This window comes from Blastococcus sp. MG754426, assembly GCF_021699055.1.
GTDB lineage: Bacteria > Actinomycetota > Actinomycetes > Mycobacteriales > Geodermatophilaceae > Blastococcus.
The window spans coordinates 1-49976 of sequence record NZ_SSXC01000028.1 but is presented as its reverse complement, the minus strand read 5'-3'; the positions used below and the strand labels follow the sequence as shown (position 1 = coordinate 49976).

The following is a 49976-nucleotide window of genomic DNA, read 5'->3' as shown; positions in this document are numbered from 1 at the left end:
CGCCGAACTGCTCGAGCGGGGCGAGGCCGTGCTCCTCGACGTCCGCGAGCCACAGGAGTGGGCAGCGGGCCACGCCCCGCAGGCCGAGCACCTGCCGCTCGGTCTCCTCACCCCGGAGGCGGTGCCGCGGGACCGGCCGGTCGTCGCCGTCTGCCGTTCGGGTAACCGCTCGGGCAAGGCCGCCGACGCCCTGGCCGCTGCCGGCGTGCGGGTGCACAACCTGACCGGCGGCATGCAGGCGTGGGCGCAGGCAGGCCTCCCGGTCGTCACCGACGACGGGAAACCGGGCGCCGTCGCGTGATCGTCGCCGCCACGCTCGGGCTCGGCCTGCTCATCGGTCTCAGCCTGGGCGCCCTGGGGGGTGGCGGATCCGTCCTCACCGTCCCGGCCCTGGTCTACGTCATCGGCCAGGACGCGCGCGCGGCCACGACCAGCAGCCTGTTCATCGTCGGCATCACCTCGGCCATCGCCGCGCTCGGGCACGCCCGCAGCGGCCGGGTGCGCTGGGGCGTGGGCGTCGCCTTCGGGATCACCGGCATCGCGGCCGGCTTCGCCGGGACCGTGGTCAACCGGCTGGTGGACCCCGATGTCCTCCTGCTCGGCTTCGCCACGGTGATCGTCGTCGCCGCCGTGGGCATGCTCGCCAGCAGCGGAGACGAGACGCTCCCGCGAGAAGAGGGTGACGCACCACAGCCCGCACGACGCCGGACAGCCGGGTGGATCGGACGGATCGCCGGCGCCGGCCTGCTCGTCGGCTTCATGACCGGCCTCTTCGGCGTCGGCGGCGGCTTCGTGATCGTCCCGGCGCTCACCCTCGCCCTGGGCATGTCCATGCCGCGCGCGGTCGGCACGTCGCTGGTCGTCATCTCGATCAACTCCGGTGGCGCCCTGCTGGCCCGGGCCGGGACAGCGCAGTTCGACTGGGCGGTGATCGTCCCGTTCACGCTGGCCGCCGTCGCGGGCTCGCTCGGCGGTGCGCGGGTCGCCAGCCGGGTGTCCGGGACGACGCTCACCCGCGTCTTCGCCGTCCTGCTCCTCGCCGTCGCGGCCTACACCGCCACCTCGAGCCTGATCTCGCTCTTCGGCTGACCGGCGGGAACACGGCGCGACCCTGGCCGGTTCATACCCCCGCGGGTATCCGACGCCGAAAGGACCACATCATGAGCTCGACCGCCCTCACCGCCTCGACCTTCCAGGACACCGTCGACCGCGACGGCATCGTGCTGGTCGACTTCTGGGCCGCCTGGTGCGGTCCCTGCCGGGCCTTCGCACCGGTCTTCGAAGCCGCGGCGCAGCGGCACCCGGACATCGTCTTCGGCAAGGTCGACACCGAGGCCGAGCAGGAGCTGGCCGCCGCTGCCGGGATCCGGTCGATCCCGACCCTCATGGCCTTCCGCGACGGCGTCCTCGTGTTCGCGGAACCCGGCGCCCTGCCCGCCGAGGCGCTGGAGGGGCTCGTCGCCGCGGTGCGCGGGCTGGACATGGACCGGGTGCGCGCCGACCTCGCCGACCAGCGCCGCACCGCCTGATCGGCCGTGCCGAACGCTGAGCCGCACGTGAGCCGCGCCGGCCGGGTCGAACTGGGCCTGCGGCAGAACGCCGCCCAGTTCGCCCTGCTCGTCGCGGTCAACGCCCTGGTGGGTGGCATGGTCGGCCAGCAGCAGACGGTTCTGCCGCTGCTCGCCGAGAGCCAGTTCGGGCTGACCGGCTACACCTTCGTCTTCACCTACGTGGCCGCGTTCGGGATCACGAAGGCGGCGGCCAACTGGTTCGCCGGCACGCTGTCGGACCGCTACGGGCGCAAGCCTGTGCTGCTGGTCGGCTGGCTGTTCGCGGTCCCCGTGCCGCTGATGCTGATCGCCGCCCCGAACTGGGGCTGGGTCGTGGCGGCGAACGTGCTGCTCGGCATCAACCAGGGACTCACCTGGTCCACCACCGTGGTCATGAAGATCGACCTGGTCGGTCCCAGGCAGCGCGGGTTGGCGATGGGTCTCAACGAGGCGGCCGGCTACGGCGCGGTCGCGGTCACCTCCCTGCTCGCCGGCTACCTGGCCGGGGAGTACGGCCTGCGCCCGGCGCCCTTCCTGCTCGGGCTCTTCTACATCGCCCTGGCCCTGCTGCTGTCCGGCGCGTTCGTGCGGGAGACCCGCGGCCACGCCCACCTCGAGGCGGGGACGCACGTCCCCCGCGCCGACGGCCGCCACGACCACCTGCACGCCGGCCTCACCGACCGCCAGATCTGGGCCCAGACCAGCCTCAAGGAGCCCGCGCTGTCCTCGGCCAGCCAGGCCGGGCTGGTCAACAACCTCAACTTCGGCCTCTCCTGGGGCCTGTTCCCGCTGCTGTTCGCCACCGCCGACCTGCCCGTGGGGCAGATCGGCCTGCTGTTCGCGCTGTACCCCGGCGTGTGGGGAGCCGGGCAGCTGATCACCGGCGCCCTGTCCGACCGGATCGGGCGCAAGCACCTCGTCACCGCCGGCATGGCCATCCAGTCCGTCGCCCTCGCGGTCATCGCCGCATCCGACGGTTTCGCCGGGTGGGCCACCGGCACCGCGCTGCTCGGAGCCGGCACCGCGATGGTCTACCCCACCCTGCTCGCGGTCATCGGCGACGTGGCACACCCCGCTTGGCGCGGACGGGCCGTGGGCGTCTACCGGGTCTGGCGCGACCTCGGCTATGCCGTCGGCGCCGTCCTCGGCGGGATCGTGGCCGACCTCCTGGGTCTGCACGCCGCTGTCTGGGCCGCCGCGGCCGTCAGTGCCGGCTCCGCCCTCGCCGTCACCGTGCGCATGTACGAGACCCACCGGCGGCCGGCGCGGACGACGTCCGACGGGGACCCGGGCGCCGACGGACGCTGAACCGGGCCCGCCCGGGCACGGTGCCGGACCGACCAGGAGGCCCGGGCCGGCGCCCTACCTGAGGAGACTCCGCGCGATCACCATGCGCTGCACCTGGTTGGTGCCCTCGTAGATCTGGGTGATCTTCGCGTCGCGCATCATCCGCTCGACCGGGAAGTCCTGGGTGTAGCCGGCCCCGCCGAACAGCTGGACGGCGTCGGTGGTCACCTGCATCGCGGTGTCGGAGGCGAACGCCTTGGCCGCGGCCGAGACCCGGGTGACGTCGGGCCGGCCCTGCTCCCCCGCGGCGGCGGCGACGTAGACCAGGTGGCGGGCCGCCTGGATCTTCATCTCCATGTCGGCGAGCATGAACTGCACGCCCTGGAACTCACCGACGGCCTTGCCGAACTGCTTGCGCTCCTTCACGTAGGCCACCGAGGCGTCCAGCGCCCCCTGCGCGACCCCGACCGCCTGCGCGCCGATGGTCGGCCGGGTGAAGTCCAGCGTGCGGAGCGCGGTCTTGAAGCCGGTGCCCGGCGCGCCGATGATCCGGTCGGCGGGGATGGTGCAGTCGGTGAAGTAGAGCTCGCAGGTGGGCGAGCCCTTGATGCCCATCTTCCGCTCCTTGGGCCCCACCGCGAAGCCCGCGTCGTCGCGGTGCACCGCGAACGCGGAGATGCCGTTGGGCCCCTTCTCCGGGTCGGTCACGGCCATGACGGTGTACCACTCGGAGACGCCGGAGTTGGTGATCCAGGCCTTGGTCCCGTTGAGCACCCAGGTGTCGCCCTCGAGCCGGGCGCGGGTCTTCATGGCGGCGGCGTCGGAGCCCGCCTCGCGCTCGGAGAGGCCGTAGCTGATCATCGCCTCGCCGGCGGCGATGGGCCCCAGCACCTGCTGCTTGAGGGCCTCGTCGGCGGAGAGGATCACCGGCATCGAGCCCAGCTTGTTCACCGCGGGGATCAGCGAGGCGCTGACGTCGACCCGGGCGACCTCCTCGATGACGATGCAGGTCGCGATCGCGTCCGCGCCCTCGCCCCCGTACTCCTCGGGGATGTGGGTCGCGTGGAAGCCCGCGGCGGTGAGCGCCTTCTGCGCCTCGATCGGGTAGCGGGACTCGGCGTCCACCTCGGCGGCGTACGGGGCGATCTCCCGCTCGGCGATGTCGCGCACCGCCTCGCGGATGGCCTCGTGCTCCTCGGTCAACGCGTACAGCCCGCTGTTCGTACCCACGTCTCCGATCGTAGGACGTCCGACTACCCGCCGGTCGCGAGGCGCTCCTGCAGGGTGAGGTCCCGCGCGACGACGCTTTCGGCGAGCTCGGCCTGGAACCGCTCGACCCGGCCCCGCAGCTCCGCGTCCCCCGCGGCGAGGATGCGCACGGCCAGGAGACCGGCGTTCCGGCCACCGCCGATCCCCACCGTCGCCACCGGCACGCCGGCGGGCATCTGCACGATGGAGAGCAGGCTGTCCAGGCCGTCGAGCCGGTCCAGGGGGCGGGGCACGCCGATCACCGGCAGCGGCGTGGCCGCGGCGACCATGCCCGGCAGGTGGGCCGCCCCACCGGCGCCGGCGACGATCACCCGCAGCCCGCGGCCGGCGGCGGCCTCGGCGTAGTCGAGCATCCGGCGTGGGGTGCGGTGCGCCGACAGCACGTGCGCCTCCCAGGCGACGCCGAACTCCGCCAGGGCCTCGGCGGCCGGCTGCATCACCGGCCAGTCCGAGTCGCTGCCCATGACGATGCCGACGACCGGGTCGCTCATGCCCTGCTCCTCAGTGCTCGGGGTCGTGCGGGAAGGCGAAGGCCGGGTCGACGACGCCGTCGGCCAGGTAGCGGGCCGCGGCGACCGCCCGCGCCCGCGCCTCGGCGAGGTCGGCGCCGAGCGCGGTGACGTGGCCGAGCTTGCGGCCCGGGCGCTGGGTCTTGCCGTACCAGTGCAGCTTCACGTCGGGCCAGTGCGCCATGAGGTGGTGGATCCGCTCGTCGAGCGCCGGCCCGGACCAGTCCTCCCGCGCAGCGGCGCCGCCGAGCACGTTGGCCATCACGACCGCCGGGGCGACCATCTCCGTGGAACCCAGCGGGTAGTCCAGGACGGCGCGCAGGTGCTGCTCGAACTGGCCGGTGCGCGCGCCCTCGATGGTCCAGTGCCCGGAGTTGTGCGGGCGCATGGCCAGCTCGTTGACCAGCACCCCGTCGGCGGTCTGGAACAGCTCCACGGCGAGCATGCCCACGACGCCGAGGCGGTCGGCGATGCGCACCGCCAGCTCCTGCGCCGCGGTCGCCAGCTCGTCGGAGAGACCCGGGGCGGGGGCGTACACCTCGGCGCAGACCCCGTCGCGCTGCACGGTCTCGACCACCGGCCACACCGCGACCTGGCCGAACGGCGACCGGGCCACCTGCGCCGACAGCTCGCGCACCATGCGCACGCGCTCCTCCGCCAGGAGGGTGCCGTGCCGCTCGAGCAGCTCGGCGACCGCATCCGGCCCGTGCACCACGAAGACACCCTTGCCGTCGTAGCCGCCGCGCGGGGTCTTGAGCACGACCGGCCAGCCGACCTCGTCGGCGAAGGCGGTGACGTCGTGGACGGTGTGCGCCTCCACCCAGGCCGGCTGCGGCTCCCCCGCCTCCCTGAGCGCGCGGCGCAGCACCAGCTTGTCCTGCGCGTGGACCAGCGCCTCCGGGCCGGGTGCCACCCGGGTGCCCTCCGCGACGAGGGTGCGCAGGTGCTCGGTGGGCACGTGCTCGTGGTCGAAGGTGACGACCGTGGCGCCCTCGGCCAGGGCTCGCAGGTCACCCAGGTCGCGGTGGTCGCCGATCCGGACGTCGGCGCTGACGAGGGCTGCGGACTCCTCCGGCCCCGCGGACAGCACCCGCAGCGACTGCCCCAGGGCGATCGCGGCCTGCTGCATCATGCGGGCCAGCTGCCCACCCCCCACCACGGCGACCACGGGCAGACCGGTTCGCGGGTCCAGGGCGGCAGGCACGGATCGGAGGCTATCCCGGCCGCCGCGACCGGAGACGCGGCACCGGGCGGGTAGCTCCGTACAGTGGCTCGACGTGGGACCAATCCACCGGTTGCGCGGTCTGCTGCGCCGGGGGGAACGCCGCCTGGCGCGCGAGCTGGGCGCCTTCGGGGTCGTCGGGGCCGCCTGCTTCCTGGTCGACCTCGGCCTGTTCCAGCTGCTCTACGCCCACCTCGACGCGGGCGCGGTGACCGCGAAGCTGGTCGCGGGGGTGGTGTCGACGTCGCTGGCGTTCCTCGGCCACCGGTTCTGGTCGTTCAGCCGCCGCGCCCGTACCGGGCTGCCGCGCGAGTACTCGCTGTTCGCGCTGGTCAACGTCGCCACCCTGCTGCTGAGCCTGGGCATCGTGGCCCTCGTGCGCTACCCGCTGGGCCAGGAGTCGGCCGTCGTGCTCCAGGCGGCCAACGTCGTGGCGATCGCCGTCGGCACCGTCGTCCGCTTCGTCGTCTACCGGCGGTGGGTGTTCCCCGCCGGGGTGGCGGACCGGCCGGGGCGCCCGTCGGCGGAGGTGGCCACGGGGCGCCTGTGACTGCGGCGACGCAGGCGACCGCCGATCCGGTCGCTCGACCGCTCCGGCCGCCCGGCCGGGTTACCGTCGCTGCGTGTCAGACCAGGCCCAGGAGCGCCGGGACCGCATCCGGTCCCTCGCCGTCGCGTACGCGCGGGACCCTGCCGTACGGTCCGTCGCCGTCGTCGGCAACAAGCCCCTGGACCCCGACCCGGAGCGCGCCGCGGCCATCGACGGCTGCGACCTCGTCGTGCGGGTGAACGGGTTCCGCCTCGACGACTCCCCCGCGGAGCAGACCTACGGCATGCGCGCGGACGTCGTCTTCTTCAACCGCGCGCTGCGGGCGACGCCGTGGTTCTTCGCCGGCTACCAGGACCGGATGCACCTCATGGTCGAGCCCGGGCGGCTGCACTGGGAGCCGGACCTGGTGCCGTCGTGGTGGCCCGCCGACCTCGGTCACCTGCACGTCAACAACGACGACCTCACGCTGCCGCTCTCCGAGGACCTCGGGCTGGACTCGCGCACGGAGGGCCTGTGGTCCACCACCGGCACCATGGCCGCCTGGTGGGCCCGCACGACCTTCCCGGAGGCCCGGCTGGAGCTGGCCGGCTACAGCTTCGTCGACGACCCCGAGCAGACCCGGTGGGCGCACGCCTCCGGTGACGACTGCATCGTGGGGCCCGAGCACCGCATCGCCCTCGAGGCCGAGCTGTTCCGCCGCTGGGCGGCGGCCGGCCGCACGACCCTCTGGTCCTGACGCCCCCGCGCCCGGCCGACCGGCGGGGCGCCACCGAGATGGAGGAGATCCCGTGAGGCTCCGCACGAAGCTGACCCACCGCATCAACCGGTCCGTCGCCTGGCGGGTCGAGGAGATGATCGAGGGGCTGCGCGGCGAGGTCGCCGACATGCGGCGCCACCTCGACGACCTCGGGCACCGCACCCACGAGCTGGCCGACCGCGGGGCCGACGTGGAGAAGCGGCTCGGCGAGGTGCAGCACCGCCTCGACGCGGTGGAGCGCGAGTCCTCCTGGTCGGCCAACGAGCTGGCCCGCCTCGCGCCGCAGGCCGCCGCCTTCGAGACCCGGCTGGAGCAGGTGGCCCGGCCGACCGTGCTCACCGGAGAGCTGGCCGACCTCCCGGAGGCGCGCCTCCTGCTCGACGTGGTCCGGGAGGAGCACGCCCGGGTGCGGGCCCGGCTGTCGCTGGTCTCCGCCTACGAGGAGCGGCTCCGCCGGCTCGAGCAGCGGACGGCCCCCCAGGGCCGGTCGTGAGCGCCCTCGACCGCCTGCTCACCGGCGGCGGCGCCCCGTGGGTGATCGCCGAGCTGTCGGCCAACCACGACGGCAGCCTGCAGCGTGCCCTGGACACGATCGACGCCATAGCGGCGACCGGCGCCCAGAGCGTGAAGTTCCAGACCTACCGCGCCGAGTCGATGACGCTGGACTCCGACGGCGAGCCGTTCCGCATCAGCGGTGAGCACGGGCTGTGGGGCGGCCGGCGGCTGTTCGACCTGTACCGCGAGGCCGGCACGCCCTACGAGTGGCACGCGCAGCTGTTCGCCCACGCCCGCGAGCGCGGCCTCGTCCCCTTCTCCAGCCCCTTCGACGCCGGCGCCGTCGAGCTGCTGGAGAGCCTGGACTGCGCCGTCTACAAGATCGCCTCGGCCGAGCTGGTGGACCTGCCGCTGATCCGGCTGGTCGCCTCGACCGGCAAGCCGGTCGTCCTCTCGACCGGCATGGCGACGCTGGCCGAGATCGAGGCTGCCCTGTCGGCCGCCCGCGACGCCGGCTCCGGTGACCTCGTGCTGCTGAGCTGCACCGCCGCCTACCCGGCCGACCCGGCGGCCAGCCACCTGGCGAACATCGCGGTGCTGCGGGAGGCGTTCGGGGTGCCCGTGGGGCTCTCCGACCACACGCCGGGCATCGGCGTCCCGGTGGCCGCTGTCGCCCTCGGCGCGGTCGCGGTCGAGAAGCACGTGATGCTGGACCGCGACGGCGGCGGGGTGGACTCCGCGTTCTCCCTGGTGCCCACCGAGCTCGGCGACCTGGTGCGCGAGTGCACCGCGGCGCGGGCGGCGGTCGCCCCGGCACCCCGGTTCGGCGTGCGCCCGGGAGAGGAGGAGACCGCCCGGATGCGCCGCTCCCTGTGGGTCGTGGCGGACGTCGCCGCCGGTGACGTCGTCGGTCCCGGCACGGTCCGCGCCCTGCGGCCCGGCGGCGGGCTGCCCCCGGCGCGGTGGGACGACGTCGTCGGGCGGCCGTTCGCCCGGGCGGTGCCCGCCGGGACCCCGCTGGGCTGGGACGTCCTCGGGGCCGCGGGCAGCTGAGCGGAGCCGGCGCTCAGGCGCCGAAGAACCGCCGGACCAGCTCGCAGACCCGGTCGACGTCGTCGTCGGCCAACCCGACGAAGAGCGGCAGCGAGATCTCCTCCCGGTACCACTGCTCCGCGACCGGGCACTCCCCGCGGCGGTAACCGAGGTCGGCGAAGGCGGGGTGCCAGTGGGCGGGGACGTAGTTGACCTGCACGCCGATGCCCGCGGCCCGCAGGTGCTCGAACAGCGCCTTCCGGGCCTCGGCCGGGACCCGCGCCGGGTACAGGTGCCAGGCGACGGTCGCGTCGTCCGGCCGGTGCGGCGTGCGCACCTCCGGGACGTCGGCGAGCGCGGCGTCGTACCGCGCGCTGATCTCGGCTCGGCGGGCGACGAAGCCGGCCAGCCGCGCCAGCTGGCTGGAACCCAGGGCGCAGAGGACGTCGGGCAACCGGTAGTTCAGGCCGAGGGCGTGCACCTCCTGGTGCCACGGGCCCTCGTCGGGCCAGCGCTGCTCCCGCGGGTCGCGCACGAGCCCGTGGTTGCGGAAGGCCGCGGCGCGGGCGACCAGCCCCGGGGAGGTGCTCACCACCGCGCCGCCCTCGGCCGTCGTGAGGTTCTTGGTCGCGAAGAAGCTCAGCGTGGTGAGGTCGGCCAGCGAGCCCACGGGGCGGCCGCGCCAGACGGTGCCGATCGAGTGGGCCGCGTCCTCCATCAGCAGCGCGCCGGCGTCGTCGGCGACCGCGCGGAGCGCGTCCATGTCCGCCGGCAGGCCCGCGTAGTCGACGGCCGTGACGACGGCGGTCCGGTCGGTGACGGCGGCCGCCGCCGCGGCCGGGTCGAGGCAGCCGGTGCGCTCGTCCACGTCGGCGAAGACGACCCGGGCGCCCAGGAGCGCGGCGGTGGCCGCGGTCGCGACGAAGGTCAGCGTCGGGACGACGACCTCCTGGCCGGCCCCGACGCCGGCGGCCGCGTAGGCGGTGTGCAGCGCCGCGGTCCCCGAGGTGACCGCCACCGCCGGGTGGCCGCCGGTCCAGCCGGCGAGGTCGGCCTCGAAACGGGCGACCGCCGGTCCCGTCGTCAGGTACTCGCCGCTGACCGCCGCGGCGACCGCGGCGACGTCGGACTCGTCCACCGACTGGCGGGCGTAGGGCAGCATCCGGTCAGTCCAGCCCGGCGATGAGCTCGCGGAGCCCGGGCACGTCGAGGAGCAGGTCGTTGGTGTCGGAGCGGTAGGCGAAGCCGTCGGCCATCTGCTCCCCCGCCGGCGGCTGGTAGCCCCAGCCGGCCAGGTAGGGGGTGATGACGTACCGGTCGCCGATGAGCAGGGTCCGCCGCGAGTCGTCGGCGGCGATCATCTCCTCGTGCAGCTTCTCGCCCGGGCGGATGCCGACCTCGACGGTCTCGGCCCCGGGCGCGATCGCCTCGACCAGGTCGAGCAGGCGGGTGCTGGGGATGCGCGGGACGTACAGCTCGCCGCCGTCCATGAGGTCCAGCGAGGAGACGACGAAGTCCACCGCCTGCGGCAGGGTGATCCAGAACCGCGTCATGCGGCGGTCGGTGATCGGCAGCGGCTTGCCCTCCTCCGCCAGCCGACGGAACAGCGGGATGACGCTCCCGCGGCTGCCCATGACGTTGCCGTAGCGGACCACGCTGAAGCGGGTCTCCTGGTGGGCGGCGTAGTGGTTGGCCGAGATGAACAGCCGGTCGGCGCAGAGCTTGGTCGCGCCGTAGAGGTTGATCGGGCTGGACGCCTTGTCGGTGGAGAGCGCCACCACCTTGCGGACGCCCGCGTCGATGGCGGCCTCGACCACGTTCTCCGAGCCGTTGACGTTGGTGCGGATGTACTCGACGGGGTTGTACTCGGCGGTGTCCACCTGCTTGAGCGCGGCGGCGTGGACGACGAAGTCGACGCCGTGCATGGCCCGGCGCAGCCGCTCGCGGTCGCGGATGTCGCCGATGAACCAGCGCAGCCGCTCGTCGTCGCCGAACTGGGCGCGCATGTCCGACTGCTTGAGCTCGTCCCGGCTGAAGACGACGATCCGGGTCGCGCCGAGCTCCAGCGCGCGCTGGACGAACGCCTTGCCGAAGGAGCCGGTGCCCCCCGTGACGAGGACGGATGCGCCGTCCAGCGAGGTGGGGCCGGTCAGGTGGGTCACGTACTGCTCCCTCGTGTTCGGTCGAGCCCTCGCGATGGTGTCACAGCCGGGGCCCCTCTCCCGGGTCGGGCAGGATGACCGGCATGCGCGTGGCTGCCGTCGTCCAGGCCCGGATGGGCTCCACCCGGCTGCCCGGCAAGGTGCTGCGCCCGCTCGGCGGGCGACCGGTCCTCTCCTGGGTCCTGCGGGCCGCGCGGGAGAGCGGCTGCCTCGACCGCGTGGTGGTCGCGACGAGCACGCTGCCGGAGGACGACGCGGTCGCCGGCGCCGCGCGCGCCGAGGGCGCCGAGGTGGTCCGTGGCGACGCCGACGACGTGCTGGCCCGCTACCTGCTGGCCCTCGAGCAGCACCCGGCGGACGCGGTGCTGCGGCTGACCTCGGACTGCCCGCTGCTGGACCCCGACCTGCTGCGCGCCGTGGTCGCGCTGTGGCGGGCGGCGCCGGCGTCCTGCGACTACGTGGCGACGACGCTCGAGCGCACCCTGCCCCGGGGGCTCGACGCGGAGCTGGTCACGGCGGGGGCGCTGCTGCGGGCCGGGCGGGAGGCGGAGGGCTACCACCGGGCGCACGTCACCTCCTACGTGTGGAGCCACCCGGAGCTGTTCCGGCTCAGCGGGCTGGTGGTGCGCCCGGCGGCCGCCGATCTCCGGTTGACCCTGGACACCCCCGAGGACGCCGCCCTCCTCGACGCGGTGGTCGCCGCGATCGGGGACCGGGCCCCGTCGTGGCGGGAACTCGTCGAGCTGATGCGGTCCCGCCCGGAGCTCGCCTCGCTCAACGCGACCGTGGTGCAGAAGGCGCTCGAGGAGGGCTGAGCCCCGCCGCTCACCCGGCCAGGCGCGAGCCGTTGCGGCCGGCGACGACCTCGAGCCGCGTCGGGATGCGGGTCCGCAGCTCCTCGAGGTGGCTGATGACGCCCACCGTGCGCCCGCCGCGACGGAGCTCGTCGAGCACCGTCATCACCGCGTCCAGCGCCTGCGCGTCCAGCGTGCCGAACCCCTCGTCCACGAAGAGGGTGTCGATGCGGACCCCTCCGGTCTCCGCGGTGACCACGTCGGCGAGCCCCAGGGCCAGCGCCAGGGAGGCCATGAAGCTCTCCCCGCCCGACAGGGTCTTGGTGGGCCGCCGGGCCCCGGTGTACTCGTCGAACACGTCCAGCCCCAGGCCACCGCGGGCACCGTGCCGGCCCTGGGCGTCGCTGTGCAGGAAGGTGTAGCGCCCGCCCGACATGTCCAGCAGCCGCCGGCTGGCCACCTCGGCGACCTGCTCGAGGCGGGCGGCCAGCACGAACGACTGCAGCCGCATCCGGCGTGCGTTGGCCCCCCGGCCGTGCGCCAGGTCGGCCAGCGCGGTCACCTGGTCGCTCCAGGCCCGCAGCTCGGCCAGCGTGAGCTCGGCCGCGCTGACCCGCCCCACCAGCTCCTCCAGCGAGCCCGTGCAGCGGCGCGCCTGCTCCAGCTCGGCCACCGCCTCCTCCCGCCGGCGGGTGCCCCCGGCGCAGCGGGCCTCGAGCGCCGCCAGGTCGGGCCGCGCGGGCAGGTCGGCGAGCTCCGGGTCGGTCAGCTGGGCGCGCAGGACGGCCACCCGCTGGTCGTGCCCGTCGAGCCGGCCGTCCAGCTCGGCCAGGCGGCCGGGGCCGGGCAGCGCGGACTCCGCGGCGCGGGCGTCGTCGAACCCGGCGGTCACGGCCCGCTCCTCCGCCGCCCGGCGGGCCGCCTCCGCCTCGACGCGGGTGCGCAGCTCATCCACCTCGGCGGCGACCACCGCCTCGCAGGCGTCGGCGGCCGCCGACAGCCGGGCGACGCGGGCGGCGAGGTCGGCGTCCTCCCCGCGGGCGGCGGCCAGCCGCGCGGTGAGCTCGGCGAGCCCGGCGCCCAGTGCGTCCCGCTCGGCGGTCCGCGCGCGCAGCTCCTCCCGGTCGGCACCGAGGCGGGCGGCCACCTCCTCCCGCCGGCCGACCAGCTCGCGCAGGCGAGCCTCGGCCGGGGCGAGCCCCGCGGCCAGGCCGGTCGCGGTGCGCACCGCTGCGGTGAGCTCGGCGACGCGGCCCGCCTGCTCCTCCGGCGGCAGCTCGCCGGCGCGCGCCCGCAGGCCGGCGAGCTCCCGCTCCGCCGCCTCCAGGCGTCCGGTCGCCGCGGTGAGCGCTGCCTCCGCGGCGTCGGCGACCACGCGGGCGGCGTCCTCGTCGGCGGCCGTGACCCGCTCGCCACCCGGTGCTGCGGGCCGCGGGTGCTCGACGGCGCCGCAGACCGGGCAGTCTGCGCCGTCGGTGAGCCCGGCGGCGAGCTCGGCGGCCATGCCGTCCAGCCGCCGGGCGCGCAGGTCCAGCCAGCGCTCCCGGGCGTCCGCGCGGGCGTCGCGCGCGGACGCGGTGTCCTCGCGCAGCCCGTGGAGCGTCCCGTCCAGCTCCGCCGCCGCCCGGCCGGCCACGAGCGCCGCCTCGGCGGACTCCAGCGACGCGCGCAGACCCGGCAGCTCCGCGGTGGCCGCCCGCGCCCGGGCCACCTCCTGCTCCTGCCCGGCGACCTGCTCCGGGAGGGCGGCGAGGTCCTGCTCCCCCGCCCGGCACCGCCCGGTCAGCTCGCCGACCTGCCGGGCGAGCGCTGCGACGGACCGCTCCAGGGCACGGGCGCGGTCCACCTCGGGGAGCAGCGCACGCGCCTCGGCGGCCCCGTCCCGCAGCTCGCGCGCCACCAGGCCGTCGGCCGGGCGGCCGCCGGCGACCGGCTGCCACGCCGCGACGGCGCCGGCCAGCACCGCGGCGGCCCGCTCGGCCGCGCGGCCGGCCGCACCCGCGGCGTCCAGCACGTCGCGCAGCGGCTCGGCCCGTCGAGCGGCGTCGCGCTCGGCCCGCAGGCGCGTGAGCCCCGGCTCGCGCCGCTCGAGGTCGGCGAGCTCCGCTGCCGCCTGGTCCCGCCGGACGTGCCGCGCGGCGAGCGCGCGGGCCCCGGCCAGCTCGGTGTCCGCGGCGGCCACCTCGGCGGCGGCCGCGTCCGCGCGCGCGGTGGCCGACGCGAGCCGCGCCTCCGCGGTCGCGCGGACGTCGGCGACCCAGCGGAGCACGCCCCCGCCGGCACCCGCGCCCACCAGCTCGGGGGCGAGCTCCTCGGGCACGTCGACGTCGGCGGCCTGGGCGACGCGGTCCAGCAGGGCACCGAGCTGGTGGCGGGCCTCCTCGGTGCGCGCGCGGACCGCCGTCCGTTCCTCGGCGAGCCACTCCTCGGCACGGGCGAAGCGGTCGACGTCGAAGAGCGTGCGGAGCAGCTCGGTGCGGTGCTCCGGCTCCGCCCGCAGGAAGCGCGCGAAGTCGCCCTGCGGGAGCAGCACCACCTGGCAGAACTGGTGCACGTCCAGCCCGAGCCGGGCGCGCAGGTGCTCCGAGCCCTCGTCGATGCGCGTGCTGACCGGCTCCCACCCGCCGTCGGTGAGCCGGGAGACCACCAGCTTGGCCTGCTCGGTCGCCCAGCCCTCGCCGCGCTTCTTCGGCCGCTGCTGCTCGGGCCGCCGCACGACCCGGAGCCGCTCCTCCCCGAGGGTCAGCTCGCAGCTGACCTCGGTGCGGGTGGCCGCGTCGGCGTGGTCGCTGCGCAGCCGCTTCTCCTCGCCGCGGGCACCGGGGACCCGCCCGTAGAGGGCGAAGACGACGCCGTCCAGCAGCGTGGTCTTGCCCGCGCCGGTGGGCCCCCACAGCAGGAACAGCCCGTCGCGGCCCACCTCGTCGAGGTCGACCTCCACCGTGCCCGCGAAGGGGCCGAACGCCGTCAGGGACAGCCGGTGCAGCCTCATCGGGTCGCCTCCTCGCGGTCGGCGGCGCCCAGCGCCCGCGCCAGCAGCTCCCGCTCGGCGGCGCTCGCCGGGACACCGCGCACCGCGCTGACGAACTCGCCCGCGATCTCCAGCGCGCTGCGCCCCCGCATCCGCTCCTGGTAGCTGCCGCCCCCGGTCGAGGCCCCGGCCCCCGTCCAGTCCAGGTGCACGCAGTGCGGGAAGCGGGTCTGCAGCCGGCGCATGGGGTCGGCCGGCCGTGCCGGGTCGGTGAGCCGGGCGGAGACGAAGTGCTGCTCCGCTGCCTCGTGGGCCGGGTCGGCGAGCAGCTCCTCCAGCGTGCCGGCGAGCACGCTCAGCGGCCGCGGGGTGGGCAGCGCGACCGGGCGCACGCCGGCCAGCCCGGCGGCGTCGAGGTCGACGAGCCAGGCCTGCTTCTGCTGCCCGGCCTCGCCGAAGGAGTAGGCCAGCGGCGAGCCGCTGTAGCGCATGCGCGGGGTGAGGGTCTGCGGGCGGTGCAGGTGCCCGAGCGCCACGTAGTCGACGCCGTCGAACACCGCGCCGGGCACCAGGTCCACACCGCCGACGCAGATGTCCCGCTCGCTGTCGCTGGCCACCCCGCCCCCGACGAAGGCGTGCGCGAGCACCACCGAGCGCGCGCCCGGCCGGAGGAACAGATCGGCGCGCACGCGGTCCATCGCCTCGCGAAGCACCGCCTCGTGCCCGCGGGCACCGGGGACCCCGAGTTCGTGCCGCGCCACCTCGGGCTCCAGGTAGGGGATGCCGTAGACGGCGACCTCCCCGTGCTCGTCGGCCAGCAGGACCGGCTCGTCGAGCCGGGCGGTGGCCGCGCGCACGTGCAGGCCCGCCGCGCTCAGCAACCCGGAGAACGTGCCCAGCCGCCGGGCGGAGTCGTGGTTGCCGGGGGTGAGCACCACCCGGGCGCCGGTGGCCAGCAGCCGGCCGACGACCCGGTCCAGCACCGCGGTGGCGTCGGCGGAGGGAACGGCGCGGTCGTAGACGTCACCGGCCACGACGACGACGTCGACCCGCTCGCTCGCGACGACCGAGGCCAGCCCGCCCAGCACCTCCTCCTGCTCGGCGAGCAGATCGGTGCCGTGCAGGGTGCGGCCGATGTGCCAGTCAGAGGTGTGCAGGAGCCGCATGGGCGCAGAAGCTAGAGAGGGGGTCCGACAGTTCCGCCCAGGCGCGCCGTGACGGATCCGTCACGGTCGGCCCCGGGAGGTCTGCCCGCGTCAGCGCACGCGCCCGGCGACCTCGGGACGGGTGCGCGTCCGCGCCGGCGTCTCCTGGGCCGGCAGCGGCGGCAGCGCGCGCCGCGGCGGCAGCTCCGCCCCGGCCGACCGCCGGTCGCCGTGCATCGCGGTCGCACGTGGCCGGCCAGCCGTGCCGTCACCGGCTCGACGTGCTCGGGCGCGTCGCCGCCCCCCACCCCGCCGCCGGCCGGGATCCGTTCGCGAGCGGCCGGGCGGCGCCCCTCGGCCGGGGCGGCGACCCGGGTCCAGAGGGCCAGCATCCGGCGCCGGGCGGGCTCCTCCACCGCCTGGTGCAGGACCGCGGCCAGCGCCATCGAGACGAGCACGATGACCGGGATGGCGAGGGCCACCGCCGGCGTCACCTGGCCGCGCCGCGACACGTCCTGCCAGGCCACGGTGATCGCCACGTCCATGACCACGAAGTGCACCAGGTAGAGGCAGTAGGAGATCCGGCCGCCGTACACCAGCGGACCGGACGAGAGCCACCGTGACGGCCCGCGCTCGCTGAGCGCCAGCCCCACGATGAGCACCGGGTAGAGGATCGTCACGATACCGGCGTAGTCGCCGCCGCCCGCGACACCCGCCCGCCAGTGGGCCCAGATGCTGCCGGTCACCACACCGACGACGCAGACCACCGACAGGACCAGGCCCCACTGCTCGGACCGCACGGAGGGACGGGTGGCGTGGAAGGCCAGGCAGGCGAGGATGCCGGCGACGAAGCAGCAGCCGATCCGCAGCACCCAGCTGGTGGCGACGTCCGGAGTGCCGTGGAGGTAGGCGTTGAGGAACAGCGGCACCATCGCGGCGCAGCCGAGCCCCAGCAGGACCACCGCCGGGAGCCGTCGCAAGGGTCGCAGGAGGAGGGCCAGCACCGGGAAGAGGAGGTAGGCGAACCACTCGGCGCTGATCGACCAGCCCGGCGGGTTGAAGCTCTGCCCGGTGAGGACGCCCTCGCCCCACATCTGGGTCATGGTCAGCTGGCGGGCGAGCTCCCCGACCGTCGCCTCGGGGTGGCGCGCGACCACGTCGACGGCCCAGCCGGCCTGCCCGATCGCGAACAGCCAGGCGAAGGCGACCACGGTGACGACGGCGTAGGACGGCCAGACCCGGGCCAGCCGGTTGAAGAGGAAGCGGAGGGACTCACCGGTCCGCCAGCGCGCGCCCATCTCGTCCAGGTAGCTGTGCGCGATGACGAAACCGCTGAGGACGAAGAACAGCTCGACGCCGGTCCACCCGGCGCGCAGCAGGGAGTGCAGCGCCGGGAGCTGGTCCAGGTACGCCGACGAGAGCCAGGCGACGTGGTAGAGCACGACCCACGTGGCGGCGACCGCCCGCAGCCCGGTGAGGGCCCTGATGTCCCGCCTCGGCGCGCCGGTCCCCGAGCGACCCTCGGCCACGTGCGCGCGCGTCGACACAGACATCCCCCAGTTCGTTCGGGCGGGACCGGTCTCCGGGCCCGCACCGACGCTAGACCGGTGAGGTCGACGGACTGAACTCGAACGATCACAGTCTGCAATCGGAGTTGTGGGCAGGTGGTGCCAAGCCACGGCACACCCGTCACAGGAGTCCCGTCAGAAGTCGCCGTGGTCCCCGTGCCACCCGGCGCCCTGCTGCGCCCGGCGCTCGGCGTCCTCCTCGATCATCACGTTGAGCAGGTGCTGCACGCCGTCGCTGTCGGGGATCCGGTGGAGCACCGTCGGGCCGCTGTCGCCGGCGGTCTCGATGGTGAGCGTGCCCGAGTTGACGATCCGCTCCCAGAGGCTCTGGCTGTAGGAGACGTCGGTGATCCGGGACAGCCCCAGGTCCCGCCCGCGGCGGGCGAGGATGCCCTCGCGGAAGAGCAGCCGGTGGGTGGTGACCACGTAGTGCGTCGTCCGCCAGCGCAGCAGCGGCACGACGACGAGGACGAGCAGGAGCACGACGGCGAGGCCCACGATCGCCAGCCGGTAGACCCCCTGCTGCCGGCCCGGGGGCACCAGGGCGGCTCCGAAGGAGGCGCCCCCGACGACGAGCAGGAAGAGGAGCACCGGGCGGACGAGGGTCAGCCAGTGGGGGTGCAGGTGGCGCACGACCTCTTCGTCGTCGGCGAGCAGCTTGTCGGGGTACGGCACCCCACCAGGATGCCGCCGATCCGGTCGCGGGCGGGGTGCGCGACGCCCCCGGCGCGTCCGCCTCGGACCGTCAGGCGCGCCGGACGTGCCGGACGTCGCCGCTGGCGAGCTCCACCTGCCCCTCGGCGGTGTCGAGCACCAGCCGGCCGTCCCAGTCGATCGCCCGCGCGGTGCCCACGAGCGCCGACCCGTCGGGCATCGACACCTCGACGGTGCTGCCGACGGTCGAGGACCAGGTGAGGTAGTCCCGGGCGAGCCCGGAGACGACCGGGTCGCCCAGCGCCTCGCGCCACGCCGCGTAGCGCCGCTCGACCGCCCGCAGGAAGGCCAGCAGCACCGGACCGCGGTCCACGGTCCCGTCGGTCACGGCCGACAGGGACGTACCGGTCGCCGGGAGCTCTGCCTCCGTCGTCGAGACGTTGAGGCCGACGCCGACGACGACGCCCGGCGCCTCACCGGCCCCGCCGACCGACTCGGCGAGGATGCCGGCGAGCTTGCGCCCGTCCCGCGCCAGCAGGTCGTTGGGCCACTTCACCGTCGCCAGCACGCCGGTGACGTCCCGCACCGATTCGGCCAGCGCCACGCCGGTGAGCAGCGGCAGCCAGCCACGGCGGGCGGCGGGCACGTCGGGGCGCAGGAGGAAGGAGACGGTGAGGCCGGCGCGGGGCGGCGACGTCCACACCCGGTCCAGGCGACCGCGTCCGGTGACCTGGTGCTCGGCCACCAGCACGGTGCCCTCGGGGGCGCCGTCCGCGGCGGCGGTGGCCAGCGCGGCGTTCGTGGAGCCGATCTCCTGCACCACCTCGATCGAGCGCCACAGGGCGGTGTCGCGCGTGAGGGCGGCCTGCAGGGCGGCGGCGTCGAGGCCGGGTCGCTCGAGATCGGACCAGCGCGAGGAGGGTGTGTCGGGCACGGGGAGACGGTAGCCAGGGACGGCGGCGGACAGGGCGCTCGCGCTCGGCGGTGGGGACTCCGGAGGGAAGGCGGCGAGCCGCTCCCCTACGCTACGGAACCCGTGGCCGGTCTCCGCGCCACGCCCCGAGCACAGCAGCGCCGCCACGGCGGCCGCCGAGCGCCAGCGAGGAGAACGAGGACGCGTGAGTGCCGCCGAACTGCAGAACGCCGGGGAGCACGTCCCCGACGACGTCGACATCCACACGACCGCGGGCAAGCTCGCCGACTTCGAGCGCCGGGTGCAGGAGGCCGTCCACGCGGGTTCCGAGCGCGCGGTGGAGAAGCAGCACGCCGCGGGCAAGATGACCGCCCGCGAGCGGATCGAGGCGCTGCTGGACCCGGGCTCGTTCACCGAGTTCGACGAGTTCGCCCGCCACCGCTCGACCAACTTCGGCATGGCGGAGAAGCGCCCGTTCGGCGACGGCGTCGTCACCGGGTACGGCACCGTCGACGGCCGGCCGGTGGCGATCTTCTCCCAGGACGTGACCGTCTTCGGCGGCAGCCTCGGCGAGGTCTACGGCGAGAAGATCGTCAAGGTGCAGGACTTCGCCATCAAGAACGGCTGCCCGGTCATCGGCATCAACGAGGGCGGCGGCGCGCGCATCCAGGAGGGCGTGGTCTCCCTCGGCCTGTACGGCGAGATCTTCCAGCGCAACGTGCACGCCTCCGGCGTCATCCCGCAGATCTCGCTGGTGATGGGCCCGGCCGCCGGTGGGCACGTCTACTCCCCCGCGCTCACCGACTTCATCGTCATGGTCGACAAGACCAGCCAGATGTTCATCACCGGCCCCGACGTCGTGAAGACCGTGACGGGTGAGGACGTCTCGCTCGAGGAGCTGGGCGGCGCGCGGACGCACAACACCAAGTCCGGCGTCGCGCACTACCTGGCCGAGGACGAGAACGACGCGCTCGACTACGTCAAGGCGCTGCTGTCCTACCTGCCGAGCAACAACCTCGACCCGCTGCCGGCGGTCGAGATGGCCCCGGTCGAGACCGTCCTCCCCGACGCGCTGACCGACGAGGACCGCGAGCTCGACGCGTTCATCCCGGACTCGGCGAACACCCCCTACGACATGCACACCGTCATCGAGCACGTGCTCGACGACGGCGAGTTCCTCGAGGTGCAGCCGCTCTTCGCACCCAACATCCTCATCGGCTTCGGCCGGGTCGAGGGCCGGCCGGTCGGCGTCGTGGCCAACCAGCCCACCCAGTTCGCCGGCACGCTGGACATCGACGCCAGCGAGAAGGCCGCCCGCTTCGTGCGCACCTGCGACGCGTTCAACATCCCGGTGCTCACCTTCGTCGACGTCCCCGGCTTCCTGCCCGGCACGTCGCAGGAGTGGGAGGGCATCATCCGCCGCGGCGCGAAGCTGATCTACGCCTACGCCGAGGCCACCGTCCCGAAGGTCACGGTGATCACCCGCAAGGCCTACGGCGGCGCCTACGACGTCATGGGCTCCAAGCACCTGGGCGCCGACGTCAACCTGGCCTGGCCGACGGCGCAGATCGCCGTCGTCGGGGCGCAGGGCGCCGTCGGCATCCTCTACCGCAAGGAGCTGGCCGCGGCCGAGGACCCCGACGCCAAGCGCGCCGAGCTGATCGCCGAGTACGAGGACACCCTCGCCAACCCCTACATCGCCGCCGACCGCGGGTACGTCGACGCGGTGATCCCGCCCTCGCACACCCGGGTCCAGGTCACCAAGGCGCTGCGGGTGCTGGCCAACAAGCGGCAGACCCTGCCGCCCAAGAAGCACGGGAACATCCCGCTGTGACCGAGGGGACCCCGCTGCTGCGGGTGGTCAAGGGCGAGCCGACGGCGGAGGAGCTGGCGGCGCTCACCGTCGTCGTCGCCGCGCTGTCGCAGCGCCGCCCGCGCCGCCGGCCCACCCCGGTCGGCGCCTGGGCCTCCTACGGCGACGCCCACCGGGGCGCGCTGCGCGCCGGTCCCGGTGGCTGGCGGGCCGCGGGGAGGTTCGCGTGACCGCGGAACGCCGGCTGGTGCTGGCCTCGGCGTCGCCGGCCCGGCTGTCCCTGCTGCGCCAGGCCGGGCTGTCGCCGGAGGTCGTGGTCAGCGACGTCGACGAGTCGGCCTACTCGGCCCCGCGCGTGGCCGAGCACGTCGCGCTCCTGGCCGCCGCGAAGGCCGCGGCGGTCGCCAAGCGGGAGACCGACGCGCTCGTCATCGGCGCGGACTCCCTCCTGGAGTTCGGCGGCAAGCCCCAGGGCAAGCCCGCGGACGCCGCCGAGGCGCGCGACCGGTGGCGGCGGATGGCCGGGCGCTCGGGCATCCTGCACACCGGTCAGGCGCTGTTCGACGTCCGGGACGGCGCCGTGGTCAGCCGCGACGTCGCCGTGGCGTCCACGGTCGTCTACTTCGCCGACCCGACGCCGCCGGAGGTGGAGGCCTACCTGGCCACCGGGGAGCCGCTGGCGGTGGCGGGCGCGTTCACGCTCGACGGCCTCGGCGCACCGTTCGTCCGCCGCGTCGAGGGCGACCCGGCCGCGGTGGTGGGGCTCTCGCTGACGGTCCTCCGCACGCAGCTGGGCAGGCGCGGGCTGACCATCACCGACCTCTGGCGCCGCTGAGCCCGGCTGGTGAGGGCGAGGGCATCGAAGGGCTAGCGGCCAGTCGCGGACTCGCCCTGAAAGCGGCTTCAGGGGCAGGCCCCAGCGGCTCATGGCCTCACGTCATGGACCCGGATGTGCGACCACCTCGTACATCGGTGCAGACGGGCCGTGCCAGCAGTAGAGCGCGTGTTCGCGCTCGCGCGCTCTCACCGCCCAGTGCAGCCGCTCAAGCCGATGCGACGTCGACTCGACCCGTCGGGGCCACTTGGTCGCGGTGCGCCAGGCCTTGTCGAACTGCTCCATCCGCGCGTCCCGAAGACGGCTCCCTCTCGCCTGGTCCTCGACAGCGAGTTGATCAAGTTCCTCACGCGCGTCCGCCATCGCGTTGACGAAGCGTTCGGTGCAAACGTGCAGAACACCCTTGCCTTTCCTAGCGACGACCTCCAAGGCACCGGCGGCGGGCTCACCTGTGAGCGCGGTCAGCAGGGCCGCTGTATGCCGGGGCGTCTCCCCATGGTCCTGGCGGGTAAGGCCGGCGAGTGCACGCTTGCGGCCGCCTGCTGCAACGCATGGCCCGGTCTCCACGTCCATGCGGCGCACCTCCCTCTCCGACGTCGTGAAGACGACGACGGAGACGCTGGAATCGAGGTCCCCCAGGGCCCGGGCAACCCACGACGACAGAGTCACGTCGTCAAACACTAGCCGTGAGTAGTCGTGGCACGACGGTGTGACAACCCCGTCTCACTGCCAAGGTCGCCCCAGGGCGTCTCTTGGTGGGCCGCTCAGGGACACAACCCGTCGGCGCAGGCGTTCCCGCTGGACGTCTGGGCCGCTGCGCACCTTGAGCGCGTTTCCGCGGGGAACGCATCGGCCGCTGTCCACGAGTGGGCAGCACAGGACGGGTTTCGCAGCCTTTCCTGGTCGGACGCCCTGGCCGCATCTCGGGCGGTCGCATCCGCCGAGTCGGCCGGATCTGTCACGCATGTGCCGTGCTCAGCCTGCGCTGACCTCGGGTCGGGCCCACACCCCCGAGGGACCGTGAGCGGCGCCCGCCAGGCGGGCCGCCCCCTGGCGGGCCACGCGGACTACCGGGCGGGCGCCGCGTCGGATCGCGCGCGCCAGCACGCGCTTCGCCCGCGCCGAGGTGCGCGCCGCCTCGGCCGCCCGCGCCTCCGCGGCGAGCCGCTCGACCTCCGCGGCGAGGCGCTCGGTCTCGTCCGCGGCGCGCCGCTGCGCCTCCGCGGCGGCGAGCCGGTCCGCCTCACCCTGCGCCGCGAGGGCCACCACCAGCCCTGCCACGCCGTCGACCGCCGCGTCGAGCAGCTCCTCCGGCGCGGTGACCAACGGCTCCGCGAGGACGGCGGGCTGCGGCACCAGCTCCTCGAGCGACCCGATCACGGGGATGCCCAGCTCCTCGACCTGGCGGATGTGCCGCTTGGACTCCAGCACCGCCCACTCGTGGTGCTCCGCCGGCAGCACCAGCCGGGCTTCCTGCCCGCGACGCCCGCTGAGCACCCCCTTGGCCAGGCCCCACTTGAGCAGCGGGTCGCCCAGTCGCCACTGGAGCCCCTGCTCCCGGGTGGTCACGTTGATCCGGCGCATGAGCTCCGCCGACGCGGCCCCGAGCGACTCGTTGAGCTCCGGCACACGGGTGTCGTAGCCCTCGGGGTCCACCTCGATGGCCTCGGCGAACCGCCGCCACAGCAGGGCGTCGTCCGCACCGCGCCCGGGGGTGGTCACCAGGCGCATCCGGTCGGCGGGGACGGCCTCGGCCCAGGTGCGCATGATCCGGCCCAGGTCGTGGTCGGTGTGGAACTGGCGGCCGGCCTCCCGCTCGAACGGCTCGTCGCTGGTGACCGCGTCGAGGTACTCCTCCCAGGTCCAGGTGGCCCAGTTCTGCATCTGCTCCTGCCACTGCGACGGCACCGCCCGGGCGATGTCACGGGCGGTGGCCACGACCCGCACCTCGTGGTGCCGCAGCGAACCGGCGATGTACCCCACCTGCGCCGGGGTGGCGTGCACCAGCCACTCCATCGAGAGGACGGCCGCCCGCCCCTCCCAGGCGTCGACCTCGGCCACGAAGCGGTCCCAGGCGCCCGCCGCCTCGTCGGACCGCTGACCGCCCGGGTGCACGTCCAGCACGTCGCGGACGGCGTGCACCTGGTCGGCCCACACCCGACCGGCCCACAGCACCCCGTCGGCGGCCAGCCGGTCCCGGTTCCTGGCCATGAGGCGCTGCAGGTAGGTCGTCCCGGACTTGGGGGTCCCGATGTGCAAGTGGACGATCATGGGTGCGAGCTCCAGACGTTCCGTGTGCCGCGCTCTGCGTGCGGTGAGTTGCCAGTCGGTCACCAACCGTAAAGACGTCGGACCCGTTCCGGCGGGAGGCGTAATCCGATCGGCATGTCGACATGTCGCCATGCCCGGGCGCGGGCCACCCCGCGGTCGGCGACGCCCCGCCCGCCTGGCTACAGTCCGAGCCGTCCGAACGAGAGGGAGAGCCCCGTGCAGAAGGTCCTGATCGCCAACCGCGGCGAGATCGCGGTCCGCGTCGCCCGCGCCTGCAAGGACGCCGGCCTGACCAGCGTGGCCGTGTACGCCGAGCCCGACCGCGACGCGCTGCACGTCCGCGTGGCCGACGAGGCCTTCGCCCTGGGCGGCACCACGCCCGGCGACTCCTACCTCGTGATCGACAAGATCCTGGATGCGGCGAAGCAGTCCGGCGCGGACGCCATCCACCCCGGCTACGGCTTCCTCTCGGAGAACGCCGACTTCGCCCAGGCCGTCCTCGACGCCGGGCTGACCTGGATCGGCCCCTCCCCCCAGGCGATCATCGACCTCGGGGACAAGGTCGCCGCCCGGCACATCGCCACCAAGGCCGGCGCGCCCCTGGTGCCCGGCACCAAGGACCCGGTCGGCGGCGCCGACGAGGTCGTGGCCTTCGCCGAGGAGCACGGCCTGCCGGTGGCCATCAAGGCGGCGTTCGGCGGTGGCGGCCGCGGCCTCAAGGTCGCCCGCACCATGGAGGAGATCCCCGAGCTGTTCGACTCCGCGGTCCGCGAGGCCGTCGCCGCCTTCGGGCGCGGCGAGTGCTTCGTCGAGCGGTTCCTGGACAAGCCCCGCCACGTCGAGGCCCAGGTGCTCGCCGACACCCACGGCAACGTCGTCGTCGTCGGCACCCGCGACTGCTCGCTGCAGCGGCGCAACCAGAAGCTGGTCGAGGAGGCCCCGGCGCCGTTCCTCACCGACGAGCAGCGGGCCCGCATCCACGAGTCGGCGAAGGCGATCTGCCGGGAGGCCGGCTACCACGGCGCCGGCACGGTGGAGTACCTCGTCGGCACCGACGGCTCGATCTCCTTCCTCGAGGTGAACACCCGGCTGCAGGTCGAGCACCCCGTCTCGGAGGAGACCAGCGGGCTGGACCTGGTCCGCCAGCAGTTCCGCATCGCCGAGGGCCTCCCGCTGGAGATCACCGAGGACCCGGACCCCCGCGGCCACAGCATCGAGTTCCGCATCAACGCCGAGGACGCCGGCCGCAACTTCATGCCGGCCCCCGGCCCGGTGGAGCGCCTGGAGATCCCGCAGGGCCCGGGCGTGCGCTGGGACTCCGGCGTGGAGACCGGCGGCGAGGTCGCGGGCGCGTTCGACTCGATGCTCGCCAAGCTGATCGTCACCGGTGCCACCCGCCAGGAGGCCCTGCAGCGCGCCCGCCGAGCCCTGGACGAGCTCGTCGTCGAGGGCATGCCCACGGTCATCCCGTTCCACCGCGCCGTCGTCCGCGACGAGGCCTTCACCAGCGAGCCCTTCACGGTGCACACCCGCTGGATCGAGACCGAGTGGGACAACCAGGTCCCGCCCTACAGCGCCGCACCCGCCGGCCACGACGAGGAGACGCCCCGGCAGACCGTCGTCGTCGAGGTCGGTGGCCGCCGGCTCGAGGTGTCGCTGCCCGCCGGGCTCGCCGCCGGAGGGGCCGCCGCGGCGCCCGGTGCCGCGGCCAAGCCCCGCAAGCGGGGATCGGGCCACGGCGGCTCGGCCGCGTCCGGCGACTCCCTCACCTCGCCCATGCAGGGCACGATCGTCAAGGTCGCGGTCGAGGACGGCGCCACCGTCGAGGCCGGCGACCTCGTCGTCGTGCTGGAGGCGATGAAGATGGAGCAGCCCATCACCGCGCACAAGGCCGGCACGGTCTCCGGCCTGGCCGCCGAGGTCGGCGCCTCGGTCACCAGCGGCGCGGTCCTCTGCACCATCGCCGACGCCGAGGGCTGACCGCCCCGGGTGCGGAAGGGCCCGCCGGCGCACCTGCGCCGGCGGGCCCTCGTGCTCAGATCCTTCGCACCTGACCGGTCCGGTAGTCCAGCCGCAGCGTCCCGCTCTGGAACCGCTGGGACTCGCCGTCGGTGAAGAAGCGCCGCCCCTCCACCGGGTACCCCAGGCCGCGCTCCCAGCCGAGCGACGCCCACGCGTCGCGCACCCAGCCCCCGACGGCGTGGCTCCCGCTGCTCGCCGAGGTGTACACGGACCCGCCCTGGAAGTGCACGAAGCAGCCGGAGTCGGGCAGCCCGCAGACCTGGTCGGTCACCGGGTAGCCCAGGGCGCCGTTCTCCCAGCCCGAGGCGGCCCAGACGCCGCGCGTGGCCGGGTCGACCAGCCGCGCCCCCGTCGCCGGCGACCAGTACACCGAGCCGCGCTGGAAGTGCTGGAAGCAGCCACCGCCCCGGATGCCGCAGACGGTGTCGCCGGCCGGGTAGCCGAGCGGCCCCCGTTCCCACCCGGAGGCCGCCCAGCGGTCGCGGACCGGACCGACCAGGTCGTGCGCCCCGGTCGACGCCGAGGTGTAGACCGACCCGCCCTGGAAGTGCACGAAGCAGCCGGAGTCGGGCAGCCCGCAGACCTGGTCGCCCACCGGGTAGCCGAGCCGGCCGTTCTCCCAGCCCGTCGCCGCCCAGCGCTGCCGGACCGCCGTGCCGATCAACCGCGTCCCCGTGCCGGCGGACGAGTACACCGACCCGCCCTGGAAGTGCTGGAAGCAGCCGCCGTCGCGGAGCCCGCAGACCGTGTCGGAGACCGGGTAACCGAGCAGGCCGTTCTCCCAGCCCGACGCGGCCCACCGGTCCCGCGTGCGCCCCTGGGTGAGGTACGCCCGCGCCTGGGCGCCGGTCGCGTACAGGGAGCCGCGCTGGAAGTGCTGGAAGCAGCCGCCGCCCCGCAGCCCGCAGACCGTGTCGGTCACCGGGTAGCCCAGCCCGTTCTCCCAGCCCAGCGAGGCCCACCGGTCCCGCGGCGAGTGCATGACGCCGCGCGCCCCGGTGGCCGGCGACCAGTAGATCGATCCCCGCTCGTAGTGGGTGAAGCAGCCGCCGTCACGGAGCCCGCACAGCTTGCCGGTCGTCGCGGCGCCCAGCACCGCGGCCCCGCCGAGCCGCTGGTAGGCCAGCTCGACGGGGTCACCGGCGACCACCTCGACGACGGCGGAGGAGCTCGTCGCCTCCAGGACCGTCACGGCGAAGGGCGCGCGGCCGAAGGTGACCGGGGTGCCCTGCGGGATGACGACGCCCGCGTCCGAGTACCAGTCGGCCTGCCCGGACGGGGTGCCGTCCAGGAGCCAGGAGGTGTCACCGAGCGCGTCGGTGGACTCGCGCAGCTGGACCCCGCTCTGCAGGCCGGGCCAGTTGGTCGACGTCCCGAGCCAGCTGTCGCGCCCCGTGGGCGTCCGGTACTCCAGCCAGTACACGACCCCGTCGGCGTCGACGAGCCGGACCGCCCGCGTGCCCGTGCGGCTGCCCACCGGCGAGAGGGTGAACCGGGTGGTCGCGGCGCCCGCCGAGAAGCTCGGGGTGCCCGTCGGGAGCACGCCCAGCAGGGCGGCCTGCGGCGCGTTGAGGGACCCGACCGGCCCCCAGTCGATCCCCATCACGTCGTACATGTCGTCGTAGCCGGTGATCTGGCAGGGGCCACCGACCACGACGCCGTCGCACTGGCGGCGGGAGGAGTGGCCGAGGCCGAAGTTGTGGCCGAACTCGTGGGCGATGACCGCGAGCCCGGGTGCCTGCACGTAGGCCAGGCCCCCCGAGCCCAGTCCGTTGCCGATGGTGCCGAGGCCGTGGGAGCAGCCGGGCGAGCCGGCGGGGACGTACACCAGGAGGTGCTTGCCGGGGCCGGAGGTCCACCCCGCCCGGGCCGCCGCCTCGTTCCAGAGCGCGAAGGGGTCGGTGCACGAGGTCGTGGACTGGGTCGTCCAGTCGAAGCCGGCGACCGTGCCGAGGCGGACGGCGCCGCCGGTCTGCTCCGCCCAGAAGTCGGCGACCGGCCCGTTGACGGCGTTCTCGACCTGCGCCAGCGTGGTCCCGTCCCGGGTGGCGCCGGCCGGCTGCAGCATCACCACGGTCACGGGGTGGTTCACCGTGGTCGTGCTGGTGGTGGACGCCGCGACCGGTTCCTCCGGCGCGGCCAGCACCTCGGTGGCCAGCACCTCGCGCGCCGGCTCCATGCCCTGCTCGGACGCCTCGTCGACGACCTCGTCCCCCACGGTCACCTCGACCGTGGAGCCGACCTCGACCGGCGGGAGCTCCGCGGTCGACACCCGGACGGCGTCACCGTCGTCCGTGCGGACCCAGCTGAGCAGCCCGGCCCCGTGCCCGCCGTCCTGGTGCTCGCCGTCCTCGTGGACGTGCCCGCTCTCGGGGGCCACGGCCGGATCGGCGTACGCCTGGACGAGTTCGCCGACGACCGTCTCGCCGGGGGTGACCGTGTCGTCCTGCGCCTGGGTCGCCGGGGCGGCGAACACGGTGAGGAAAGCGGCACCGGCGGCGACCAGGACGGACGCGCGCAGGTGTCGGGATCGGTGGCTGTCGCGCACGCGGAGCTCCTGGGCCGGGGGGACTACTCCCAGCACATCGGCGGGGGCACGGCGGAACTGGATCCGGATGTGGGGCGCATCACCCGCGCAGGCGATGCCGGCGCAGCGCCTGGACCAGCAGCAGGGCCGCACCGGTGAGCGCCGCCGCGGCGCCCGGCAGCAGCAGGCCGCCGAAGGAGCTCGAGCTGTCCGCGACCGGCTCGAGCGGGACGCCGCGCTGCGGCACCGCGATCGTGACCGCCGGCGCCCACGGCACCGGCGGCTGCGCCGCCACCTCCGGCTCGGCCGCCGCGGCCGGCCCGGCGTCGCCGACCGGGGCCCCGGCCACGGCACCGAGCCGGGAGCCGCTGCCCTGGCCGGGCTGCTCCGGCGCCGCGGCGGCCGCCGTGGCGGGCCGCGGCGCCGGGACCACGTCGACGACCGCCCCGCCCGCGTCGACGTCCCGCACGGCGACGGTGAAGTCGCCCCCGGACAGCGGGACCGCGATCCCGGACGGCAGCGCGAACTGGAGGTCGGCCTCCCAGCGGTCGGCCGGGCCGGGCGTGCCGTCCAGCAGCAGCGAGGTGTCGGGGAACTGGCCCGTCCGGCGCAGCAGCACCCCGGCGTCGAGACGGTAGACGTTGTCCCGGGTGCCGAGCCACGCGTCGCGGCCGGTCGGGGCGCGGAACTCGAGCCAGTAGGCGACGCCCTCGGCGTCCACCAGCCGGAGCGCCCGCAGCCCGGTACCGCCGGCCAGCGGCGCCAGGCGAACGCTGGTGGCGCCCTCCCCCACCGAGACGGTCCGCTGGGCGTCCCCGGGCAGGACCCCGAGCGCGGCGGCCTGGACGGCGTTGAGCGAGCCGAGCTGGGCCCAGGAGGCGCCCATCACGTCGTAGTAGTCGCGGTAGCCGGCGGTGCGGCAGGTGCCACCCTCCACCGCGCCGTCGCACTGCTCCCCCGAGGAGTGGCCGAGGCCGAAGTTGTGCCCGAGCTCGTGGGCGAGCACCGAGGCGCCGCCGTCGCGGACGTAGAGCCGCCCGCCCGACGCCGGCGAGGTGCCCACCTGGGCCAGCGCGTAGGAGCAGGCCGGCAGCCCGGCGGCCTGGCCGCTCAGCCGGAGCACCAGGTGCCTGCCGGGGCCGGCGGCGAACCCGACCGACGCCGCGACCTCGTCCCAGAGCGCCTGCGGGTCCCCGCAGCCGGCGGTCGTGCGCACCCAGCCGTGCCGGCCGGTGACGCCGAGGGCGATGGCCCCGCCGGTCTGCTCGGACCAGAACCGGGCGACCGGGCCGTCGACCGTCGAGACGACGTCGCCCAGCTGCGTGCCGTCCGGGTCCGTCCCCGCCGGCGCGACCAGGACGACGGTGACCTCGTTGGTCAGGCCGCCCCGCGGCACGGGCTGGGGCTCGGTCCCGGTCACCGGCGGCGGGGCGATGACGTCGCTCTCCAGCACCGTGCGGGCCGGGTCGTGACCGTCGGCGCTGGCCTCGTCCTCCACCGGATGCCCGACGGTCAGCTCGACCGTGGCACCGGCCGGGACGTCGGCCACCTGCTCGGCCGGGACGCGCACCGCGCCCTGGGCCGTGGCGACCCAGCTCAGCCGGGTGGCGTCGTCGGCCCCCTCGGCGTGGTGCCCCTCGGCGCCCTCCGCCCAGACGTGCACGAGCTCGCCCCGGACCGTGGCGGTCCCGCTGTCCGCGGCGGCCACCGCGGGCACCGCGACGACGCCGAGCGCGGCGGCCAGGACCGCGCCGGCCAGCCCGAGCGGGCGGGCGGGACGACGGCGGCCGCGGGGACGACGGGGGTCGTGGTCAGGAGACATCGACCCCTGACTCGGCGGGCCGGGGCCGCATCGGCACCGGATCGGCGATGTTGAGCCGAACTCCCGTCACACCAGCCGCACGGACCCCCGGCGCCCCGGGGGTGGGCTGCGCCGGGGCGTCGGGCCGGGCTCCGCGCCTCGGTCCGCTCCTCGCTCGTCCCTCGCTGCGATGCTCCCCCGGCTGTCGTCAGGCCAGGTCGTCGGCCCCCATCAGCCGGCGCCCCGCCTCGGTGATCGACCCCGACAGCGACGGGTAGATGGCGAACGTCTGCGCCAGGTCGTCCACCGTCAGCCCCTTGGTGACGGCGAGCGCGATCGGCAGCACGAGCTCCGAGGCCCCCGGGGAGACGACGACGCCGCCGACGATGACGCCGGTGGACCGCCGCGCGAAGAGCTTCACGAACCCGTCGTGCAGGTCGCTCATCTTGGCGCGGGCGTTGGTCGCCAGCGGCAGCCGCACCGCTTCGACGTCGGCGTTCTCGGCGAGCGACTTCTCCTGCACGCCGACGGTGGCGATCTCGGGGTGGGTGAAGACGTTCGCGGCCACCGTCTTGAGCTTGATCGGCGCGACCGCCTCGCCGAGGGCGTGCCACATGGCGATCCGGCCCTGCATGGCGGCCACCGAGGCCAGCTGGAAGACGCCGGTGACGTCGCCGGCGGCGTAGATGCCCGGCACCGAGGTGCGGGAGACGCGGTCGACGACGACGTGCCCGGACTCGGTCACCTGCACGCCGGCCCGCTCCAGCCCCAGCCCGGTGGTGTTGGGCACGGTGCCGACGGTCATGAGGGCGTGCGACCCCTCGACGCAGCGCCCGTCGGTGAGCTCGACGGCGATGCCCTTCTCGGTGCGCGTCACCGCTGCGGCCCGGCCGCGCTCCAGGCGGCCACCGCGGGACTGGAAGACCTGCTCGAGGACCTCGGCGGCGTCGGAGTCCTCACCCGGCAGGACCCGGTCGCGGGAGGAGACGAGGGTGACCGGCACCCCGGCCTCCAGGTAGCCGGAGGCGAACTCCGCGCCCGTGACGCCCGAGCCGACGACCACCAGGTGCTCCGGGGGCTCCTGCAGGTCGTAGACGTCGCGCCAGTCGAGGATGCGCTCGCCGTCGGGCTCGGCGCCGGGCAGCACCCGCGGGTCGGCGCCGGTGGCGATGAGGACGACGTCGCCCGCGATCTCCTCGGTGACCGTGCCGTCGTCGTCGAGGACCTCGACCGCGTGCGCGGCCAGGCCGGGCTCCTCGTCCGCGAGCCGGCCGCGCCCGGCGACGATCCGCACGCCCTCGGCGGTCAGGCGGGCGTGGATGTCGGCCGACTGCGCCATCGACAGGTTCTTGACCCGCTGGTTGGCCGCCGGGAGGTCGAGGCTCACGGTCGCGAGCTCGGCGCCGTGCACGCCGAGGACGGCGGAGTCGCGCACCGACGTCATCGCGCCCGCCGCGGCGATCAGGGCCTTGGAGGGGACGCAGTCGGTGAGCACGCTGGCGCCACCGATGCCGTCGCGCTCGATGACGGTGACCTGCGCACCGAGCTGCGCGGCGACCAGGGCGGCCTCGTATCCGGCCGGGCCACCACCGATGATGACGATGCGGGTCATGGCTCCATCTTCCGTTGCCGAGCGGTCCGTCCCCGCCATTGTCCCCGCCGCGGTGCGGATCGGCGCCACCGCCCGGTCCCGGCCGCCCGGTTAGGCTCGCCGGGATGGGCCTCTACGCCGCGTACGGGTCGAACATGGACCCGGCACAGATGCTGCGCCGGTGTCCGTCGTCCCCGCACACCGGTACCGGCTGGATCCGCGGCTGGCGGCTGACGTTCGGCGGCGAGGAACTGGGCTGGGAGGGCGCCCTGGCGACCCTGGTCCCCGCGGACGACGACTCGCCCGGCGTGTTCGTCGCGCTCTACGACCTCACCGAGGCCGACGAGCGGGCCCTGGACGCGTGGGAGGGCGCCGACTCCGGGCTCTACCGCCGGGTGCACCTGCGGGTGCACACCCTGGGCGGTGACGTCGTGGCCTACGTCTACGTGCTGGACGCCTTCGAGGGCGGGCTGCCCTCCGCCCGGCACCTGGGGGCCATGGCCGACGCCGCGGAAGCTGCCGGTGCACCCGACGACTACGTGCGCGAGCTGCGCTCCCGGGACTGCCGCAGCGCCTTCTGAGTTCTTCTGCCCCGGTGATCATGGCGCCGTGACCGGTCCTGCGCCGCTTCGAGCGGTCGTCGCGCCGTCACCGCGGGGGAAGGTGCGGGTCAGGCGCGGAAGGTGTCCAGGATCTGCCGGGCGGCCAGCGCCGGGGTGAGCTCGCCGGCGAGCACCGCCTTCTCCAGGTCGGGGACGGCCGCGCGCACGCCCGGGTGCGCCCGGAGCTGGTGCTCCAGGCCGTCGCGCACCAGCTGCCAGGTCCAGCGCACCTGCTGGGCGCGCCGCCGCTCGTCGAACTCCCCCGAGACCTTCGCCCGCTCCTGGTGCTCGACGAGCTTGGCCCACACCTCGTCCAGGCCCTCGCCGGTCAGCCCGGCGCAGGTGAGCACCGGCACGTCCCACCCGTTCCCGCGGCCGCGCAGCAGCCGGATCGCCTGGGACAGCTCCCGGGCGGCCTTGCGGGCGTCGGCGGCGGCCGGCCCGTCGGCCTTGTTGACCGCGATCACGTCGGCGATCTCGAGGATGCCGCGCTTGATCCCCTGCAGCTGGTCCCCGGTGCGCGCGATGGTGAGGAAGAGGAACGAGTCGACCATCTCCGCGACGGTGATCTCCGACTGGCCGACGCCGACGGTCTCCACCAGCACGACGTCGTAGCCCGCCGCCTCGACGACGACCATCGACTCGCGGGTCGCCTGCGCCACCCCGCCGAGCGTGCCCGAGGTCGGCGAGGGCCGGATGAACGCCTGCGGGTCGACCGCCAGCCGCGCCATCCGGGTCTTGTCCCCGAGGATCGAGCCCCCCGAGCGGGCCGACGACGGGTCCACGGCGAGCACCGCGACCTTCGAGCCGGCCGCCGTGAGGTCGACCCCGAGCTGGTCGATGAACGTCGACTTGCCCACGCCGGGCACGCCGCTGATCCCCACGCGGCGCGCTCCCCCGGCGTACGGCAGCAGCTCGACCAGCAGCTCCTGCGCCTTCTCGCGGTGGTCGGCCCGGCGTGACTCCACCAGCGTGATGGCGCGCGCCACCACCCGGCGGTCCCCGGCCAGCACCCCCTCGACCAGCGCCGGGACGTCGATCGGCCGACCCATCAGTGGCCGAGGCGCTGCGACAGGGTCCGCAGCAGCTCCTGCGCCGCCTCGGCGATGACCGTGCCGGGCGGGAAGACGGCAGCGGCCCCCATCTCCTTCAGCGTCGGCACGTCGTCGGGCGGGATGACGCCGCCGACCACGATCAGCACGTCGTCGGCCCCGAGCTCGGCCAGCGCGTCGCGGAGCGCGGGCACGAGCGTGAGGTGGCCGGCCGCGAGCGAGGAGACGCCGACGACGTGCACGTCGGCCTCGACCGCCTGCCGGGCGACCTCGTCGGGGGTCTGGAAGAGCGGGCCCACGTCGACGTCGAAGCCGAGGTCGGCGAACGCGGTGGCGATGACCTTCTGGCCGCGGTCGTGCCCGTCCTGACCCATCTTGGCCACGAGGATGCGCGGCCGGCGGCCCTCGGCCTCGGCGAACTCCTCGGCCAGCCGGCGCGTCTCCTCCATCGGACCGGGCATTCCATGCCCTCCAGAATTGACTTCGTCGCGGTAGACGCCGGAGATGGTGCGCACCTGCCCGGCGTGCCGGCCGTAGACCGCCTCGAGCGCGTCGGAGATCTCCCCGACGGTGGCCTTGGCCCGCGCGGCGTCGACGGCGAGCTTGAGCAGGTTGGCGTCGAGGTCGTTGCCGCGGCGCCCCTCGGCGGCGGCCCGGGCGGCGTCGGTGAGCCGGCCCAGCGCCTCGGTCACGGCCCGGTCGTCGCGGTCGGCGCGCAGCTGCTCGAGCTTGGCCTTCTGCTGGGCCAGGACGTCGGCGTTGTCGACCTTGAGCACCTCGATGGCCTCGTCGGCGTCGACCCGGTACTTGTTGACGCCGATGACCGGCTGGCGCCCGGAGTCGATGCGGGCCTGGGTGCGGGCCGCCGCCTCCTCGATGCGCAGCTTCGGGATGCCGTCGTCGATGGCCTGCGCCATGCCGCCGTGCTCGGCGACCTCCTGGATGTGCGCCCACGCGCGGCGGGCCAGGTCGTAGGTGAGCCTCTCGACGTAGGCCGAGCCGCCCCAGGGGTCGACGACGCGGGTGGTGCCCGACTCCTGCTGCAGCAGCAGCTGGGTGTTGCGCGCGATGCGGGCGGAGAAGTCCGTCGGCAGCGCGAGCGCCTCGTCGAGGGCGTTGGTGTGCAGCGACTGGGTGTGCCCCTGGGTGGCGGCCATCGCCTCCAGGCAGGTGCGGACGACGTTGTTGTAGACGTCCTGCGCGGTGAGCGACCAGCCCGACGTCTGGGAGTGGGTGCGCAGCGACAGCGACTTGGGGTTCTGCGCCCCGGCCTCGCGCACCAGCTTGGCCCACAGCAGCCGCCCCGCCCGCAGCTTCGCGACCTCCATGAAGAAGTTCATGCCGATGGCCCAGAAGAACGACAGCCGGGGCGCGAACGCGTCGACGTCCATGCCGGCGGCCTGCCCCGCCTTCAGGTACTCGACGCCGTCGGCGAGGGTGTAGGCCAGCTCCAGGTCGGCCGTCGCCCCGGCCTCCTGGATGTGGTAGCCCGAGATCGAGATCGAGTTGAACTTCGGCATCCGCTGCGAGGTGAACGCGAAGATGTCGCTGATGATCTGCATCGAGGGCTTGGGCGGGTAGATGTAGGTGTTCCGCACCATGAACTCTTTGAGGATGTCGTTCTGGATGGTGCCGGTCAGCTGCCCCGGCTCCACCCCCTGCTCCTCGGCCGCCACGATGTAGAGCGCGAGCACCGGCAGCACGGCGCCGTTCATCGTCATCGAGACGCTCATCCGGTCCAGCGGGATGCCGTCGAACAGCTGCCGCATGTCCAGGATCGAGTCGATCGCGACCCCGGCCATGCCGACGTCGCCCGGTACCCGCGGGTGGTCGGAGTCGTAGCCGCGGTGGGTGGGCAGGTCGAAGGCGATCGACAGCCCCTTCTGCCCCGCGGCGAGGTTGCGCCGGTAGAAGGCGTTGGACTCCGCGGCGGTGGAGAAGCCCGCGTACTGGCGGATCGTCCACGGCTGGGTGGTGTACATCGTCGGGTAGGGGCCGCGCAGGAACGGCGGCAGCCCGGGCATGGTCTCCAGGAAGTCCAGCCCGTCGAGGTCGGCCGGCGTGTACAGCGGCGGGACGGAGATGCCCTCCGGGGTCTCCCAGGCGGCCTCCTCGACGCTGCGACCGGTCGCCTCCTCGAACGCCTTGGCCCACTCACCGGCCGAGGCGCCCGCGGAGGGCGCGCCCAGCTCGACGTCGCCGAAGTCGGGGATCGCGCTCATGCCGTTCCTCCCAGCTGCTCGTGCACCGTGCGGAGCGCCGCGAGGGCGTCGCACCCGGCGAAGACGTACCCGTCGACCCCGTCGACGGCGAGGTCGGGCTTGCCGGCCAGCCACACCTGCGTGGCGCCGGCCGCCCTCAGTTCCGCCGCCAGCCCGGCGGCGTGCTCGGCGTAGTCCTTGTCGGTGCCGCAGATGCAGGCCACGGTCGTGCCCGCGTCGGCCAGCCCGCCGGCGCCGTCCCCGGACGGGGTGGCCAGGCCACCGGCCTGGAACAGGTTGGCCGCGAACGTCGCCCGGGCGGTGTGCCGGGCGATCGGGCCGAGCGTCGCGAGGTACACCGACGGGCGGGTCCCCGTCGACTGCTCGGCGGCGTCGGCCGCGTCGCGCAGCGCCTCGAACTCCTGCGCCGCCCGGACCCGCGGCAGCCCGCCGGTGGCCGGCAGCACGTCGGCGGCCGGTTGCCGTGCGGGCAGCTTCTCGGTCAGGTTGGGGAACTCGCTGACGCCGGTGATCGCGTCGGCGCGGGTGGCCAGCCGCTGCGCCCGCGCGTCCCACGCCTGCGCGATCCGGTCGCGCACCAGGCCCGAGGCCAGCGCCGCCGACAGCCCGCCGGCCCGCTCGATCTCGGTGAACCACTCCCACGCCGCCCGCGCCAGCTCGTCGGTCAGCGACTCCACGTACCAGGAGCCGCCGGCCGGGTCGAGCACCCGGCCGAGGTGCCCCTCCTCCACGAGGAGGTTCTGGGTGTTGCGCGCGATGCGGCGGGAGAAGGGGTCGGGCAGGCCGAGGGCGGCGTCGAACGGCTGCACGGTCACCGCGTCGGCGCCGCCCACGCCGGCGGCGAAGCAGGCCACCGTGGTGCGCAGCATGTTGACCCACGGGTCGCGCCTGGTCGTCATCACCGACGAGGTGACGGCGTGCTGCCGCTGCGCCCGGGCCCCGGGCGAGGCGCCGCTGACCTCGCCGACGCGGTCCCACAGCCGGCGGGCGGCGCGCAGCGCGGCGATGGTCGTGAACTGGTCGGCCGAGGCGGCGTAGCGGAACTCCAGCTGGGCGGCCGCCTCGTCGACGGTCAGCCCGCCGTCGGTCAGCGCGCGCAGGTAGGCCACGCCCGCGGCCAGCGAGCAGCCGAGCTCCTCGACCACCGAGGCGCCGGCGTCGTGGAAGACCGTGCCGTCGACGACGACGGTCCGCAGGGTCGAGTGGGGGCCGGTGCTGAGCGCCGCCGCGCGGCGGGCGATCCCGGCGAGGCCGGAGAGGTCCTGCTTCTCCCCCGAGGCGGCCTCGACGCCGAGCGGGTCGAGGCCGAGCGAGCCGCCGGACGCCAGGTCGGTGCGGCCCTCGACCAGGTCGAGGAACGCCTCCGCGCCCGCCTGCCCGCCCTGCACGGTCACCGGCGCCAGGTCCAGGTAGACGTCGGCGAGCACCTCGCCCAGCGCGTCGACGGGGATCGCCCCCTCGCCGAGGACCAGCCACAGCGAGGTGACGCCGTTCTCCAGGTCGGCGGCGATCGCCTCCCTGGTGGTGGCGACGTCGGGGTGCGCGTGCCGCTGGCGGATGTCCCACCCGCCGGACGCGCCGCCCTCGGCGCCCCCGGAGGCGGTCACCTCGGCCGAGCCGGCCGGCCCGCCGGCGGGTCGGGCGCCGCGCACGAACGGCGGCAGGCCGGGCACGCCGACGCCCGCGGGGAGGTCGCCGGCGTCCTCGGCCGTGTAGAGGGGGGCCACCGTCACGCCCGGCGCGACCGACCGGCGCAGCGCGTCCTCGACCGGGTCGGGCAGGTCCTCGCGCCCGGCCTTGCGCAGCACACCCGCGACCAGCTCGCGCCACTGGTCGCGGGTCACCGCGTCGAACTCGGCCGCCAGCGCCAGGTCCTCCGGGACCGCGTGCTCGGCGGGCACCTCGGCGTCAGCCGCCGCCGGCCCCTGGCCGGTCGTCTCGTCGGTCGTGCTCATCCTGCGGTTCCCGCCTCTCGTCGACGGCTCGTCGGGCAGAAGTGTCTCCGGGGGCCGGTCTCCGCGTGCGAGGGGGTGCCCCTGAGCTGCCCGGGGACGGCTCGGCGTCGGCCTCCAGGGCGAGCAGCGCGGTGCGGGCGAGCAGCCGCACGCCGACGCCGATGGCGCGCTCGTCGACGTCGAAGGTGCCCCGGTGCAGGTCGAGGGGGGCGCCCCCGCCGTGGGTGCCGAGCCGGGCCAGCGCGATCGGCATGACGTCGGCGAACCAGCCGAAGTCCTCCCCGCCCATGCTCTGCGGCGAGAGCACCAGGTTCTCCGCGCCCACGGTGGCCAGCGCGGCCGATCGCAGCAACGCCACGGCGCGGGGGTCGTTGACCACCGGCGGTACCCCGCGGATGTAGTCGACGTCGACCTCCGCGCCGGTGGCGGCGGCGACCCGCCCCACCAGCGAGCGCATCAGCTCCTCGGCCCCCTTCCACGCGTCCCGGTCCAGCACCCGGACGGTGCCCCGCAGCGTGCCGCGCTGCGGGATCGCGTTGGCCGCGACGCCGGCGTTGACCGCCCCCCAGACGAGGGACATCCCCGTCCGCGGGTCGACCTGGCGGGAGAGCAGCCCCGGCACGTCGGTGATGAGCCGGCCGAGCGCGTCGACGAGGTCGACGGTGAGCTGCGGCCGGGCGGTGTGCCCACCCGGCCCGGTGAGCGTGACGTCCATCCGGTCGCAGGCCGCGGTGATGGCGCCGGTGCGCAGCCCGATGCTCCCGGCCGGGATCGACGGGTCGCAGTGCAGGGCGAAGGCACGCGAGGCCCCGTCGAGCACGCCGGAGGCGACCACCTCGGTGGCCCCGCCCGGCACCGTCTCCTCGGCGGGCTGGAACACGCAGCGGACGGTGCCGGGCAGCCCGTCGAGCGTGGCGAGCGCGACGGCGACGCCGAGCACCACCGTCGTGTGCACGTCGTGGCCGCAGGCGTGGGCCAGACCCTCGCGGGTGGAGGCGTACGGCACGTCCTTGAGGTCCTTCAGGGGCAGCGCGTCGATGTCGGCCCGCAGGACGACCACCGGCCCCCCACCCGCCCCGACGTCGACGGTGAGGCCGGTGCCGGTGGGCAGCCGGCGCGGGGTCAGCCCGTGGTGGCGCAGCCGTTCCTCGAGGAAGGACGTCGTCTCGAACTCCGCGTAGCCGAGCTCGGGGTGCGCGTGCAGGTGCCGCCGCGTGGCCGACAGGGCGGGCCCGTTGGCGGCGACCCACTCGTCGACCGCCGCACCCAGCTTCTCGACGACCGGGGTCATGCCGCGTGACCGCCCGCGCACTCGGCCGGGCCGGGCACCGGGCCGTCGGGCCGGCCCGCGGGGCCGGAGGTGGGCAGGCCGTCCCGCAGCTCGGCCAGCAGGCCGTCCACGACCGGCGCCAGGCCGCCGTCGTGCGCCAGGGCCACCGCCCGCTGCCGCTGGTAGGAGGCCCCGACCTCGAGGATGCGCAGCACGTCGGAGAGCTCTGCCTCGCAGTGCAGCCGCTTGGCCGTGGGCATCAGCTCCTCGACCAGCTCGGTGATCGCGTCGCGCACCGGCCGGACGACGTAGTGCTCGTCGACGATGATCTCGGCGTCGAGGCCGTAGCGGGTCGCCCGCCACTTGTTCTCCCGCACGACCCACTCCTCGGGGCGGGGCAGGGTGTAGCCGCGGTCGAGCTGGGTGTCGAACTGCTCCACCAGGCACTGCGCCAGGGCGGCGACGGCACCCACCTCGTCGAGCGTGGGCAGCCCGTCGCAGATGCGCAGCTCGACGGTGCCGAAGTCGGGGTGCGGGCGGATGTCCCACCAGACCTCGCGGACGCTCTCGATGCTCCCGGTGGAGATGAGCGTCTCCATGTACTCCTCGAACTCGTCCCAGTCGTCGAGCTGGAAGGGCAGCCCGGCGGTCGGCATCCCCTCGAAGATCTTGGTGCGCGCCGAGGCCAGCCCGGTGTCGCAGCCCACCCAGAACGGGGAGGACGACGACAGCGCCAGGAAGTGCGGCACGTACTGGCACAGCGCGTTGACGATCGGGATGACCTTCTCCGGCGCCCGGACGCCGACGTGCACGTGCACCCCGAAGATCTGCAGCCGGCGGGCCAGCCACTGCATGCGCTCGACGAGCTCCTGGTAGCGCTCCTTGGGCGAGATCTCCTGCGTCTGCCAGTCGGTGAACGGGTGCGTGCCCGCGCACAGCAGCCCGAGCCCCCGCCGGTCGGCCTGGGCGACGACCTCGGCGAGGGTGCCCGCGAGGTCGGCCTTGGCCTCGCGGACCGTGGTGCAGACGCCGGTGATGATCTCCACCGTCGACTGCAGCAGCTCGTGCTTGGCCTTCGGGTGCTCCTCGGCCCCGTCCGGGCGCAGCGCCTCGAGGATCTCCACGGCGCCGGGGGCGAGCTCGCGGGTCTCCCGGTCGACGAGCTGGAGCTCCCACTCCACGCCGAGGCTGGCGCGACCGGAGCTACGGAAGGGGATCTCCACTCCGGCAGTCTAGGGACGACCGCGCTCCCCCACCGGGCGGCGTCGTCCCCCGCCCGACGCGCTCCGGCCGCCGGGCGGGCGCCCGTTCCCGGCGGCTGCGTTAGCGTCCCTGCGTGAGCGAGCTCCCCGGGACCGACCCCACCGCCCTGGCCGCGCAGGCCGCCGACGCCCTGACCACCGCGCTCGGCGGTCCGCACGACGTCGCCGTCGTCATGGGCTCGGGCTGGGCGCCCGCGGCCGACGCGTTCGGCGAGACCGCGGGATCGGTGGCGATCGGCGACCTGCCCGGCTTCGCCGCCCCCACCGTCCTCGGGCACGGCGGCGAGATCCGCTCGGTGCGGGTGGGCGAGCGCAAGGTGCTGCTGTTCCTCGGCCGGACCCACTACTACGAGGGGCGCGGCGTGGAGCCCGTGGTCCACGGCATCCGCACGGCGGTCGCCGCGGGCGTGCGGACCGTCGTGCTGACCAACGCCGCCGGCGGGCTGGCCCCCGAGCACCGGGTGGGCCAGGCCGTGGTGATCTCCGACCACTTGAACCTCACCGCGCGCTCGCCGCTCGTGGGCGCGAACTTCGTCGACCTCACCGACCTCTACTCCTCGCGGTTGCGCGCGATCGCCCGGGAGCTCGACCCGTCGCTGGCCGAGGGGGTGTACGCCCAGCTCCCCGGCCCGCACTTCGAGACGCCGGCGGAGATCCGCATGCTGCGGACGCTCGGCGCCGACCTGGTCGGCATGTCCACCGCGCTGGAGGCGATCGCCGCGCGGGCCGCCGGCGCGGAGGTCTTCGGCCTGTCGATGGTCACCAACGCCGCGGCCGGGATCACCGGGGAGGCGCTGGACCACGAGGAGGTGCTGGCGGCGGGCAAGGCGGCCGCCGGGCGGCTGGGGGCCCTGCTGGTGCAGCTGATCGAGCGCCTCCCGTGACCGGGCCCGTCCTGGTCACCGGCGCAGCCGGGCGGATCGGCACGGTCCTGCGCGGAGGGCTGCCCGAGCGCGGCTGGGCGGTGCGCAGCCTCGACGTCGTGGCGGTGCCCGAGCCCCGACCCGGCGAGGAGCACCTCGTCGCCGACGTCACGGACCTGGCCGCGATGACCGACGCCACCCGCGGCACGTCCGCCGTCGTCCACCTCGCCGGCATCTCCGGGGAGTCGACCTGGGCGGCGATCTCGCACGCCAACATCGAGGGCACCTACTGCGCGCTGGAGGCCGCCCGGCGGGCCGGCGTCGGGCGCGTGGTGCTGGCCAGCAGCAACCACGCCTCGGGGTACACCGAGCGCCCGGCCGACGGTCTGCTCCGCGAGGAGGACGCGCCGCCGCGCCCCGACACCTACTACGGCGTCTCGAAGGTCGCGATGGAGGCGCTCGGCTCGCTGTACGCCGACCGCTACGGCCTGGACGTCGTCTGCCTGCGCATCGGCAGCGCCTTCGCCGAGCCGACCACCACCCGCCAGCTGTCCACCTGGCTCTCCCCCGCCGACACCGTCGCGCTCGTCGACGCCGCGCTGCGGGCGCCGTCGCCGGGCTTCCGCGTGGTGTGGGGGGTGTCGGACAACACCCGCCGCTGGTGGGACCTCTCCGCCGCCGAGGCGCTGGGCTACCGCTCCACCGACGACGCCGAGGGCCACGCCGCCGCGCTGGTCGCCGCCCACGGGGAGCCCGACCTCGCCGACCCGGTGCACCGCCGGGTCGGGGGCGAGTACACGACCTCCGACTTCGACGCGGAGAACGTCACGGCATGACGCAGGACCTGCTCGACGCCGCCCGCGCCTGGGCCGCGGCCGACCCGCACGAGGGCGACCGCGCGGAGATCCTGGCGCTGGTCGACGCCGGGGACACCGCCGAGCTCGCCCGCCGGTTCGCCGGCCCGCTCACCTTCGGGACGGCGGGGCTCCGCGGCCCGCTGCGCGCGGGACCGGCCGGCATGAACGCGGCCGTCGTCACCCGTGCGGCCGCGGGGCTGGCCTCCTGGCTGACGGCGTCCGGGCACGCGGGCGGCGGCGTGGTGATCGGCTTCGACGCGCGCCGCCGGTCCGACGAGTTCGCCCGCGTCTCCGCCGAGGTGCTGGCCGGGGCGGGCTTCGCCGTGCAGGTCATGCCCCGCCCGCTGCCGACACCGGTGCTCGCCTTCGCCGTCCGCCACCTGGGGTGCGCGGCCGGGATCATGGTGACCGCCAGCCACAACCCGCCCGACGACAACGGCTACAAGGTGTACCTCGGCGACGGCGCGCAGCTGGTGCCACCGGCCGACCGGGAGATCGAGGCCGCGATCGCCGCGGTGGGCAGCGCGCGCGACGTGCCGCGCTCCGACGACTGGCTGACGCTCGGGGACGACGTCGAGACCGACTACGTCGGCGCCGTCGTGCGGGCGGTCGACCCGGAGCGGGTGCCCGCCGACGTCCGCTCGGCGCTGACCGTCGCCTACACCGCGATGCACGGCGTGGGCGCCGGGACGACGCGCGCGGTCTTCGCGGCCGCGGGGCTGCCTGCGCCGGTGGGCGTGCCGGAGCAGGACGCCCCCGACCCCGCCTTCCCGACCGTGGCCTTCCCGAACCCGGAGGAGCCCGGGGCGGTGGACCTGCTGCTGGCCCTGGCCGACCGGGTGCGCGCCGACGTGGCGATCGCCGAGGACCCCGACGCCGACCGCTGCTCGGTGGTGGTCGGTGGCCGGCAGCTCACCGGCGACGAGGTGGGGGCGCTGCTGGCCGACTGGCTGCTGCGCCGCGGCGTGCGGGGCACGTACGCCTCGTCGCTGGTCAGCGGCTCGCTGATGCACGTCGTCGCCGAGGCGCACGGGGTGCCGTCGGAGGAGACGCCGACCGGCTTCAAGTGGATCATGCGGGCCGGCTCGGAGGCGGCCCCCCTGGTGTACGGCTACGAGGAGGCGCTGGGCTACTCGGTGGCGCCCTCGGTGGTGCGGGACAAGGACGGCATCTCCGCGGCAGCCGCCGTCGCGCTGCTCGCGGCGGAGCTCAAGGCCGCCGGCCGCACGCTGCTGGACCGGCTCGACGAGCTGGCCCGGGAGCACGGGCTGTTCGCCACCGGCCAGCTCTCGGTGCGGGTGGAGGACCTGTCGGTCATCTCCGGGGCGATGGCCAGGCTGCGCTCTGCGCCGCCCGCCACCCTGCTGGGCCGGCCGGTGGAGTTCGCCGACCTCGCGCTCGGGGAGCCGCCGGTGGACGCCGTGCGGCTGCTGGGCGACGGCGTCCGGGTGATCGTCCGGCCCAGCGGCACCGAGCCCAAGCTCAAGGCCTACCTGGAGACGGTGGTCCCGGTGCACGACGACGCCGGGCTGATCGCCGCCCGCGGCCGGGGTGCCGACGAGCTGGACCAGCTGCGCGCGGAGATGTCGGCGGCGCTCGGCCTCTGACATCGAGGCGCCCGGCACCGCTCAGTTCCGTCGCCGCGTGCGGTCTCCCCTCTCGCCAGGCCTGGCCACGAGCGGAGGAAGCATGCGGAAGATCGTCGTCCACCTGTCGGTGTCCCTCGACGGGTTCTTCGAGGGCCCCGACCACGACATCAGCTGGCACCTCGTCGACGAGGAGCTGCACAGCTGGATGAACGCCCAGCTGGCGGCGGCGAGCGCCTTCCTCGAGGGCCGGGTCACCCAGGAGCTGATGGCCGCGTACTGGCCGACGGCCGACGAGGACCCGGCCGCCTCCGCCCCGGAGAAGGAGTTCGCCGGCATCTGGCGGGCCATGCCGAAGATCGTGTTCTCCCGCACCCGCGACGAGGTGCCGTGGGCCACCGAGGTCCGCCACGCGGTCGACCCGGACGAGATCCGGGCGCTCCAGCAGCTCCCCGGCGGCGACATGGTGCTCGGCGGCCCGGACCTGACCGCGACCTTCCGCCGGCTGGACCTCGTGGACGAGTACCGGCTCTACGTGGCGCCCGTGCTGCTCGGCCGCGGCCGGCGGCTCTTCGCGGACGCGGACGACCTCACCCGGCTGGAACTGCTGGAGACCCGCCGGTTCGGCAACGGGACCGTCATGCTCCGCCACCGGGTGGCCCGCCCCTGAGGGAGAGCCGTCACGCCCCGACGGGTTCCCGGCAGCCGGAGTCGAGCGCCCGGGCGGCCGTGGCGAGGACGGCGACGACGTCGCGGCCGAAGCCCACGTCGCAGGGGTGGGTGCCCCCGGCGACGGCCGCCGACGTCAGCTCGTCGACGGCCACGCCGAACGCCTCGACCGGGGCCTCGACGTCGGGCAGCAGGACCAGCCGGCCGGCGTCGCCGTGCACGTAGAACTCGATGCCGGCCGACATGGGCGCCACCGTGTGCGACAGCGTCACGGTCGAGGCCGCCCCCGACTCGTGGGTGAGCACCAGGTGGACGGTGTCGAGCAGCCCGGCCCCGGCCTGCACGGCGACGACCGGCCCGAGTGCCGGCACCAGCACCGACAGCGCGTGCGGGCCGATGTCCCACAGCGCGCCGTGCTCCTGGCGCCAGGGCGAGGCGGCGAAGGGGGTGCCGGCGAGCGAGGAGAGCCAGGAGCCCGCTCCCCCGGCGAGACGGGTGCGCGCGGCCTGCGTCAGCCAGGTGGAGGTCGCCGTCTGGAAGCGGAAGGTGAAGAAGACGACCGAGGCGACGCCGGCCGCCCGCACCGCGTCGACCACCCGGTCGGCCGCGGCGACGTCCAGCGCGATCGGCTTCTCCAGGAGCAGGTGCTTGCCCGCCTCGGCCGCGCGCACGGCGAGCGGCGCCTGCACGTGCGGGGGCAGCGCGATGGCGACGGCGTCCACGTCGGCCAGCAGCGCGTCGACGTCGCCGTACCCGGGCACCTCGAACTCCGCCGCCAGCGCGTCGGCGCGCCCGGCGTCCCGGCCCCACACCCCGGCGAGCTCGGCCGTCGGGTGGGCGGCCAGCGCGGTGGCGTGCACCGCCCTGGCCCAGTGGCCGGTGCCGAGCAGCCCGAAGCGCACGGTCAGACCGCGCCGAACTGGCGGTCGCCGGCGTCGCCGAGGCCCGGGACGATGTAGGCCTTGTCGTTGAGCCCCTCGTCGACGCTGGCGGTGAACACCCGCAGCGGCAGGCCGCTCTCCTCGAGCCGGCGCAGCCCGTCGGGGGCGGCCAGGGCGCAGAGCACGGTGATCGACGTCGTGCCGCGGGCGGTCAGCAGCTCGCAGCAGTGCACCAGCGAACCGCCGGTGGCGAGCATCGGGTCGAGGACGAAGACGTCGCGGTCCACCAGGCTCTCGGGCAGCGAGGCCATGTAGGCCTCGGGCTGGAAGGTCTCCTCGTTGCGGGCGAGCCCGACGAAACCCATCTGCGACTCCGGCAGCATCCCGTGCGCGGTGTCGGCCATGCCGAGGCCGGCGCGCAGCACCGGGACGATGAGCGGCGGGGCGGCCAGCCGGTACCCCGTGGTCGTGGTGACCGGGGTGGTGATCGGCTCCTCGGCGATCGCGAGGTCGCGGGTGGCCTCGTACACCAGCATCTGCGTCAGCTCGCGGAGCGCGGCGCGGAACATGGCGTTGTCCGTGCGCTCGTCGCGCATCCGGGACAGACGGGCACGGGCCAGCGGGTGGTCGACGACGGTGAGCTGCACGCCGGACACCGTATCGGCCGGTGCGGGCGGGACCGGGTGCCGTCCTCGCAGCCGGTGCCCCCTTCGGTGCCGTCGGGCCGCCAGGTGCGCCATCGGCCGTCGGGTCGGCGTTCGACGCGGAACCCGTGGTGCACCTTCGTGTGGTGCCGTTCGCACAGCAGCCCGGAGTTTGCGACGCTTCGCTAATCTGCCCCCATGTCGGAGGTCAGAGCGGCGGCGGTCTACGCGCGGATCAGCAGCGACACCGAGGGCCGCGCCCTGGGCGTCACCCGCCAGTTGGAGGACTGCCGCCGCCTGGCGGAGCAGGTCGGCTGGCCGGTCGCGCAGGAGTACGTCGACAACGACCTGTCGGCCTACTCGGGCAAGCGCCGCCCGGCCTATCAGCAGATGCTCACCGACCTGGCCGACGGCCTACGTGACGCGGTGATCTGCTACCACGTTGACCGGCTGACCCGCCGTCCGGTGGAGTTGGAGCAGTTCGTCGCCACGGTGGACGCCGCCGGTGTCCGCAAGGTGCGGTTCGTGTCCGGGGACATGGACCTGGGCACCGGGGACGGGCTGCTGATCGGAAGGATCATGGCGGCGGTGGCAGCGAACGAGTCAGCGGCCAAGAGCCGCCGCATGCGACGCAAGTGGGAGCAGAACGCGGCCTCCGGTGTCCCGCACGGCGGCAGCGTCCGACCCTTCGGCTACGAGGCCGACCGGGTGACCGTGCGCCCGGACGAGGCCGAGGTGATCCGGCATCTGGTCGCCCGCTACCTGGCCGGGGAAAGTCTGCGGTCGCTGTGCACCTGGCTCACCGAGCAGGGCGTGTCCACGGTGACCGGCCGCGAGTGGCGTTCCCCGACGCTGCGCGGGCTGCTGCGCTCCGGGCGCATCGCCGGACTGCGCGAGCACCTGGGCGAAGTGGTCGGCCCCGCGCAGTGGCCCGCGATCATCGACCCCGCCGACCGGGACCGGGTGCTGGCCCGCATGGCCGAGCGCGTGGCCAGCGGACGCCGCACACCGCGCCGCTACGTACTGTCCGGGCTGCTGCGCTGCGGCAAGTGCGGCCGAAGGCTCTACGCCTCCCCGCGCGAGAACTCCCGCCGCTACGTCTGCCTCAAAGGCCCCGACCACGGCGGCTGCGGGCGGCTCACCGTCGTCGCCGAACCGCTCGAGGCGCTCCTGGTCGAGGCCGTTCTACAACGCCTCGACGGCCCCGAGCTGGCCGACGTGCTGGCCGGCCGGCGCGAGGACACCGCCGCCGCCGAGCTCTCCGACGGGCTGGCCGGCGACCAGGCCCAGCTCGACGGGCTCGCGGTGATGTTCGGCAAGCAGGAGATCAGTGCCCGCGAATGGCGGGCCGCCCGCGAGCCGATCGAGCGGCGCATGGCCGACCGGCAGCGCCAGCTCACCGCCCTCACCCGCACCGACGCCCTGACCGGCCTGCCGGGCAACGGCGGTCACCTGCGCGACCAGTGGGACGACCTGAGCCTGTCGCGGCAGGCCGCGATCGTCTCAGCGGTACTCGACCACGCGGTGATCGAACCCGGTCAGCCCGGCGCCCGGTCGCTGAGCCCATCGCGGGTGCGCGCGGTCTGGCGAGGCTGAGCCGCGCCGGGCCGATCCCCGCCCGCGCTCCGCGCGGTCGCCGGTCCCGCCTCCGGCGGCGGCAACAGCGCCGCCACCGTCGCCAGTACCTGCGGGTCGGTCACCCGGACCGGCACGCCCTGGGCCGCGCAGGAGGCGGCCAGCCACTCTGCCACCTGGGCCGGAGTCAGCTTGGCCACGTCGCCCCCGTCGGGGACGTGAAAGAACAGTTGCAGTGCACGACGCGCTCCGAGGCATCGATCCAGTAGGGATCGACCCCGGCGCCTACGCCCTCGGCTCAGTTACTGCTCCGGCATCAGCAGCCTGCCGCCCACCGACTCGATAGAGGCACCGCACGCGGGGATTGGGGTCCTACCCGCCGCCGGGCCCGAGTGGGTGACCCGACGGCTCTGCCGCGCCCGTGCAGTCTGCCGGATGGGTCCGACAGGTTCGCAGTCAGTCGCGGAGCAGCCGTTGCCGTACGGCCTGCGCCGAGACTTGCACTGCGCCGCCGATCCGAGCGAACGACAACCCGGCAGCGCGCGCTTGTCGCATCTCGGCCAGCAGTGCCGACTCGGCCTCTGCACGCCGCTGGGCCGCTCGGCGTAGCCGCACCAGCATGTCGACCTCGTTGACCCTTGGCGGGACCGAGGGAGCCACGTCTCTCGCCGCACTCGGCGGCTGCGCCGCCGGTGGCGGCGATTCGATCAGCAGGCCCGGCCGCGGGCGGTGCTTGGTCGCGCGCCGCTCTGCGGCCCGTCTTTGGGCGCGGTTCACGACCGACAACTTACGTTGTCGCACACGTAAACCAAAGTTGTTATGGGACAAGGCTCTGACCTGCAGTGGGGTACCTATTCGCAACGTTCCCAAGGGGCGCCTCCGGCGCCTTGCCCCGTCCCCGACTCTGGCGCGCGGCCGTCAAGGGCGCTCCGCGCCGCTACGCGATGCCTCCGGCACCCTTGACCGCCGCCCTCGCGCGGCGGTCAGCGAAGTGGAACGACCGCAACCGGCAGTTGCGGGGTCCGGGGGAAGAGTGTCCCCGGCCCCCCACCGCCAAGCGGTCGACGCAGGCACCTGGCGGATCGCCTAGTCCTTCGGGTCTTCCTCCTCGGCTGACTCACCCTCGATCTGACCGGCGGCAGCGGAGGGCAGATCGGCTTCCTTGCCCACGCTTACTTCGTCCGTGGTTGTCGCCTCGAAGACACGAGAAGCGTCGTCCCATCCGGAGATCCGCCCGGTCGTCTCCAGTAGCAGGCTGGCCAACTCGTCCGCACGAGACGGGTCAGCAATGCAAGCCCGCGCCATCGCGAGCAGTTGCAGTCCCGACACCAGACAGTGATTCCGCTGCGCGGAATACGCCAGCATCTGGTCCGGGAATACGTCCTCCCGTCGCTCATCCACTGGAATATCGCGCCAGGCGTTGACCACGAGGATGCCCTTCGCCGGTTTTCCGTTGGCCAGCTCGTCGGACACCCACTTCTCAAGCTGGGCGGCATGCTTCTCGCCCGCACTCTTGGCGAGGCCCTTGACCTCGACCACCGCACGCGCGTCCCCTCGAACGGCGCGGAGGTCACTTCGCCCCTTTACCGTGTCTTCGAGAGTGAAGCCGAACACCTCGAATGCGCGGGCCACCTGGCGCTCCAGTGACTCTCCGCCGCCATGGATAAGCACCTTCCACTGCGCTTCCTGGGCTTCCTCCGCCTTGAGCAAATCGAGGCGGGCCAGCGTCTCAGACAATTCCGCCTCCAGTTTCGATCGGCGTTCGGTCCGTTCGAGCTCGCTTGCAAAAAGGAACCGGCTCGCCCAGTCTGGAACCTTCGCTTCCTCTTCGGTGGTTAAAGACCTGACCCAGTCCAGGAGTGCGAGAGACGCGTCCCTGAGAGAGGAGCTTTCCCCGGCAGACTCTTCCGTTCCTCCAGCGTCTTCGTCAGAATCATCGAGGATTAGGTCGGGGAGCAGCAGTAACAAGCCGCCACTATTCTTTTGCCGGATCATTCCCGACACAATCTTGCGAGTCCCCTTAACGTGCAACAGGGGCCGAAGAGTGTCTTCTTTCTCCAAGACGGATCGGTAGAGCCAAGCGCCAGGAGTGCGCCGAAAAAGCGGGCCGATCAGGTCGCTAGCCGCTTCCATCTCAAATCCAGCCGCTGGCTTCAGCTCAATATTGGCTGGCACGGCCTTCATGATGTCGAACTCTTTGACGATCTTCGTCGTAGCTCGGTTTCGCCCAGTTCCGGAATGCTGCCGCTCGCCAGTGTCAATATAGACCTCGGTTGCGCCAGGGACGAAGACGATCAAAGTGCGCCCGAGATTTATGAATTCAAGGAACTCTGTCCGTCGCCGCGCGACGTCTCGTTGCAACGCGGCTGACTTGTGTGTGGCGAGACTAGGGAGCCCCATGTAGGTCGTGGAATGGAGTGTGTAGTCCTCTAGCGAGTTCGCTGGGTCCCAGATGACGACGTCATAGTCGTACAGAGAAATCGTGGATCCGAAGCTGTAGTCATCGGCGTCGATGCCAAGCCTGCAATCGAGGCAGAGAACTCGCATGACTCACACCCTGACACATGCGCTCGGGGGGATGCCCTGCCGATGGGCGGAGTTCTCCAGGGAGGTGTCCCCGCCGTCGGCCCAGTGCACCAGGTGGTGCACGTCGCACCAGTGGGCCGGGGCGTCGCAACCGGCGAATGAAAGGACCCCTCCGCCCCCCGCCACTCGCAGGCTCGCGGCGGGCCCCTGCGGAGGGGCCGGGGTGCGGCCCACGTCCAGGGGCTGACCCTCGGGGCCCAGCACGATGCGGGTG

43 protein-coding genes are annotated in these 49976 nt (G+C 74.6%); 19 read left to right on the top strand and 24 right to left on the bottom strand.

From position 1 onward, the window contains the following. The 4 genes from E9549_RS11390 to E9549_RS11375 all read left to right on the top strand — a co-directional run. The coding region (locus E9549_RS11390) for a rhodanese-like domain-containing protein (RefSeq protein WP_308191119.1) at positions 1 to 301 on the top strand (301 nt) is incomplete at its 5' end. Continuing rightward, the gene (locus E9549_RS11385) at positions 298 to 1089 is read left to right on the top strand and encodes a sulfite exporter TauE/SafE family protein (RefSeq protein ID WP_236826651.1); all 792 of its coding nucleotides are present in this window, start codon (positions 298 to 300) and stop codon (positions 1087 to 1089) included. The genes E9549_RS11390 and E9549_RS11385, both read left to right, overlap by 4 nt. Positions 1090 to 1160: 71 nt before the next feature. Beyond that, on the top strand, positions 1161 to 1529 hold the full coding sequence (trxA, locus tag E9549_RS11380; RefSeq protein WP_236826650.1) for a thioredoxin: 369 nt from the start codon (positions 1161 to 1163) through the stop codon (positions 1527 to 1529). Positions 1530 to 1556: 27 nt separating this feature from the next. Further along, positions 1557 to 2858 (top strand): MFS transporter, encoded by a 1302-nt coding sequence (locus tag E9549_RS11375; protein WP_236826649.1) that lies wholly within the window; start codon positions 1557 to 1559, stop codon positions 2856 to 2858. 54 nt (positions 2859 to 2912) lie between these two features. Here the strand turns inward: E9549_RS11375 and E9549_RS11370 are convergent, their stop codons facing one another. From E9549_RS11370 to E9549_RS11360, 3 genes are read right to left on the bottom strand one after another with little or no spacing between them, the layout of a single operon-like run. After that, the gene (locus E9549_RS11370; RefSeq protein ID WP_236826648.1) at positions 2913 to 4067 is read right to left on the bottom strand and encodes an acyl-CoA dehydrogenase family protein; all 1155 of its coding nucleotides are present in this window, start codon (positions 4065 to 4067) and stop codon (positions 2913 to 2915) included. Positions 4068 to 4090: 23 nt separating this feature from the next. Next, positions 4091 to 4597, bottom strand: coding sequence for a 5-(carboxyamino)imidazole ribonucleotide mutase (gene purE, locus E9549_RS11365; protein ID WP_236826647.1), 507 nt, complete (start codon positions 4595 to 4597; stop codon positions 4091 to 4093). 10 nt (positions 4598 to 4607) lie between these two features. After that, the gene (locus tag E9549_RS11360) at positions 4608 to 5819 is read right to left on the bottom strand and encodes a 5-(carboxyamino)imidazole ribonucleotide synthase (protein WP_236826646.1); all 1212 of its coding nucleotides are present in this window, start codon (positions 5817 to 5819) and stop codon (positions 4608 to 4610) included. Between the two features lie 73 nt (positions 5820 to 5892). Between E9549_RS11360 and E9549_RS11355 the strand changes: the two genes are divergently transcribed. From E9549_RS11355 to pseI, 4 genes are all read left to right on the top strand, one after another. Continuing rightward, complete coding sequence (locus E9549_RS11355) at positions 5893 to 6387, top strand: GtrA family protein (RefSeq protein ID WP_236826645.1); 495 nt, start codon at positions 5893 to 5895, stop codon at positions 6385 to 6387. A gap of 73 nt (positions 6388 to 6460) precedes the next feature. Further along, on the top strand, positions 6461 to 7123 hold the full coding sequence (locus E9549_RS11350; RefSeq protein WP_236826644.1) for a hypothetical protein: 663 nt from the start codon (positions 6461 to 6463) through the stop codon (positions 7121 to 7123). 52 nt (positions 7124 to 7175) lie between these two features. Next, the gene (locus E9549_RS11345; protein WP_236826643.1) at positions 7176 to 7637 is read left to right on the top strand and encodes a hypothetical protein; all 462 of its coding nucleotides are present in this window, start codon (positions 7176 to 7178) and stop codon (positions 7635 to 7637) included. Continuing rightward, complete coding sequence (gene pseI / locus E9549_RS11340; RefSeq protein WP_236826642.1) at positions 7634 to 8692, top strand: pseudaminic acid synthase; 1059 nt, start codon at positions 7634 to 7636, stop codon at positions 8690 to 8692. Before E9549_RS11345 ends, pseI begins: the two co-directional genes overlap by 4 nt. Before the next feature lie 13 nt (positions 8693 to 8705). Here the strand turns inward: pseI and E9549_RS11335 are convergent, their stop codons facing one another. Both E9549_RS11335 and pseB read right to left on the bottom strand, forming a co-directional pair. After that, on the bottom strand, positions 8706 to 9833 hold the full coding sequence (locus E9549_RS11335) for a DegT/DnrJ/EryC1/StrS aminotransferase family protein (protein ID WP_236826641.1): 1128 nt from the start codon (positions 9831 to 9833) through the stop codon (positions 8706 to 8708). 4 nt (positions 9834 to 9837) lie between these two features. Beyond that, the gene (gene pseB / locus E9549_RS11330; RefSeq protein WP_236826640.1) at positions 9838 to 10833 is read right to left on the bottom strand and encodes a UDP-N-acetylglucosamine 4,6-dehydratase (inverting); all 996 of its coding nucleotides are present in this window, start codon (positions 10831 to 10833) and stop codon (positions 9838 to 9840) included. Between the two features lie 83 nt (positions 10834 to 10916). Here pseB and E9549_RS11325 point away from each other — a divergent pair, with 83 nt between their 5' ends. Beyond that, on the top strand, positions 10917 to 11648 hold the full coding sequence (locus tag E9549_RS11325; protein ID WP_236826639.1) for a cytidylyltransferase domain-containing protein: 732 nt from the start codon (positions 10917 to 10919) through the stop codon (positions 11646 to 11648). Positions 11649 to 11658: 10 nt separating this feature from the next. Here E9549_RS11325 and E9549_RS23795 read toward each other — a convergent pair whose 3' ends face one another. The 5 genes from E9549_RS23795 to E9549_RS11290 all read right to left on the bottom strand — a co-directional run bounded on the left by E9549_RS23795 (position 11659) and on the right by E9549_RS11290 (position 18899). Continuing rightward, entirely contained in the window at positions 11659 to 14619 is a 2961-nt protein-coding gene (locus E9549_RS23795; RefSeq protein ID WP_304505755.1) for an SMC family ATPase, read from the bottom strand. Further along, positions 14616 to 15764: an exonuclease SbcCD subunit D gene (locus E9549_RS11305; protein WP_236826638.1), complete on the bottom strand. Its 1149-nt coding sequence runs from the start codon at positions 15762 to 15764 to the stop codon at positions 14616 to 14618. Before E9549_RS11305 ends, E9549_RS23795 begins: the two co-directional genes overlap by 4 nt. An 11-nt stretch (positions 15765 to 15775) precedes the next feature. Then, positions 15776 to 17296: an acyltransferase gene (locus E9549_RS11300; protein ID WP_236826637.1), complete on the bottom strand. Its 1521-nt coding sequence runs from the start codon at positions 17294 to 17296 to the stop codon at positions 15776 to 15778. Between the two features lie 150 nt (positions 17297 to 17446). Continuing rightward, positions 17447 to 17986: a PH domain-containing protein gene (locus E9549_RS11295; protein WP_236826636.1), complete on the bottom strand. Its 540-nt coding sequence runs from the start codon at positions 17984 to 17986 to the stop codon at positions 17447 to 17449. A gap of 70 nt (positions 17987 to 18056) precedes the next feature. Beyond that, on the bottom strand, positions 18057 to 18899 hold the full coding sequence (locus E9549_RS11290) for a biotin--[acetyl-CoA-carboxylase] ligase (RefSeq protein WP_236826635.1): 843 nt from the start codon (positions 18897 to 18899) through the stop codon (positions 18057 to 18059). A gap of 184 nt (positions 18900 to 19083) precedes the next feature. On the opposite strand from E9549_RS11290, the gene E9549_RS11285 reads away from it, so the two are divergent. From E9549_RS11285 to E9549_RS11275, 3 genes are read left to right on the top strand one after another with little or no spacing between them, the layout of a single operon-like run. Next, the gene (locus tag E9549_RS11285; RefSeq protein WP_236826634.1) at positions 19084 to 20712 is read left to right on the top strand and encodes an acyl-CoA carboxylase subunit beta; all 1629 of its coding nucleotides are present in this window, start codon (positions 19084 to 19086) and stop codon (positions 20710 to 20712) included. After that, a complete protein-coding gene (locus E9549_RS11280; RefSeq protein WP_236826633.1) occupies positions 20709 to 20921 on the top strand; it encodes an acyl-CoA carboxylase subunit epsilon in 213 nt (70 codons plus the stop codon). Before E9549_RS11285 ends, E9549_RS11280 begins: the two co-directional genes overlap by 4 nt. Then, the gene (locus tag E9549_RS11275; RefSeq protein ID WP_236826632.1) at positions 20918 to 21526 is read left to right on the top strand and encodes a nucleoside triphosphate pyrophosphatase; all 609 of its coding nucleotides are present in this window, start codon (positions 20918 to 20920) and stop codon (positions 21524 to 21526) included. Before E9549_RS11280 ends, E9549_RS11275 begins: the two co-directional genes overlap by 4 nt. Before the next feature lie 102 nt (positions 21527 to 21628). On the opposite strand, the gene E9549_RS11270 is transcribed toward E9549_RS11275, so the two are convergent. Then, complete coding sequence (locus tag E9549_RS11270) at positions 21629 to 22207, bottom strand: hypothetical protein (protein WP_236826631.1); 579 nt, start codon at positions 22205 to 22207, stop codon at positions 21629 to 21631. A 294-nt stretch (positions 22208 to 22501) separates the two neighbouring features. After that, positions 22502 to 23797, bottom strand: a complete 1296-nt coding sequence (locus E9549_RS11265) for a hypothetical protein (RefSeq protein WP_236826630.1) — start codon at positions 23795 to 23797, stop codon at positions 22502 to 22504. A gap of 216 nt (positions 23798 to 24013) precedes the next feature. Between E9549_RS11265 and E9549_RS11260 the strand changes: the two genes are divergently transcribed. Continuing rightward, positions 24014 to 25777 carry an acetyl/propionyl/methylcrotonyl-CoA carboxylase subunit alpha gene (locus tag E9549_RS11260; protein WP_236826629.1) on the top strand — a complete coding sequence of 588 codons (1764 nt, stop codon included), beginning with the start codon at positions 24014 to 24016 and terminating at the stop codon, positions 25775 to 25777. 55 nt (positions 25778 to 25832) lie between these two features. On the opposite strand, the gene E9549_RS24150 is transcribed toward E9549_RS11260, so the two are convergent. The 3 genes from E9549_RS24150 to E9549_RS11245 form a co-directional block, all read right to left on the bottom strand. After that, on the bottom strand, positions 25833 to 28367 hold the full coding sequence (locus E9549_RS24150; protein ID WP_236826628.1) for a hypothetical protein: 2535 nt from the start codon (positions 28365 to 28367) through the stop codon (positions 25833 to 25835). A gap of 79 nt (positions 28368 to 28446) precedes the next feature. Then, positions 28447 to 30168 carry a reprolysin-like metallopeptidase gene (locus E9549_RS11250; RefSeq protein WP_236826627.1) on the bottom strand — a complete coding sequence of 574 codons (1722 nt, stop codon included), beginning with the start codon at positions 30166 to 30168 and terminating at the stop codon, positions 28447 to 28449. A gap of 187 nt (positions 30169 to 30355) precedes the next feature. Further along, positions 30356 to 31759 (bottom strand): NAD(P)H-quinone dehydrogenase, encoded by a 1404-nt coding sequence (locus tag E9549_RS11245; RefSeq protein ID WP_236826626.1) that lies wholly within the window; start codon positions 31757 to 31759, stop codon positions 30356 to 30358. Positions 31760 to 31863: 104 nt separating this feature from the next. Here E9549_RS11245 and E9549_RS11240 point away from each other — a divergent pair, with 104 nt between their 5' ends. Next, positions 31864 to 32319, top strand: coding sequence for a gamma-glutamylcyclotransferase family protein (locus E9549_RS11240; RefSeq protein WP_236826625.1), 456 nt, complete (start codon positions 31864 to 31866; stop codon positions 32317 to 32319). An 89-nt stretch (positions 32320 to 32408) separates the two neighbouring features. Here the strand turns inward: E9549_RS11240 and meaB are convergent, their stop codons facing one another. The 5 genes from meaB to E9549_RS11215 are packed head-to-tail and all read right to left on the bottom strand — an operon-like array spanning position 32409 to position 40062. Then, positions 32409 to 33392 (bottom strand): methylmalonyl Co-A mutase-associated GTPase MeaB, encoded by a 984-nt coding sequence (gene meaB, locus E9549_RS11235; RefSeq protein WP_236826624.1) that lies wholly within the window; start codon positions 33390 to 33392, stop codon positions 32409 to 32411. After that, the gene (gene scpA, locus E9549_RS11230; protein WP_236826623.1) at positions 33392 to 35614 is read right to left on the bottom strand and encodes a methylmalonyl-CoA mutase; all 2223 of its coding nucleotides are present in this window, start codon (positions 35612 to 35614) and stop codon (positions 33392 to 33394) included. The genes meaB and scpA overlap by 1 nt, the downstream gene beginning before the upstream one ends. After that, positions 35611 to 37569 (bottom strand): methylmalonyl-CoA mutase family protein, encoded by a 1959-nt coding sequence (locus tag E9549_RS11225; RefSeq protein WP_236826622.1) that lies wholly within the window; start codon positions 37567 to 37569, stop codon positions 35611 to 35613. Before E9549_RS11225 ends, scpA begins: the two co-directional genes overlap by 4 nt. Beyond that, on the bottom strand, positions 37523 to 38860 hold the full coding sequence (locus E9549_RS11220) for an amidohydrolase (protein WP_236826621.1): 1338 nt from the start codon (positions 38858 to 38860) through the stop codon (positions 37523 to 37525). Before E9549_RS11220 ends, E9549_RS11225 begins: the two co-directional genes overlap by 47 nt. Then, complete coding sequence (locus E9549_RS11215) at positions 38857 to 40062, bottom strand: glutamate--cysteine ligase (RefSeq protein ID WP_236826620.1); 1206 nt, start codon at positions 40060 to 40062, stop codon at positions 38857 to 38859. The genes E9549_RS11220 and E9549_RS11215 overlap by 4 nt, the downstream gene beginning before the upstream one ends. 113 nt (positions 40063 to 40175) lie before the next feature. On the opposite strand from E9549_RS11215, the gene E9549_RS11210 reads away from it, so the two are divergent. The 4 genes from E9549_RS11210 (at position 40176) to E9549_RS11195 (ending at position 44077) form a co-directional block, all read left to right on the top strand. After that, entirely contained in the window at positions 40176 to 40985 is an 810-nt protein-coding gene (locus E9549_RS11210) for a purine-nucleoside phosphorylase (protein WP_236826619.1), read from the top strand. Further along, on the top strand, positions 40982 to 41800 hold the full coding sequence (locus E9549_RS11205) for an NAD(P)-dependent oxidoreductase (protein ID WP_236826618.1): 819 nt from the start codon (positions 40982 to 40984) through the stop codon (positions 41798 to 41800). Before E9549_RS11210 ends, E9549_RS11205 begins: the two co-directional genes overlap by 4 nt. Next, entirely contained in the window at positions 41797 to 43428 is a 1632-nt protein-coding gene (locus tag E9549_RS11200; RefSeq protein ID WP_236826617.1) for a phospho-sugar mutase, read from the top strand. Before E9549_RS11205 ends, E9549_RS11200 begins: the two co-directional genes overlap by 4 nt. 82 nt (positions 43429 to 43510) lie before the next feature. After that, positions 43511 to 44077, top strand: coding sequence for a dihydrofolate reductase family protein (locus E9549_RS11195; protein ID WP_236826616.1), 567 nt, complete (start codon positions 43511 to 43513; stop codon positions 44075 to 44077). Positions 44078 to 44087: 10 nt separating this feature from the next. Here the strand turns inward: E9549_RS11195 and E9549_RS11190 are convergent, their stop codons facing one another. Further along, complete coding sequence (locus E9549_RS11190; protein ID WP_236826615.1) at positions 44088 to 44978, bottom strand: Gfo/Idh/MocA family protein; 891 nt, start codon at positions 44976 to 44978, stop codon at positions 44088 to 44090. Positions 44979 to 44980: 2 nt separating this feature from the next. Beyond that, positions 44981 to 45604 (bottom strand): uracil phosphoribosyltransferase, encoded by a 624-nt coding sequence (upp, locus tag E9549_RS11185; RefSeq protein WP_236826614.1) that lies wholly within the window; start codon positions 45602 to 45604, stop codon positions 44981 to 44983. Between the two features lie 195 nt (positions 45605 to 45799). Between upp and E9549_RS11180 the strand changes: the two genes are divergently transcribed. Beyond that, the gene (locus E9549_RS11180) at positions 45800 to 47197 is read left to right on the top strand and encodes a recombinase family protein (RefSeq protein WP_236826613.1); all 1398 of its coding nucleotides are present in this window, start codon (positions 45800 to 45802) and stop codon (positions 47195 to 47197) included. 1065 nt (positions 47198 to 48262) lie between these two features. Here the strand turns inward: E9549_RS11180 and E9549_RS11175 are convergent. Continuing rightward, the gene (locus E9549_RS11175; RefSeq protein ID WP_236826612.1) at positions 48263 to 49723 is read right to left on the bottom strand and encodes a hypothetical protein; all 1461 of its coding nucleotides are present in this window, start codon (positions 49721 to 49723) and stop codon (positions 48263 to 48265) included. Between the two features lie 3 nt (positions 49724 to 49726). After that, a partial coding sequence (locus E9549_RS11170; protein WP_236826611.1) for an HNH endonuclease signature motif containing protein occupies positions 49727 to 49976 on the bottom strand: 250 nt, incomplete at its 5' end.

Bases quoted from the DNA above. Each gene is read 5' to 3' on its own strand.
- trxA (WP_236826650.1), top strand. From the start codon at position 1,161: ATGAGCTCGACCGCCCTCACCGCCTCGACCTTCCAGGACACCGTCGAC.
- purE (WP_236826647.1), bottom strand. From the start codon at position 4,597: ATGAGCGACCCGGTCGTCGGCATCGTCATGGGCAGCGACTCGGACTGG.
- E9549_RS11335 (WP_236826641.1), bottom strand. From the start codon at position 9,833: ATGCTGCCCTACGCCCGCCAGTCGGTGGACGAGTCCGACGTCGCCGCG.
- E9549_RS11325 (WP_236826639.1), top strand. From the start codon at position 10,917: ATGCGCGTGGCTGCCGTCGTCCAGGCCCGGATGGGCTCCACCCGGCTG.
- E9549_RS23795 (WP_304505755.1), bottom strand. From the start codon at position 14,619: ATGAGGCTGCACCGGCTGTCCCTGACGGCGTTCGGCCCCTTCGCGGGC.
- E9549_RS11305 (WP_236826638.1), bottom strand. From the start codon at position 15,764: ATGCGGCTCCTGCACACCTCTGACTGGCACATCGGCCGCACCCTGCAC.
- E9549_RS11300 (WP_236826637.1), bottom strand. From the start codon at position 17,296: ATGTCTGTGTCGACGCGCGCGCACGTGGCCGAGGGTCGCTCGGGGACC.
- E9549_RS11265 (WP_236826630.1), bottom strand. From the start codon at position 23,797: ATGATCGTCCACTTGCACATCGGGACCCCCAAGTCCGGGACGACCTAC.
- E9549_RS11250 (WP_236826627.1), bottom strand. From the start codon at position 30,168: ATGTCTCCTGACCACGACCCCCGTCGTCCCCGCGGCCGCCGTCGTCCC.
- E9549_RS11245 (WP_236826626.1), bottom strand. From the start codon at position 31,759: ATGACCCGCATCGTCATCATCGGTGGTGGCCCGGCCGGATACGAGGCC.
- E9549_RS11240 (WP_236826625.1), top strand. From the start codon at position 31,864: ATGGGCCTCTACGCCGCGTACGGGTCGAACATGGACCCGGCACAGATG.
- meaB (WP_236826624.1), bottom strand. From the start codon at position 33,392: ATGGGTCGGCCGATCGACGTCCCGGCGCTGGTCGAGGGGGTGCTGGCC.
- scpA (WP_236826623.1), bottom strand. From the start codon at position 35,614: ATGAGCGCGATCCCCGACTTCGGCGACGTCGAGCTGGGCGCGCCCTCC.
- E9549_RS11225 (WP_236826622.1), bottom strand. From the start codon at position 37,569: ATGAGCACGACCGACGAGACGACCGGCCAGGGGCCGGCGGCGGCTGAC.
- E9549_RS11220 (WP_236826621.1), bottom strand. From the start codon at position 38,860: ATGACCCCGGTCGTCGAGAAGCTGGGTGCGGCGGTCGACGAGTGGGTC.
- E9549_RS11200 (WP_236826617.1), top strand. From the start codon at position 41,797: ATGACGCAGGACCTGCTCGACGCCGCCCGCGCCTGGGCCGCGGCCGAC.
- E9549_RS11195 (WP_236826616.1), top strand. From the start codon at position 43,511: ATGCGGAAGATCGTCGTCCACCTGTCGGTGTCCCTCGACGGGTTCTTC.
- E9549_RS11180 (WP_236826613.1), top strand. From the start codon at position 45,800: ATGTCGGAGGTCAGAGCGGCGGCGGTCTACGCGCGGATCAGCAGCGAC.
- E9549_RS11175 (WP_236826612.1), bottom strand. From the start codon at position 49,723: ATGCGAGTTCTCTGCCTCGATTGCAGGCTTGGCATCGACGCCGATGAC.